General features: G+C 68.5%; 59 protein-coding genes (2 of these 59 running past the window's edge). 17 read left to right on the forward strand and 42 right to left on the reverse strand.

The window, feature by feature from the left end; all coding sequences use genetic code 11:
- Positions 1 to 130 carry the 5' portion of a nonaprenyl/(2E,6E)-farnesyl/geranylgeranyl diphosphat synthase gene (grcC1, locus tag AC1U2B_RS15945; RefSeq protein ID WP_480217508.1) on the reverse strand. Its footprint begins 878 nt before the window's first position, so only the first 130 of its 1,008 coding nucleotides appear in the window; the start codon lies at positions 128 to 130; its stop codon lies beyond the left edge, outside the window.
- 21 nt (positions 131 to 151) lie between these two features.
- Here grcC1 and menJ point away from each other — a divergent pair, with 21 nt between their 5' ends.
- Positions 152 to 1,372, forward strand: a complete 1,221-nt coding sequence (gene menJ / locus AC1U2B_RS15950; protein WP_480217509.1) for a menaquinone reductase MenJ — start codon at positions 152 to 154, stop codon at positions 1,370 to 1,372.
- Here the strand turns inward: menJ and AC1U2B_RS15955 are convergent.
- The 4 genes from AC1U2B_RS15955 to AC1U2B_RS15970 form a co-directional block, all read right to left on the reverse strand.
- The gene (locus tag AC1U2B_RS15955) at positions 1,365 to 2,423 is read right to left on the reverse strand and encodes an alpha/beta hydrolase (protein ID WP_480217510.1); all 1,059 of its coding nucleotides are present in this window, start codon (positions 2,421 to 2,423) and stop codon (positions 1,365 to 1,367) included. The genes menJ and AC1U2B_RS15955 overlap by 8 nt on opposite strands.
- A 78-nt stretch (positions 2,424 to 2,501) precedes the next feature.
- Positions 2,502 to 2,783, reverse strand: coding sequence for a pyrimidine/purine nucleoside phosphorylase (ppnP, locus tag AC1U2B_RS15960; protein WP_480217511.1), 282 nt, complete (start codon positions 2,781 to 2,783; stop codon positions 2,502 to 2,504).
- Positions 2,784 to 2,836: 53 nt separating this feature from the next.
- On the reverse strand, positions 2,837 to 3,772 hold the full coding sequence (locus AC1U2B_RS15965) for a CobW family GTP-binding protein (RefSeq protein ID WP_480217512.1): 936 nt from the start codon (positions 3,770 to 3,772) through the stop codon (positions 2,837 to 2,839).
- A gap of 2 nt (positions 3,773 to 3,774) precedes the next feature.
- Positions 3,775 to 4,479 (reverse strand): demethylmenaquinone methyltransferase, encoded by a 705-nt coding sequence (locus AC1U2B_RS15970; protein ID WP_043985000.1) that lies wholly within the window; start codon positions 4,477 to 4,479, stop codon positions 3,775 to 3,777.
- A gap of 57 nt (positions 4,480 to 4,536) precedes the next feature.
- Here AC1U2B_RS15970 and AC1U2B_RS15975 point away from each other — a divergent pair, with 57 nt between their 5' ends.
- Entirely contained in the window at positions 4,537 to 5,361 is an 825-nt protein-coding gene (locus AC1U2B_RS15975) for an SDR family oxidoreductase (protein ID WP_480217513.1), read from the forward strand.
- 419 nt (positions 5,362 to 5,780) lie between these two features.
- Here the strand turns inward: AC1U2B_RS15975 and AC1U2B_RS15980 are convergent, their stop codons facing one another.
- Positions 5,781 to 6,908: a glycosyltransferase family 4 protein gene (locus AC1U2B_RS15980; protein WP_480217514.1), complete on the reverse strand. Its 1,128-nt coding sequence runs from the start codon at positions 6,906 to 6,908 to the stop codon at positions 5,781 to 5,783.
- Between the two features lie 122 nt (positions 6,909 to 7,030).
- Between AC1U2B_RS15980 and AC1U2B_RS15985 the strand changes: the two genes are divergently transcribed.
- Complete coding sequence (locus tag AC1U2B_RS15985) at positions 7,031 to 7,705, forward strand: DsbA family protein (protein ID WP_480217515.1); 675 nt, start codon at positions 7,031 to 7,033, stop codon at positions 7,703 to 7,705.
- Here AC1U2B_RS15985 and AC1U2B_RS15990 read toward each other — a convergent pair.
- The 12 genes from AC1U2B_RS15990 to AC1U2B_RS16045 all read right to left on the reverse strand — a co-directional run bounded on the left by AC1U2B_RS15990 (position 7,702) and on the right by AC1U2B_RS16045 (position 21,774).
- Complete coding sequence (locus AC1U2B_RS15990) at positions 7,702 to 8,205, reverse strand: DUF3592 domain-containing protein (RefSeq protein ID WP_480217516.1); 504 nt, start codon at positions 8,203 to 8,205, stop codon at positions 7,702 to 7,704. The genes AC1U2B_RS15985 and AC1U2B_RS15990 overlap by 4 nt on opposite strands.
- Positions 8,202 to 9,851, reverse strand: a complete 1,650-nt coding sequence (menD, locus tag AC1U2B_RS15995; RefSeq protein WP_480217517.1) for a 2-succinyl-5-enolpyruvyl-6-hydroxy-3-cyclohexene-1-carboxylic-acid synthase — start codon at positions 9,849 to 9,851, stop codon at positions 8,202 to 8,204. The genes AC1U2B_RS15990 and menD overlap by 4 nt, the downstream gene beginning before the upstream one ends.
- Positions 9,852 to 9,872: 21 nt before the next feature.
- On the reverse strand, positions 9,873 to 10,679 hold the full coding sequence (locus AC1U2B_RS16000; protein ID WP_480217518.1) for an alpha/beta fold hydrolase: 807 nt from the start codon (positions 10,677 to 10,679) through the stop codon (positions 9,873 to 9,875).
- 22 nt (positions 10,680 to 10,701) lie between these two features.
- Positions 10,702 to 11,415, reverse strand: a complete 714-nt coding sequence (locus AC1U2B_RS16005; protein WP_043401491.1) for a DJ-1/PfpI family protein — start codon at positions 11,413 to 11,415, stop codon at positions 10,702 to 10,704.
- Positions 11,416 to 11,425: 10 nt separating this feature from the next.
- A complete protein-coding gene (locus AC1U2B_RS16010; protein ID WP_480217519.1) occupies positions 11,426 to 12,403 on the reverse strand; it encodes a GlxA family transcriptional regulator in 978 nt (325 codons plus the stop codon).
- Positions 12,404 to 12,462: 59 nt separating this feature from the next.
- Complete coding sequence (locus AC1U2B_RS16015) at positions 12,463 to 12,777, reverse strand: heavy-metal-associated domain-containing protein (protein WP_480217520.1); 315 nt, start codon at positions 12,775 to 12,777, stop codon at positions 12,463 to 12,465.
- A gap of 73 nt (positions 12,778 to 12,850) precedes the next feature.
- On the reverse strand, positions 12,851 to 17,005 hold the full coding sequence (locus AC1U2B_RS16020) for an AMP-binding protein (RefSeq protein WP_480217521.1): 4,155 nt from the start codon (positions 17,003 to 17,005) through the stop codon (positions 12,851 to 12,853).
- Positions 16,992 to 17,237: an acyl carrier protein gene (locus AC1U2B_RS16025; RefSeq protein WP_480217522.1), complete on the reverse strand. Its 246-nt coding sequence runs from the start codon at positions 17,235 to 17,237 to the stop codon at positions 16,992 to 16,994. Before AC1U2B_RS16025 ends, AC1U2B_RS16020 begins: the two co-directional genes overlap by 14 nt.
- Positions 17,230 to 18,723 (reverse strand): fatty acid--CoA ligase FadD10, encoded by a 1,494-nt coding sequence (fadD10, locus tag AC1U2B_RS16030; RefSeq protein ID WP_480217755.1) that lies wholly within the window; start codon positions 18,721 to 18,723, stop codon positions 17,230 to 17,232. Before fadD10 ends, AC1U2B_RS16025 begins: the two co-directional genes overlap by 8 nt.
- Before the next feature lie 26 nt (positions 18,724 to 18,749).
- Positions 18,750 to 19,301 carry an FcoT family thioesterase gene (locus AC1U2B_RS16035; RefSeq protein ID WP_480217523.1) on the reverse strand — a complete coding sequence of 184 codons (552 nt, stop codon included), beginning with the start codon at positions 19,299 to 19,301 and terminating at the stop codon, positions 18,750 to 18,752.
- Positions 19,298 to 20,167, reverse strand: a complete 870-nt coding sequence (gene scoE, locus AC1U2B_RS16040; RefSeq protein ID WP_480217524.1) for a (3R)-3-[(carboxymethyl)amino]fatty acid oxygenase/decarboxylase — start codon at positions 20,165 to 20,167, stop codon at positions 19,298 to 19,300. The genes AC1U2B_RS16035 and scoE overlap by 4 nt, the downstream gene beginning before the upstream one ends.
- A gap of 149 nt (positions 20,168 to 20,316) precedes the next feature.
- Positions 20,317 to 21,774, reverse strand: a complete 1,458-nt coding sequence (locus AC1U2B_RS16045; RefSeq protein ID WP_480217525.1) for a PPE family protein — start codon at positions 21,772 to 21,774, stop codon at positions 20,317 to 20,319.
- A 152-nt stretch (positions 21,775 to 21,926) separates the two neighbouring features.
- Between AC1U2B_RS16045 and AC1U2B_RS16050 the strand changes: the two genes are divergently transcribed.
- A complete protein-coding gene (locus AC1U2B_RS16050) occupies positions 21,927 to 22,736 on the forward strand; it encodes a class I SAM-dependent methyltransferase (RefSeq protein WP_480217526.1) in 810 nt (269 codons plus the stop codon).
- A gap of 7 nt (positions 22,737 to 22,743) precedes the next feature.
- On the opposite strand, the gene AC1U2B_RS16055 is transcribed toward AC1U2B_RS16050, so the two are convergent.
- From AC1U2B_RS16055 to AC1U2B_RS16065, 3 genes are read right to left on the reverse strand one after another with little or no spacing between them, the layout of a single operon-like run.
- Complete coding sequence (locus AC1U2B_RS16055; RefSeq protein ID WP_480217527.1) at positions 22,744 to 23,718, reverse strand: o-succinylbenzoate synthase; 975 nt, start codon at positions 23,716 to 23,718, stop codon at positions 22,744 to 22,746.
- Positions 23,715 to 25,289 carry a long-chain-fatty-acid--CoA ligase gene (locus AC1U2B_RS16060; protein WP_480217528.1) on the reverse strand — a complete coding sequence of 525 codons (1,575 nt, stop codon included), beginning with the start codon at positions 25,287 to 25,289 and terminating at the stop codon, positions 23,715 to 23,717. The genes AC1U2B_RS16055 and AC1U2B_RS16060 overlap by 4 nt, the downstream gene beginning before the upstream one ends.
- 30 nt (positions 25,290 to 25,319) lie before the next feature.
- A complete protein-coding gene (locus tag AC1U2B_RS16065) occupies positions 25,320 to 26,930 on the reverse strand; it encodes an amidohydrolase (protein ID WP_480217529.1) in 1,611 nt (536 codons plus the stop codon).
- Positions 26,931 to 27,026: 96 nt separating this feature from the next.
- On the opposite strand from AC1U2B_RS16065, the gene fadD8 reads away from it, so the two are divergent.
- Complete coding sequence (gene fadD8, locus AC1U2B_RS16070) at positions 27,027 to 28,628, forward strand: fatty-acid--CoA ligase FadD8 (RefSeq protein WP_480217530.1); 1,602 nt, start codon at positions 27,027 to 27,029, stop codon at positions 28,626 to 28,628.
- Positions 28,629 to 28,691: 63 nt separating this feature from the next.
- Here the strand turns inward: fadD8 and AC1U2B_RS16075 are convergent, their stop codons facing one another.
- Positions 28,692 to 29,363 (reverse strand): FadR/GntR family transcriptional regulator, encoded by a 672-nt coding sequence (locus AC1U2B_RS16075; protein ID WP_480217531.1) that lies wholly within the window; start codon positions 29,361 to 29,363, stop codon positions 28,692 to 28,694.
- Positions 29,364 to 29,410: 47 nt separating this feature from the next.
- Between AC1U2B_RS16075 and AC1U2B_RS16080 the strand changes: the two genes are divergently transcribed.
- Entirely contained in the window at positions 29,411 to 30,679 is a 1,269-nt protein-coding gene (locus AC1U2B_RS16080) for a CynX/NimT family MFS transporter (protein WP_480217532.1), read from the forward strand.
- Here the strand turns inward: AC1U2B_RS16080 and AC1U2B_RS16085 are convergent, their stop codons facing one another.
- A complete protein-coding gene (locus AC1U2B_RS16085; RefSeq protein ID WP_480217533.1) occupies positions 30,680 to 31,417 on the reverse strand; it encodes a hypothetical protein in 738 nt (245 codons plus the stop codon).
- Between the two features lie 71 nt (positions 31,418 to 31,488).
- On the opposite strand from AC1U2B_RS16085, the gene AC1U2B_RS16090 reads away from it, so the two are divergent.
- On the forward strand, positions 31,489 to 31,941 hold the full coding sequence (locus AC1U2B_RS16090) for a nitroreductase family deazaflavin-dependent oxidoreductase (RefSeq protein ID WP_480217534.1): 453 nt from the start codon (positions 31,489 to 31,491) through the stop codon (positions 31,939 to 31,941).
- Positions 31,942 to 31,991: 50 nt separating this feature from the next.
- Here the strand turns inward: AC1U2B_RS16090 and AC1U2B_RS16095 are convergent, their stop codons facing one another.
- Complete coding sequence (locus tag AC1U2B_RS16095) at positions 31,992 to 32,186, reverse strand: hypothetical protein (protein ID WP_480217535.1); 195 nt, start codon at positions 32,184 to 32,186, stop codon at positions 31,992 to 31,994.
- 99 nt (positions 32,187 to 32,285) lie between these two features.
- Between AC1U2B_RS16095 and AC1U2B_RS16100 the strand changes: the two genes are divergently transcribed.
- The 5 genes from AC1U2B_RS16100 (at position 32,286) to AC1U2B_RS16120 (ending at position 35,821) form a co-directional block, all read left to right on the forward strand.
- Entirely contained in the window at positions 32,286 to 33,203 is a 918-nt protein-coding gene (locus tag AC1U2B_RS16100) for a 1,4-dihydroxy-2-naphthoyl-CoA synthase (protein WP_260937083.1), read from the forward strand.
- A gap of 131 nt (positions 33,204 to 33,334) precedes the next feature.
- Positions 33,335 to 33,796, forward strand: a complete 462-nt coding sequence (locus AC1U2B_RS16105; RefSeq protein ID WP_480217536.1) for a DUF4383 domain-containing protein — start codon at positions 33,335 to 33,337, stop codon at positions 33,794 to 33,796.
- A 19-nt stretch (positions 33,797 to 33,815) separates the two neighbouring features.
- Positions 33,816 to 34,463: a 5,6-dimethylbenzimidazole synthase gene (bluB, locus tag AC1U2B_RS16110; RefSeq protein WP_480217537.1), complete on the forward strand. Its 648-nt coding sequence runs from the start codon at positions 33,816 to 33,818 to the stop codon at positions 34,461 to 34,463.
- A gap of 91 nt (positions 34,464 to 34,554) precedes the next feature.
- Positions 34,555 to 35,427 (forward strand): SDR family oxidoreductase, encoded by an 873-nt coding sequence (locus AC1U2B_RS16115; protein ID WP_480217538.1) that lies wholly within the window; start codon positions 34,555 to 34,557, stop codon positions 35,425 to 35,427.
- 4 nt (positions 35,428 to 35,431) lie between these two features.
- Positions 35,432 to 35,821, forward strand: a complete 390-nt coding sequence (locus AC1U2B_RS16120; protein WP_480217539.1) for a VOC family protein — start codon at positions 35,432 to 35,434, stop codon at positions 35,819 to 35,821.
- Positions 35,822 to 35,859: 38 nt separating this feature from the next.
- On the opposite strand, the gene AC1U2B_RS16125 is transcribed toward AC1U2B_RS16120, so the two are convergent.
- Genes AC1U2B_RS16125 through AC1U2B_RS16135 form a run of 3 tightly spaced genes read right to left on the reverse strand, consistent with a single transcriptional unit; the run spans position 35,860 to position 37,740 of the window.
- Positions 35,860 to 36,168, reverse strand: a complete 309-nt coding sequence (locus AC1U2B_RS16125) for a DUF3349 domain-containing protein (protein WP_043401448.1) — start codon at positions 36,166 to 36,168, stop codon at positions 35,860 to 35,862.
- A gap of 10 nt (positions 36,169 to 36,178) precedes the next feature.
- The gene (locus tag AC1U2B_RS16130; protein WP_260971180.1) at positions 36,179 to 36,460 is read right to left on the reverse strand and encodes a hypothetical protein; all 282 of its coding nucleotides are present in this window, start codon (positions 36,458 to 36,460) and stop codon (positions 36,179 to 36,181) included.
- 32 nt (positions 36,461 to 36,492) lie between these two features.
- A complete protein-coding gene (locus tag AC1U2B_RS16135) occupies positions 36,493 to 37,740 on the reverse strand; it encodes an inorganic phosphate transporter (RefSeq protein WP_260971179.1) in 1,248 nt (415 codons plus the stop codon).
- Between the two features lie 271 nt (positions 37,741 to 38,011).
- Here AC1U2B_RS16135 and AC1U2B_RS16140 point away from each other — a divergent pair, with 271 nt between their 5' ends.
- The 3 genes from AC1U2B_RS16140 (at position 38,012) to AC1U2B_RS16150 (ending at position 41,311) form a co-directional block, all read left to right on the forward strand.
- The gene (locus tag AC1U2B_RS16140; RefSeq protein ID WP_260971178.1) at positions 38,012 to 38,350 is read left to right on the forward strand and encodes a DUF3349 domain-containing protein; all 339 of its coding nucleotides are present in this window, start codon (positions 38,012 to 38,014) and stop codon (positions 38,348 to 38,350) included.
- Entirely contained in the window at positions 38,347 to 39,495 is a 1,149-nt protein-coding gene (menE, locus tag AC1U2B_RS16145; protein ID WP_480217756.1) for an o-succinylbenzoate--CoA ligase, read from the forward strand. The genes AC1U2B_RS16140 and menE overlap by 4 nt, the downstream gene beginning before the upstream one ends.
- Before the next feature lie 97 nt (positions 39,496 to 39,592).
- Positions 39,593 to 41,311, forward strand: a complete 1,719-nt coding sequence (locus AC1U2B_RS16150) for a DUF4407 domain-containing protein (RefSeq protein WP_480217540.1) — start codon at positions 39,593 to 39,595, stop codon at positions 41,309 to 41,311.
- Between the two features lie 56 nt (positions 41,312 to 41,367).
- Here AC1U2B_RS16150 and AC1U2B_RS16155 read toward each other — a convergent pair whose 3' ends face one another.
- The 3 genes from AC1U2B_RS16155 to AC1U2B_RS16165 are packed head-to-tail and all read right to left on the reverse strand — an operon-like array spanning position 41,368 to position 43,633.
- The gene (locus tag AC1U2B_RS16155) at positions 41,368 to 42,483 is read right to left on the reverse strand and encodes an NAD(P)H-dependent flavin oxidoreductase (RefSeq protein WP_043401441.1); all 1,116 of its coding nucleotides are present in this window, start codon (positions 42,481 to 42,483) and stop codon (positions 41,368 to 41,370) included.
- Between the two features lie 49 nt (positions 42,484 to 42,532).
- A complete protein-coding gene (locus AC1U2B_RS16160; RefSeq protein ID WP_480217541.1) occupies positions 42,533 to 43,309 on the reverse strand; it encodes an S-methyl-5'-thioadenosine phosphorylase in 777 nt (258 codons plus the stop codon).
- A 3-nt stretch (positions 43,310 to 43,312) separates the two neighbouring features.
- Positions 43,313 to 43,633, reverse strand: a complete 321-nt coding sequence (locus tag AC1U2B_RS16165; protein WP_480217542.1) for a hypothetical protein — start codon at positions 43,631 to 43,633, stop codon at positions 43,313 to 43,315.
- Positions 43,634 to 43,668: 35 nt separating this feature from the next.
- Between AC1U2B_RS16165 and AC1U2B_RS16170 the strand changes: the two genes are divergently transcribed.
- Complete coding sequence (locus AC1U2B_RS16170; protein WP_480217543.1) at positions 43,669 to 44,541, forward strand: 1,4-dihydroxy-2-naphthoate polyprenyltransferase; 873 nt, start codon at positions 43,669 to 43,671, stop codon at positions 44,539 to 44,541.
- 14 nt (positions 44,542 to 44,555) lie between these two features.
- On the opposite strand, the gene AC1U2B_RS16175 is transcribed toward AC1U2B_RS16170, so the two are convergent.
- Positions 44,556 to 44,864 carry a DUF4229 domain-containing protein gene (locus AC1U2B_RS16175; RefSeq protein WP_043401436.1) on the reverse strand — a complete coding sequence of 103 codons (309 nt, stop codon included), beginning with the start codon at positions 44,862 to 44,864 and terminating at the stop codon, positions 44,556 to 44,558.
- Positions 44,865 to 44,913: 49 nt separating this feature from the next.
- Between AC1U2B_RS16175 and AC1U2B_RS16180 the strand changes: the two genes are divergently transcribed.
- A complete protein-coding gene (locus AC1U2B_RS16180) occupies positions 44,914 to 45,057 on the forward strand; it encodes a hypothetical protein (protein ID WP_192830187.1) in 144 nt (47 codons plus the stop codon).
- 8 nt (positions 45,058 to 45,065) lie between these two features.
- Here the strand turns inward: AC1U2B_RS16180 and AC1U2B_RS16185 are convergent, their stop codons facing one another.
- From AC1U2B_RS16185 to AC1U2B_RS16235, 11 genes are all read right to left on the reverse strand, one after another.
- Positions 45,066 to 46,127, reverse strand: coding sequence for a MinD/ParA family ATP-binding protein (locus AC1U2B_RS16185; RefSeq protein WP_480217544.1), 1,062 nt, complete (start codon positions 46,125 to 46,127; stop codon positions 45,066 to 45,068).
- 2 nt (positions 46,128 to 46,129) lie between these two features.
- Complete coding sequence (gene ccsB, locus AC1U2B_RS16190) at positions 46,130 to 47,098, reverse strand: c-type cytochrome biogenesis protein CcsB (protein ID WP_043401432.1); 969 nt, start codon at positions 47,096 to 47,098, stop codon at positions 46,130 to 46,132.
- On the reverse strand, positions 47,095 to 48,705 hold the full coding sequence (resB, locus tag AC1U2B_RS16195) for a cytochrome c biogenesis protein ResB (protein ID WP_480217545.1): 1,611 nt from the start codon (positions 48,703 to 48,705) through the stop codon (positions 47,095 to 47,097). Before resB ends, ccsB begins: the two co-directional genes overlap by 4 nt.
- The gene (locus AC1U2B_RS16200; RefSeq protein WP_043984898.1) at positions 48,702 to 49,490 is read right to left on the reverse strand and encodes a cytochrome c biogenesis CcdA family protein; all 789 of its coding nucleotides are present in this window, start codon (positions 49,488 to 49,490) and stop codon (positions 48,702 to 48,704) included. The genes resB and AC1U2B_RS16200 overlap by 4 nt, the downstream gene beginning before the upstream one ends.
- Positions 49,487 to 50,065: a TlpA disulfide reductase family protein gene (locus tag AC1U2B_RS16205; protein WP_480217757.1), complete on the reverse strand. Its 579-nt coding sequence runs from the start codon at positions 50,063 to 50,065 to the stop codon at positions 49,487 to 49,489. The genes AC1U2B_RS16200 and AC1U2B_RS16205 overlap by 4 nt, the downstream gene beginning before the upstream one ends.
- 29 nt (positions 50,066 to 50,094) lie before the next feature.
- The gene (locus AC1U2B_RS16210) at positions 50,095 to 50,703 is read right to left on the reverse strand and encodes a histidine phosphatase family protein (RefSeq protein ID WP_480217546.1); all 609 of its coding nucleotides are present in this window, start codon (positions 50,701 to 50,703) and stop codon (positions 50,095 to 50,097) included.
- The gene (hemL, locus tag AC1U2B_RS16215) at positions 50,700 to 52,004 is read right to left on the reverse strand and encodes a glutamate-1-semialdehyde 2,1-aminomutase (RefSeq protein WP_480217547.1); all 1,305 of its coding nucleotides are present in this window, start codon (positions 52,002 to 52,004) and stop codon (positions 50,700 to 50,702) included. Before hemL ends, AC1U2B_RS16210 begins: the two co-directional genes overlap by 4 nt.
- Positions 52,005 to 52,078: 74 nt before the next feature.
- Positions 52,079 to 53,527, reverse strand: a complete 1,449-nt coding sequence (locus AC1U2B_RS16220; RefSeq protein ID WP_480217548.1) for a cytochrome P450 — start codon at positions 53,525 to 53,527, stop codon at positions 52,079 to 52,081.
- Positions 53,528 to 53,546: 19 nt separating this feature from the next.
- The gene (locus AC1U2B_RS16225; protein ID WP_480217549.1) at positions 53,547 to 54,197 is read right to left on the reverse strand and encodes a TetR/AcrR family transcriptional regulator; all 651 of its coding nucleotides are present in this window, start codon (positions 54,195 to 54,197) and stop codon (positions 53,547 to 53,549) included.
- Between the two features lie 82 nt (positions 54,198 to 54,279).
- On the reverse strand, positions 54,280 to 54,666 hold the full coding sequence (locus AC1U2B_RS16230) for a pyridoxamine 5'-phosphate oxidase family protein (protein ID WP_043401421.1): 387 nt from the start codon (positions 54,664 to 54,666) through the stop codon (positions 54,280 to 54,282).
- 27 nt (positions 54,667 to 54,693) lie between these two features.
- Positions 54,694 to 55,833, reverse strand: the 3' portion of a protein-coding gene (locus AC1U2B_RS16235) for an aspartate aminotransferase family protein (protein WP_133761065.1). 189 nt of this gene lie beyond the right edge of the window; only the last 1,140 of its 1,329 coding nucleotides appear in the window; the start codon falls outside the window, past its right edge; the stop codon is at positions 54,694 to 54,696.

A 55,833-nucleotide genomic window follows, 5' to 3' on the forward strand; every position in this document is an offset into this window, starting at 1 on the left:
TCAGCTCGTCGGCTTTGCCCAGCTCGGTCGACATCAGGTCTTCGATACGCGCGACCGCGTCGCGAACCTGCGCGGCGAAGGCGGCGTCACCAAAGTCCACGCCCGCGACCACTGTCGCTGGTGTCTTCATGGGTCCAACATACTGGGCGGCATGGTCGTGCACGCAGATGTGGTCGTGGTCGGAGCCGGGCCGGCAGGTTCCGCCGCTGCCGCCTGGGCAGCGCGCCGGGGCCGCGACGTCTTGGTCATCGACTCCGCGCAGTTCCCCCGGGACAAGGCCTGCGGCGACGGCCTGACTCCACGGGCCATCGCGGAGCTGCGTGAGCTCGGGCTCGGCGAGTGGCTCGAGGGCCGGGTCAGCCATCAAGGCCTGCGCATGGCCGGGTTCGGCGCGCAGCGCGAGGTCCGGTGGCCGGGGCCGTCGTTCCCGGCCACCAGCAGCGCCGTGCCGCGCACCGAACTCGACGACCGGATCCGGCAGGTCGCGGCCGACTCCGGCGCGAAGATGCTGCTGGGTGTCAAAGCCGTCGACGTGGAGCACGACGCCGCCGGCCGGGTGCGCACGCTGCAGCTCGACGACGGGCAAGAGATCGGCGTGGGTGAGCTCGTCGTCGCCGACGGCGCCCGATCGACGCTGGGCCGGGTGCTGGGCCGGCAGTGGCATCAGGAGACGGTGTACGGGGTCGCGATCCGCGCCTACATCGAGACGCCCCGGCACGCCGAACCGTGGATCACGTCGCACCTGGAGCTGCGCTCGCCCGAAGGCGAGGTGCTGCCCGGCTACGGCTGGATCTTCCCGCTGGGCAACGGCGAGGTGAACATCGGCGTGGGCGCGCTGGCCACCGAGAAGCGGCCGGCAGACGCCGCGTTGCGCCCGCTGCTCGCCCACTACACCGACCTGCGCCGTGATGAGTGGGGCTTCGAGGGTCAGCCCCGGCTGGCCAAGTCGGCGCTGCTGCCGATGGGTGGCGCGGTGTCCGGGGTGGCGGGGCCCAACTGGATGCTGATCGGCGACGCGGCGGCGTGCGTCAACCCGCTCAACGGCGAGGGCATCGACTACGGCCTGGAGACCGGGCGGCTGGCCGCCGATCTGCTGGGCTCGGGTGATCTGAGCGCGGCCTGGCCCGCGGTGCTGCAGGAGCACTACGCCGCGGGGTTCTCGGTGGCCCGCCGGCTGGCGATCCTGCTGACCGTGCCGAAGTTCCTGCCGATCACCGGACCGGTCGCGATGCGGTCGCAGTACCTGATGACGGTCGCGGTCCGGGCCATGGGCAACCTGGTGACCGAAGAGGACACCGACGCGATCGCCCGCATCTGGCGCCGCGCCGGGCGGGGCTCGCGCCGGCTGGATCAGCGCAAGCCGTTCAGCTGACCGACCGCGCGAATCCGACGATGTCGCGAATGGTGGCGGCGAAGACGTCGGGCATGGCGCCGGCGAGCAGGATGTCCCCGGCGTGGCAGGTGCCGGCCACGATCCGGCCGACGACGCTCACCCCGGCGGCCGCCAGCCTGCGGTAGTAGACCAGGCCCTCGTCGCGCAGCGGGTCGAGCTCGTTGACCGAAATGACGTGCGGCGGAAGTCCTGCCAGATCCGCGTCGGTGGCCGCCCCGGCCCAGCAGGTGCCGTCCTGCGCATGCTCCTGGTCGGGGTCGTAGAGGAAACCCAGCAGGGCCAGTTGCAGACAGCTGATGAAGTACCCGTCGTTCTCGCGCAGCGACGGCAGGTCGTCGGCGTCCTCGAGCCACCGGTTGGAGATGTAGGGGCACTGGGCGTAGACGCCGGCGATCTCGTCGCCCCAGCCCTCCCGGTTGGCCTTCAGCGCCACCGTCAGTGTGAGGTTCCCGCCGCCGGACTCCCCCGACACGATCAGGTGGCTGATGCCGAGCTGGTCTTTGTTCGCCGCCGTCCACCGGACGGCCGCCGCGCAATCGCCCAGCCCGGCGGGGAACGGGTGCGGGCCGAGTGCGCCGCCGGAGTTGCGGAACTCGACGCCGATGACGACGAGCCCTGCCGCCGCGAGGTTCTCGCGGAGCCGGACGTACTGGATGTCCGCGGCGCTGAGGATGGCCATCCCACCCCCGTGCAGGTGCACCACGGCGGGCAACGGACCGGCGGCCTCCGTGGGCCGGCTGATGTAGAGCGTGATCTCGTTGCCGTCGGCGCCGGTGATGGTGGTGGTCGTGCTGCTGACGCCCTCGGGCGCGGGGGCCTTCTCCCCCAACATCTTCAGGACGGCGCCGGTCCCCTGTTCGGCGAAGTTGGAGAACTCCACGAGCTGCTCGAGCGGGGAGTCGAGCGTCAGGGGCGGTTCCGGCAGTCGGCCGTCCGTCCCGAACGCGGCGAGTCCTTTGACCATGCGCGGATCAGCGCGCGGGTCGGTGCCGATGGTGCAGTCAGGGTCAGCGAGGCGTCCAAAGGGCATGGGCCCATCTTGGTGCGCAAAGTGAACTTGGTCGCGACTTTGTGAAAAGTCGCGACCAAGTTCACCGTAGGCGGAGAGTTACCGGTATTCGCAGAGGTACGCGGTCTCGACCTCGACGCGGACGCCGAACTTGCTGTCGGCCGGCACGGTGAATTGCGTTCCGGCGGCGAAGGTTTCCCACTCGTCGCTGCCGGGCAGCTGGACGGTCAGGGCACCGGAGACCACGTGCATGATCTCGAGGCTGGAGGTGCCGAACTCGTATTCGCCGACGGCCATGACACCGACAGTCGCGGGCCCCTCGGCCGGCGCGAAGGCGATCGATGCGACCTTGCCATCGAAGTACTCATTGACCTTGAACAACTGGGGCTCCTCGAACTCAGGTGAGGGGTCAGAATATCGGGCAGCCGGGCGGGCTAGTGGACCACGTATCTGTGCACCCCGAGGATCGCGTTCTCGTCGGCCGGTTCGGTGGTGCACTCGTGCAGCGCCGCGCGCACCTCGTCGGTGTCCATGCCGGTGCCGATGCACACCAGCTGGGTGCCGGCGCCGCGGCGTTTCTGCAGCCGCAGCGAGCCACCGACCAGCTGCAGCAGGTACCGGTGTCCGGCCCCGAAGTCGACGAAACCCTTTGCCCGGTACAGACCTTCGGGACGGTCCCGCAGCAGGGCCAGCAGCCGGCGCGGATTCAGGTGGGCGTCGGTGGCGTATTCGACGGCCTGGTAGACGGGGTGCTCGTGGTCGTGATCGTCGTGCAGCAGCTCGTCGAACGACAGCTGGGCCTGTGGGGCGCGCTCCGGAACGTCGATGAGCAGCGTCGGGTCGATGCGCGCAAAATCGGTGAGCTGCACCGGAACTCGCGGATTCTGGGCGCGAATTCGAGCGAGCACGTCGTCGATGTCGGCGGTTTCAGAGGCGCGGTTGAGCACCACCAGATCGGCCACCGGCAACCCGTGCCCGAATTCCGGTTCCGTCGCATTGACCACCAGCACGAGGCCGGCGTAGTGGAAGTCGTCCGAGCCGGCGGTCATGATGGTGCGCGCCACCGCGGGCGGCTCGGCGACGCCGCTGGCCTCCACCACGATCAGATCGAGGGCCGGGCGCACCGCCGCCAGCTTGCCCAGCATCTCGGCGACTTCACCGTCCTCGGCGACGCAGCAGATGCAGCCGTTGGACAGCGACGCCATGGCGTCGACCTGGCCGGCGACCAGCATCGCATCGATGTTGACGGAGCCGAAGTCGTTGACCAGCACACCGATTCGCGCCCCGCGGCCATTGCGCAGCAGGTGATTCAGCAGCGTGGTCTTACCGGCGCCCAGAAAGCCGGCAACAGCGAGGACGGGGATACTCAAGATCAGACGGAGAGGCCAATCGGCGGTTTCACCGCGGCGTGCAACGCGACGATGCCACCGGTCAGGTTGCGCCACTTCACCTGCGACCAGCCGGAGGCCTCGATCTGACGCGCCAGGTCGTCCTGGTCGGGCCAGGCCCGGATCGACTCGGCGAGGTACACGTACGCCTCGGGATTGGACGACACCGCGGTGGCCATCGTCGGGAGCGCCTTCATCAGGTACTCCTTGTAGGCCGTGGCGAACAGCTGATTGGTCGGCGTGGAGAACTCGCACACCACCAGGCGGCCGCCCGGCCGGGTCACGCGGGCCATCTCGCGCAGGCCGGCGGTGAAGTCGACGACGTTGCGCAGTCCGAAGCTGATGGTCACCGCGTCGAACACGCCGTCGTCGAACGGCAGTTTGGTGGCGTCGCCGGCGACCTTCGGGACGTCCCGGGCCGCGCCGGCGGCCAGCATGCCGACCGAGAAATCGCAGGCCACGCACCACGCGCCGGACGCCGCGAGTTCGACGGTCGACACCGCGGTCCCGGCAGCCAGGTCCAGGACCTTGTCACCTGGGCCGATGCCCAGCGCCGCGCGGGTCTGCCGGCGCCAGAACCGGTCCTGCCCCAGCGACAGCACCGTATTGGTGATGTCGTAGCGACGGGCCACGCCGTCGAACATCGACGCGACCTCGTGCGGATCCTTCTCCAATGACGCGCGACTCACGTGGTTGACGCTACCGGCCACGGGAATGGAACGGCCACCGCAGGGGCTGTAAGCCGCATGGGTGCAAAGGTCTGGTTCATCACGGGTACATCGCGCGGCTTCGGCCGGGAGTGGACGGCTGCGGTGCTGGAGCGCGGCGACAAGGTGGCCGCGACGGCGCGGGATGTGTCGACGCTCGACGATCTGGTGGCCAAGTACGGCGACGCGCTGCTGCCGATCGCGCTCGACGTCACCGACCGCGACGCCGACTTCGCCGCGGTGCAGGCCGCGCACGAGCACTTCGGCCGGCTGGACGTCGTCGTCAACAACGCGGGCTACGGCCAGTTCGGCTTCGTCGAGGAGCTGTCCGAGGCCGAGGCCCGGGATCAGATCGAAACCAATGTGTTCGGCGCGCTGTGGATCACGCAGGCGGCGCTGCCGTACCTGCGCGCGCAGGGCGGCGGGCACATCATCCAGGTGTCCTCGATCGGTGGCATCAGTGCGTTCGCGGGCCTCGGCGCGTACCACGCGTCCAAGTGGGCGCTGGAGGGTTTCTCGCAGTCGCTGGCCGCCGAGGTGGAGCGGTTCGGGATTCACGTCACGCTGATCGAGCCGGGCGGCTTCTCGACGGACTGGAGTGGCGCGTCAGCGAAGCGGACCACCGAGCTCGAGGCGTACGACGGGCTGCGCGCAGACGTCGCGCGCTGGCGCGGCGAGCGCAACGCGGTACCGGGCAACCCGGAGGCGTCGGCCGCCGCGGTGCTCAAGATCGTCGATGCCGAGAACCCGCCGCTGCGAGTCTTTTTCGGTAGTGCACCGCTGCAGATCGCCAAGGCCGACTACGAAAACCGCTTGCGCACCTGGGAAGAGTGGCAGCCCGTCTCCGAGCTCGCCCAGGGCTGAGGGCTGATGGCTGCGCTGAAATTCGTCCGCAGGGAGGACGGGTTGACCTGGATATCTGGTGCCGGCGACTGCCGCACTTCGGGTGGGTGGTGTGCTCGGAACCGGGTGCGGTGACCTCATAACCCGCAACCCGTAGCTCGACGGAGGTGGCCGTCCCGGGTCTCGGCACGCTCGGCGTGTCGGCTCTCTCTGGGACACTTGCGGTCGGGACCTGTCAGCAATGGCTGACATTGTCAGCATGCGTTGACTATGTCAGCAGATGCTGACGCCTCCTGACCGAACGTCGTCCCAAGAGAGCGTCGCCGGGAGAGGCGCTCGGCGGCCGCGAGAGTGACGCTCCTGCACACCAAATGCGGTGTGTCGCCGTACAAACTCCCCCGCAAGCGGGGGTGCCCCCAAGCCGGCTCGCGGGAGTTGAGCTAGGCAGCCAGGGCGCGGCGCTCGCCGAGGACGGCGGCGTAGTGGCCGAGGAGTTCGTCGCACACGGCGGGCCAGGTGCGGCCCAGCACGCTGCGCCGCGCGGCCACCGAGTAGCGGGACCGTTCGGCCAGCAGGTGATCGACCGCGGCGGGCAGGGACGCCTCGAAATCCGCTACCGGCAACAGCAATCCGGTGTGCATGGGCGTCACCAGGTCGCGCGGACCACCCGCATCCGGGGCGATCACCGGCAGACCCGACGCCATGGCCTCCTGTACCGCCTGACAGAACGTCTCGTGCTCCCCCGGGTGCACGAAAACGTCCATGCTGGCGTATGCCGTGGCCAGCTCCTGGCCGTACAGCGCACCGGTGAAAATCGCTGTGGGCAAAAGTTTTTCGAGCTTCGCCTGGTCGATGCCGTCACCGACCACCACGAGCTGCAGGTCATTGCGGCCGGCCAGCGCGGCCAGGCGCTCGACGTGCTTCTCCGGGGCCAACCGGCCGACGAAGCCCACCACCGGCTTACCGTCGGGCGACCATTGCGCCCGCAGCGCGGCACTGCGTGCCGACGGCGCGAAGCCCGTGACGTCGACGCCGCGACCCCACTTGTGCACACGCGGAATCCGATGGGAGACAAGGTCTTCCATCGTCGCGCTGGACGGCGCCAGGGTCCGGTCGGCCCGCGAGTGCAGATGCCGGTTCCAGGCCCACGCGACGTTCGTCATCATGCCGACGCCGTAGCTCTGGGCGAACCCGGCGATGTCGGTCTGGAACACCGCGACGGTCGGGATACCGAGGAAGCGTGCGGCGTGCAGTCCGCCGTAGCCCAGCAGGGCGGGCGAGGCGAGGTGCACCACGTCGGGACGAAAATCGCGCAGTACCCGCACCATTCGCGGCCGCGGCACACCCAACGGCAACGACGTCACCTTGGGGAACATGCGGGACGGGATGCGGTGCACGGGCACATCTCCGCAGAAAGCGTCGGCGGGTTCTTCACCCCGCGGTGTGTCCGGCGCGATCACCAGCGCCTCATGGCCGTTCCGGCGGAGGTGCTCGAGCACCCGGAGCACCGAATTGGTGACGCCGTTGACATTCGGGAGAAAGGACTCCGCCACGATCGCAACTCGCACACCTGCAGGCTGGCAGCGCCGCCTGACCGTCAGGTTGCCGTCAGGGGTACGCGACGCGAAGACCGGCACAACTCGGGTACCCCCGGTATCGTCTGTCGCACCGAGGTGAGAAAGGGGTCAGCATGCGTCTACCTCGGCTGATCCTGGTATTGGCCACCGTGCTGGCACTCACCGGCTGCGGCCGCACCGTCACCGGATCGGCGTTGCAGGACCCGGATGTGCCGGGCGTCTCCCTCACCGCGGACGGCTTCGGCATCATCGCGGGCCGGCCCGACGCCCCCGCGCAGATCGAGGTGTACACCGAGCCGCAGTGCACGCACTGTGCGCACCTGCAGGACACCGACGGACCAGAGATGAAGGGCCTGATCGCCCTCGGGCTACTGACCGTGACCTACCGCCCGGTGACCTTCTTGGACACCGGGTACGGCTATTCGGCCAAGGTGGCGGGCGCGATGTTCCTGGCCGCGGGGCACGGCACCTCGGCGCCGGCCCTGCAGGCGTACGTCGCGACATTGTGGGGGCACCAGAGCCCCGGGGGTTCGGCGCCGTCCGACGGTCAGCTCGCGAGCTGGGCCGCCGACTCCGGCGTCAGCGCCGAGGCCGTGGCGAGCATCCAGTCCGGCGGACATGCCGTCGACACCGACGAGATGACACTGACCAACGAGACCCGGCTGCAAGCGATCCGCGACGGTGACGCCGGCACGCCCACGGTGTACGACCTCAGCGCCGATGCCGTGGTCGACATCCAGGAGACCGGGTGGCTGGCCAAGCTGACCGGAGGTCAGCGGACCACCTAACCCAGCCGGCGCTGTACGAGCGTCACGAGGCCGAGCAGGACCCCGGCGACCAACCAGCCCACCACGGCGATCGATCCGGCGGGGATGACGGCGAGCGACGCGTTGCGGTTCTGCACCCGCACCAGATCCGGGTTGCTGCGGTCGTATTCGACGTAGATGCGCATCCCGGTCTCCAACTCGGACGGGTACAGCACGCCGAGCTCGGGCCGGTAGGTGACGCGGTCGGGCGTCACGAATTCGATGGTGGAGCGCCGCGGACCGGCCGAGAGCACCTCGGCGGCCGCGGTGCCCATGTTGTGCTCGATCTGCTGATCGTTACGCCAGGCACCGAGCACCAGCAGCACCGATTGCAGGGTCACCAGGCACGCCACGATGACGACGCCGATCCGAATCCGGCGGATGGTGCGCTGCGACCGGGTCTCCTCGCCGCTGCCGACGAGCAGCGGAATCAGCTTGTCCCACAAGGTATTGGCCCGGCACCGCAGGCCCGCCCAATTCAATGAGCGCCCTTGATCGCCGCCCGTATCGAAGCGTGCAGCGACCGCAGGGTGGACCGGTCCGCCTTGACCTCAAGCACGCGCATGCCCTCGAAGGGTTCGCGCAGCGCGGCGGCCAGTCCGTCGGCCTCCACCTGCCGGCACTCGACGTGGTACGCCCGACACAGGGCCGCGATGTCGACGTCGTGCGGGGTGCCGAAGATGCGCGACGACACGTCGGAGAACCGGGGATCGCCCTGCTCCAGCAGCTCGAAGATGCCGCCGCCGTTGTCGTTGGAGACGACGATGGTCAGCGCCTTCGGCGTCGGCTCGGTGGGGCCGATCAGCAGACCCGAGCTGTCGTGCACGAAGGTCAGGTCGCCGATGAGCGCGACGGTCCGGCCCTTGGTGTGGGCCAGCGCGGCGCCGATGGCGGTGGACACGGTGCCGTCGATCCCGGCGACGCCGCGGTTGGACCGCACCGAGATGTCGTGCGAGTTCAGCCCGACGAGCGCGGCGTCACGCACCGGGTTGGAGGCGCCGAGCACCAGTTGATCGCCGGGCTGCAGGCCGTCGGCGACGGCGGCCGCCACGTGCAGGCCGGTGGTCAGTTCATAGGCGGCGAGCTGGTCGCGCACCGCGTGCTCGGCGCGGGCGTTGGCTTCGGCGCAGCGGCGGAGCCAGTCCGGGTCCGGCGTCCCGGAGGTGATGGCCCGGGTGCCGGTGGCCTGCGAGTTGCCGGACACATCGGGCCAGCGCGGCCCGGTGGTCAGGGCGTAGACGGGCACCGACGGGTCCGCGAGCAGCGCCGACACCGGCCGGTGCAGCGTGGGCCGGCCCAGCATGATCACCTGCTGCGGCCTGACCTGTGACAGGGCCAGCGGGTGCACCGGGTTGTCGGCCGGCGGTGCGGTCGGTTCGGCGACGGTCGGCAGGTGCGACAGGTTCTCGTGGCGGCCCGCACCATGACCGGCGATGACGAGGGTGTCGGCGGTCAGGTCGATCTCGAGCGGCTGGTCGAACGTGACCGGCGGGGTGTAGGTCCACGGCCGGCTATCGGGACGGCCTTCGGGGCAGTACGGGGCGCCGTGCGGCACCTCGTTTTCGTCGTCGGGCACCAGCGGTTCCCGCAGCGGGATGTCGAACTGCACCGGGCCGGCATTGGCAGTGCGAGAACCCTTGGCCGCCACCAGAACTCGACAGGTGGCCGAGCGCCACTGGGCATTGGACGCGGCCACGTCGGCCGTCGGCTCGGCCAGTCCGAGGCTGATGGTCGCCCGCACCTGATTGCCGAAATAGCCCAGCTGCTCCATGGTCTGGTTGGCGCCGGTGCCCAACAGTTCGTACGGACGGTTGGCGCTCAGCACGATCAGCGGCACGCGGGCGTAGTTCGCCTCGATCACCGCCGGACCGAGGTTGGCGACCGCGGTGCCCGAGGTCATCGCGATGCAGACCGGTGCACCCTCGGCGACCGCCAGCCCGACGGCCAGGTAGCCGGCGGTGCGCTCGTCGATGCGGACGTGCAGCCGCAGGCGGCCGGCCCGGTCGGCGTCGGCCAGCGCGAATGCCAGTGGCGCGTTACGCGAGCCGGGGCACAGCACCACGTCGCGGACGCCGCCGCGAATCAATTCGTCGACGACGACCCGCGCCTGAATCGTCGACGGGTTCATTGCTACAGCGTGTCACAGGGCCTAACCAGTCGGCCCCGCCGACGTCGGGTTGGCAGCGAAGAACTCCAGCGCGGCGGCGTTCACCACATCGGGACGTTCGATGAAGCCGAGGTGGCCGGCGTCGGGGATCTCCAGGTAGCGGCCCAGCGGGATGGCGTCGGCGACCTCCTTGGACAGGTGCGGCGGCAGCACGACGTCGTCGGCGAACCCGATCACCTGAACGGGCACCGCGATCTGCCGGTAGGCCGGCAGCCGGTTGGTTTCCGGCGCGACGGCCAGTTGGGCGCGCAGGCCCGGGGTGGCCTTGGTCGGCCACATGGTGAACATCTCGATCCAGTCCTGGACGGCGCGGTCGTCGTTCAGGGTCTTGGGTGAAAAGTTCTCCAGCAGGCGGTTTTTCGCGTCCACCTCGGGCGGCAGCTCGATACCCGCGGCCAGCAACGCCCGCTCGGCTTCGCGGAAGAAGGTGCGGGCACGGTCCTCGCGACCACGCGTGGCCATCAGCACCGCCGAGGACACCAGCTCGGGCCGCGCGACCATGAGCTCCTGGGCGATGAACGACCCCATCGACACCCCGACGATGCGCACCGGGCCGCCGACGACCTTGTTGATCAGCGAGGCCGTGTCGGCGACGGCCTGGTCGGTGGAGAAGCCGATGGCGTTCTCGGTGGCGCCGATGCCGCGGTTGTCGAAGGTGATGCAGCGGAAGCCGGCCCGCTGGAACGCCGGCACCTGGTGCAGGTGCCAGGTGCGGCCCGCGCCGCCTCGGCCTGCGATGAACAGCACCGGCTCGCCGGTACCGCCGCGGTCGTCGAATGCCAGATTCACCCGGCCGAGGTTACTGGACCCGTCAGCGGCGGGAACGGACGCGCTTGAGGGCCTGGTCCCACAACAGCGCCGTGGTGGCCTTGAGCTGTACGGGTTTGAGCAGCTCACGCGACATCAGGGCCGTCGCGCTGGCCTTGGTGGCGGCCGATGCCTTCGACATGTGCCCGGAGTCGAACGGCGGCTGCGGGTCATATTCCATGGACAGCTGGATGGCCTTGGCCTTGTCTTCGCCGGCGATCTGGCCGGCCAGCCACAGGCCCAGGTCGATGCCGGCGGACACCCCCGCACACGTGACGATGTGCTCTCCGGCCGGCACGATCCGCTCGTCGGTGACGGGTTCGACGCCGAACGTACGTAGCAGCTGCACGGCCGCCCAGTGCGACGTCGCGCGTTTGCCGGTGAGCAGACCCGCGGAGGCCAGGATCACCGACCCCGAGCAGACCGACGCCGTCCAGGTGGAGCTCTGGTGGGCCCGCCGAACCCAGTCGAGCACCTTCTCGTCGCGGGCGTGCTCCATGGTGCTGAACCCGCCCGGAATCAGGATGATGTCGGGCGACGGGGTCTCGTCGAAGGAATGGGTGGCACCCACCAACAGCACGCCGGAGTCCGCGGCGATGGGACCGGGCTCGTGCCAGACGAAGCGGACCTCGGTGTCGGGCAGCCAACGCAACGACTCGTAGGGCCCGATGAAGTCGAGGGCCGTGAACCCCGGGTACAGCACGATGGCAACCTGCATGATCTCTCCTCTAGGCGAAGGTTTTGCGGTACTGGTCCGGCGAAACGCCAACGCGGCGAACGAAACTGCGGCGCAGCGTCTCGGCGCTGCCGAACCCGCAGCGGGCCGCGATGGCGGTGACGGTGTCGTCGGTCTCGGTGAGTTGCCGACGGGCCGCATCGGTGCGGACCCGCTCGACGTAGGCCGCGGGCGGCTCCCCCACCTCGGCGGTGAAGGTGCGGGTGAAGTGCCGCGGGCTCATCGCCGCGGCGCGCGCCAGCTCCGGAACACTGTGCGCGCCGGCGGGTTCGGATTCGATGAGCTCCTGCACGTCGCGAATCGGCTCGCGCTTGGCACGGGGCATCCAGACCGGCGGCGCGAACTGCGTCTGCCCGCCAGGCCGGCGCAGGTACAGCACCAGCCAGCGGGCCACATTCTGGGCGACGTCGGTGCCGTAGTCGTCTTCGACGAGGGCCAGCGCCAGATCAATGCCGGCAGTGACGCCGGCCGCGGTCCACACCTGCTCGGAGCTGCGGACGAAGATCGGATCGGCATCGACTGCGATGCGCGGAAATTCGCGGGCCAGCTGGTCCGCCGAGGCCCAGTGCGTGGTCGCCGAGCAGCCGTCGAGCAGGCCGGCCTCCGCGGCCAGGAACGCGCCGTTGCAGACGCTGACGATCCGGCGTGCGTGCGGTGCGGCGGTACGAATCCAGTCCATGACGGCAGGGTTGCCCCGGGCCTGGTCGACCCCCATGCCGCCGGGCAGCACCACGGTGTCGATCGGTTGGCTCGGGTCCGGCGGCGGCTGCGCGACGAACTCGAGGCCGGTCAGAGTGGAGACGGGGCCGCCGTCGGCCGAGGCCAGGACCGGGGCGTAGCCCTCGTCCCCGCGTCCCATCACGGCCAGTTGCACCGTGGCCAAGGTGAACACGTCGAACGGGCCGACGACGTCGAGGGCCTGCACTCCGCGAAAGCCGAGGAGCACCACAGATCGCGTCACGCATCCCATCGTGCGCCGCCACTCCCGTGGCGTCTACGCCACGGGGCCCACAGATTAGGACAAACCGGTCAGTGGGACGAGTTCCGGCCGAGGATGCCGCCGACGAGCCGCTGCAGCGGTCCTGGAGTCGAGCTGTCCGGGGCGGCGGCGCGCGCTGCGGCGCCGTAGCCCGCTCCCACTACAACGTCACACAGCTCGGCCGCGGTGATGTCACCGTCGGTCTCGATGGTGGCGGTCTTGGTGGCGAAGCTGACCGACGCGCGCACGCCGTCGACCTTGTTGAGCGCCTTCTGCACCCGCCGGGAACACATGCCACACGACATTCCGGTGATGTCGAGATAGATGGCGCCGGTGGCCGGCGCCTCGTGCCGAGGTTCGGTCACATCCGTCAACGTCGATTCCTCACAATCTGGCGCGCGTGGCGCCCTTTCCTGATCAGTCGCCGGGCGGCGCCCATCAGTTCCTGACAATCTGGGTGCGGTCGGGTGCCAAGACACCGCGCAGCGGCTGCGGCGTGCTGGTGCATTCCGCGATGGATGCGAAATCGACGTCGACAGTGGGATATTCGGCCAGATAGTCGGCATACGTCCGGCCGTGCAACCTGCTGCCCAGCCCGATCCACGCATCGATCACCGCCCACCGCGACGGATTTCTGGCCGCCCACGCGCTGCGGTCCAGCCGGTCTTTCCACTGCGCGATATCGATGGCGTCGAACCCGAAGCCGCTGAGAAACTCTGTGTAGGGCACCTTTTCACCGCGCAGTACCGTCAGGCCGCGTCCCAGGTCGGCGGCCGGCGACAGCTCGGGTATGAGCCCGAGAATGCTGTGCGCGGCGGCCACGCCGCTGGTGACCTCTTCGGTCAAGGGCACCACCGGGCACGCACCCAACGCGGTGCAGGCATCGAGAATCGCGACCAGGATGTCGGAGGATCGCTCGAGTTGGTGAACGTCGCCGAGCACCCTGGGCAGCCGCACGACCGTGAAGTCCAGTTCGCCCGGAGTGCGTGCAATGATCAACTCCGCCAACGACTTCGAGGCGGCGTAGGGGTACGGTGCGCAGCGGGGGTCGGTCACGCGGGCCGCCGTCACGTCGGCGTTGACGACGAAGGTCGACAGCTGGACCAACCTGGTGCCGCGCCGCGCACACGCTTCGGCGATCGACGCCACCGCGGACACGTTGGCCGCTCGAAGCCGGTGATAGGGCACCAACACGTTGGTGTTGCCGATGCAGTTCACCACGGTGCCCGCGCCGACGTCGTCCAGTAGGGCGCCGAGTTCGGCGGCGCCGAAGCCGTCTGGATGGTGCACGATGTCGACGCCGCCCACTGATCGCAGGGTGGACCACGGGTCATGTTCCGGCAGTGGCGATCTCGCGACGAATACCACGTCAGGGCAATGTTGCCCGGACTGTTTGCGGTCGAGAACCGCCCGGGCGAATCCGGTGCCCAGAATGCCCGACGCCCCGAGGACCACGAGAGTCGGTACGCCGCCACTGAGCGGGCGCCGACGGGCGGGGGCCGAACCGTGGCCCGGCTGCTGCGTCGCGGACAGATCGTGGGCGATCTCGGCCGCCGTCTCGGCGTCCATCCAGGCATCGATATCAGGCCGGGAGCCAACCACATTGGCAGCGGTGTCAGCGCTGATCAGATCGAGAATGGACAGCTGCCAATCCAGGAATCGCCGGGTGTCGGGCAGGATGCGAATCAGGTCCAGCGAACCGATACCCGCGTCCAACAGCGACCCGTCCGGCCGAATAGCGCGCCCCAGCTTCCGGCTCCACAGCTCGGCCAGGGCGGTGGCCCGCGGATCCCGATCGGCGTCGTCACGCGCAATCTCAATTGCCGCAGTCAGTTTCGCGCGGTCCACTTTCCCATTAGGCTGCCGCGGGATGGCCGGGACACCGACCACCTGGAACGCCGGTACCCCGAGCGCTCTCGCGATGCTCTGGATCCGCGCAGCGGCTACCGGATCGTCGTGTCCGGCACGGGTCATTGGGGTCTGGAACCAGATGCCCAAACCGTTTCCGGCGAGTTCCACCGCAACGTCGGAAACCCCGGGGTCGGCTGACAACCGGCGCACCAACTCGGCGATGTCGAAACGCTTGCCGGCGATCTTGACCACCGCGTCGCGACGCCCGGCCAGCACCGGGTAGCCGGCGCTGTCTGTGGTCACCCGGTCGCCGGTCGCGAATGCCCGGTACCGGGAGCCGTCGGGAGCCTGCACCGCGCCGAAACTCGTGCCGTCCTGGCCGAGATAGCCGGCCGATACCAACTCCCCCACCACGACGACCTCACCGAAACCGACGAACACCGAGCCAGGCACCAGCGGGTGCCCGAGCCTGGCCCGGGTCTGGGCCGGTTCATCGGCAGCGATCGGCAATTGGGTGACGACCACAGTGGTCTCGGTCGGACCATACGTCGAGATCAGGGAGATGCCCTCGCTCCCAACGGCATCCAGCCACTTGTCGACCGCGGTGGACCGGACGGCCTCACCGCCGACGATCACCTGACGCAGTGCTGATCCACTCAGCGCCACCAGCGTCTCGTCGTCCTCACACAGCAGGTGCCAGACCGCGGTGGGCAGATCGAGAATGGTCGCTATGTGCACCGCGACGTCGCGGGCCAGCGCCGGCAGATCACCGGCACGCATCGCGGCGGACCGCACCACGCGCGCCCCACAGGCCAGGGCGCCGAACACTTCTTCCACGCTGATGTCCGACGTGAGCGGCGCGCACTGCAGGACGGTGTCCGCCGGCCCCCAGCCGTAGGCCTCCCGCACCGCGGCACAGAAGACGGCCAGCGCACCATGCGTCACCGGAACGAGTTTGGGTTGCCCCGTCGAGCCGGACGTCGGCATCACATAAGCGAGCTTCGAAGCCAGCCGGTTGTCTTGCGCGACATGGCCGATGCGGTCCTCGACGAGTTGTCTTGTCGTGCTGTCCAACTCGAGACATTGTGCGCCGACGTCGACGGCGTGTGCGCGGGCATCGCAATGCTCGGCAATGGCGTCGACCCGCAAGGCCACGTCGTCGGGCGTCGCACAGGCGCTGTAGCCGCAACCCGCCAGATGGCACGCGACCAGGAACTCCACCGCGCGCTGGGACTCGTCGTCGACGAAGACCAGTACGTCGCCGGGATCGGCACCGGCGCGCACGATCTCGGCGATCCACCGGTCGACGCCGGGACCCCGGCACTGCCCCAGATCCACGTCCAGGAACCAGGCGCGGGCGGTGACTGGCGGCAGCACGGGCACCCCGGTACCGGCATCGAGCCGGCCATCGTCCCTGAGCCCGAACCACTGCCCGACGGTCAACGCGAGCGGCTCGTCCCAGTGCGCGTCCATCGATCGCAGTGCCGCGACGATGCGGTCAGCGATGTTCGACTCGTCGGCGCGTTCAGGTTGATCGAGCCGCGTCCAGATGGCGACGTCGATGGTGCGCTGGGCTTCATCGTGGACGCAGGCCACGGTCATCCCCTCGACCGGACCGATGTCGGTGACCACCGGAGGTTCGGCCAGGTATGGGTACAGTTCCGCCGCGCACCGGCCGCGCAGGAAATTGACCGTCAGCGCTTCGACGTGCGCGCTGTGGGTGATCGCCAGTTGCATTCGGCGATAACGCTCTTCACGAAACCATCGGCGCCGCACCGCCTTGACGTAGCCGCGGTCGATCGCGGTCACCACGTCCCGGACCGAGGCGAACGGCGGGAACCGCACGGGCTGGACGACCGAGTTCACCAGGCAGGTGGCGACGTTCAGCTCCGGGGCACCGAAGCGGTTGTCCACCGGATGCACCAACAAGCCCTCGGCGCTCTGACGCAGGCCCGCATGCACCGCCACCGCGGCCGCGGACACCAGGACGTTCAGCGGAACCTGCCTGGTTTCGGCGACCGCGACGATCTCGTCGTAGGCCCTCCCGGTAACCCGGCGCGATTCGCGCAAGACGCCCCGGCCGGCGGTGCCGAGTGCCGCGCCGGCCGCGCCCGGTGTGGGATTGCCGCGCGGCGCCTGTTCGGTCAGCTCACGATGTACCGCGGCGCCATGGCGTTCGGTTGCCTGCGTGACGTGCGCGCTCTCGCTGCGGTGCGCCGCGGCGACCGAGTCCAAAGCCATTGCAGGACTGGGCTGCTGCCCGGGAGCACCCAGATGTCGGGCCAGGTCGGCTTCGATGATTGCCGTCGCCGCGCCGTCGAGCAGGATGTGGTGGGTGTGCACGTCCATGCCCACCACCTCACCGCTGACATCGGTGTGCACGACGTAGCGCACGAGCGGCGTCTCGAGTACGCCGTCTGCCCACAGCTCCGCGGTCGCGTCGCCGACGGGCTCTGCCGGTGCCCGCACGTGGACGATGTCCGGAAACCGCAGCCGGGCAACAAATTCGGGGTAGCCGTCGCCGGCCGGGGGCGGCATCAGGACGCACAGCTGGATGGGGTTGTCCCGCACGGTTGCTTCCAGCGCGGACAGGAATGCCGCCGACTGCATCGGCCGGAATCGGTAACTCTTGCCGATCAGGTACAGCGCCGGATCGGGGTCCTGCAGCACCCCGTGGTAGATGTTCTGTTGGGAGATGCTCAGCGGAAACCGTTCGATCCGACCATCGTCAGGCGCCGTCACGGGCACCCTCCAACTCCCAGGCCCAACCTTCGATCGTCAGATCCTGTGCGAGGCGCTTCAGCAGGTCCGATTCCCGATCCACCCCAAGACGTTTCATCAGGAGGACGAATCGGACCGAGTCCAGCCCGAGTTCTCGCAGATCGGTGGCGTCGCCGTCGAACAGATCAGATTCGTCGACGTACAGCACGTCGGATACGGCGGCCAGCACCCGTTCGCGGACGTCGTCAGCCATGGACCGCCGCTGCCAGCGCCGCCCGAATCACCTTGCCGGACTGCGTCCTCGGAATATCGGTGACCAGCGTGATGGTCGACGGTCTGGCCATCGACTCCGACTCGGCCCGATAGCGCGCCGCGATCGCTTGCTTGAGCTTGCGGACCTCGCCGTCATCGAGGTCACCGGCGGGGATCACGGCCAGCCCGATCAGGGCACCGAATTCGGCATCGGGTATCTCGAAGCACGCCGCCGCGTCGACGCCGGGGACGCTCTCGGCGATCCGGTCCACCTCGTCAGGTGCGACGTTGACGCCGCCGGAGATGATCATCTCCGATGACCGGCCCTTGATGTAGAAGTACCCGTCGGCACCACGGTCGAAGATGTCGCCCGTGTTGACCCAGCCGTCGACCAGCACGTCACCGGTGCGTTCGGGATTGTTCCAGTACCCCAACATGTTTGCCGGGGATTTGATCCACAGGGTGCCCGACTCACCGCCGCCGGCCAGACGCACCTCGACCCCGGGATACGGCCGCCCGACCGCGCCCGCCTCGATCCGGGCGATCGACCCCGGTGCCGTCGGCAGACACAAGGCCGTACAACCTGTTTCGCTCAGACCGAAGACCTGCGCCGTGTGAATGCCTGCCGCCTCGACGAATTCCACGTCTGCCGCGATGGCACGCGACCCGCCGTAGCCGATCATCCGCAGCGGCGGCAGCGCCGCGCCGCTCTTCACCTCGGCCACCAGGCGCGTCAACAGAGTCGGCACCAAACAGGTCGAGGCGATCCGGTTGGTCTGGAGAATCTCTGCCAGCGACGCCGAATTCTCACCGCCGGTGACACATTCGCTGCCATGCAACAGGCAGTTGAGGATCCACCACAGTCCGCCGATGTGACTGGCCGGCAACGGCGAGTACGTGGCTTCGCCCGCCACCCAGCTGATCCAGGTCAGATTTTCGCGCGCCAGGATGTCGGCGACGGCGAAGAAGGTTCGGTTGGGCAGCAGCACGGCTTTCGGCTCACCGGTGGTCCCGCTGGTGAAGATCATCGCCAACGGATCATCAGCAGTGAGTTCCGGTTGGGCGACGGCGGGCAGGGTCCCGGTGTACTCGGCAATGCCATCGGTGAATTCGACGGCGATCACCGGGACGGAGCGCAGCGTGCTCGGCAGCGCCGTGGGCGCTGTTCCCGGGGTCAGGAATACCGCACTGGGACTGGTGATCTCACCGAAACGAGCGACCGTCGCGCTCGGGACACCACGATCCACCAGCACGGCGATCGCGCCGAGTCGGGCACACGCCAACACCGCGACATAGGTCTCGGGACCGTTGTCGGACATCACCAGTACCCGGCATCCGCGAGAAACCCCGCGCGCGTGCAACTCGGCTGCCAGGCCAGTCACCAAGGCGGCGAGTTGCCCGTATTCGACGGCGCTGGTGCCGTCGCAGCGCCGCAACGCGATTGCCCGCGGCTGCTGGCGCGCTTGCGCGAAGAGCCGGCCCAGCACAGTGGGCGGTTGCGCGATCATCGTGCTCACGGGATGTTGAGGATCGCGAGTTCGAATTCGCCGAAGGCGGATCCGCCGTCGGCATCGTAAAACTCGATGGCGCACGGGACTTTCAAGTACCGCCAGGACCGCTCGACGACCTCGATGCCCTCGCACGTCAGCCGGGCGGAGAACTTGCCCGCATCGATCTGTCGCTTGTAGCGCGACGCGGTGGACCGGATCAGCATGCTGGACAACTGATTCTCGAAGTAGTCGTCGATGGACCAGCCCCGAAACCCGTCGATCTCGCCGCGACGAACCGCCGGCGCGAACGCGGAGTACGCCAGCTGGTTGAAGCACAGCACCAGTTCGACGGCGTTGAAATGTCCGGTGCTGCGGATGTACACCGACTCCGGAATGCTGAAATTCCCGGTCGCGTACATCGAATCGCCGGTGGCGCGGTACGTCGCGTCCGTGAGATACCGGCAACCCTTGTACGCATACGGCTCCAGCACCCTGGCCAGGAGTTCTTCCGGAATCTGCTCAGTGCCAGCCGATTCCGCAGCACCCATGGGCGAGGTCAGTTCCGTGGTGCTCATGCCGCGTGCCCCGGCGTCGCCAGACCGTCGAGCATGGTCAACCGGTACGTCGTCAGCGTCCCCGTCGCGGTGCCGTGCTTTGCCCGGTGGATCAACGCCCTGTTGTCCCACAAGATGATGTCGCCGACCTCATAGTGCTGCGCATGGATGAACGGAGATGCGAAGTCCGCGTCGAGTTGGCCGGTGGCAGCGAGGAGTTCGTGCAGTACCGACTGGTCGAGCACCTCGCCTTCGCCGTCTTCGATCTTGCTGGTGCCGGTGGAGCAGATGTAGAGGATTTCCTGGCCGGTGTGCGGGTGCCGGATCACCGTCGGCCACTTGATCGGTGGCGTCGTGCGGTTGATCTCGTCCCATACCTCGCCGATCGGCTTGTAGACGTCTCCGGGGCGAATCTTGATGTGGCGCCGCGGATCGTGCGTGCTGAAGGTCCCCCGCACCGGCTCCTGCTGTGCCGGCGACAAGGATTCCCACACCTTGTTGAGGTCGATGAAGTACGTACCGCGGTCGGCTCCCGGCACCGTCAGCGGCATCACCATGGAGAACGCGAACGGCTCCGGCATGAACATGTAGTCGATGTGCCAGAACGCACCCGTGCGCGGCACGCCTTGCCCCTCCTCCGTGGACGAGACGAAGATCTCCGGATGCTCGCTGTGGTGGTAGACGGGCTCGTAGTACGTGACGATCTCACCGAGAATCCGGCCGAGCTCGAGGAACTGCACCGGCGTCAGGTGCAGTCCCTTCAGGACGACAAGCTTGTTCTCGTAGACGATTTCGCGGAGTTCGTCGGTCGAGATGTTGCTCAGATTGTTCGGGTCGATTCCAACGACCTGCGCTCCGAGCCCTCGCCCCTGCACATTGAGTGTCACCGACGTACCTCCACCAAGTTTGCTGCACTGCGCTGACATGGCATTGAAATCCGTTGCCCCACAACGCAGAAGATCATTGTCGTTTCTGCCTTCGATTGATGTAGTCGCCGGGACACGCAGAAAAGTTCCGCGCCCCTGGACAATTCGTGCTATCGCAGTTCACGCCGGTCCTCCGCGTCGGAGCTCCAGGTGGCCGGCAGCAGCGGCGCCGACGGGCTCCCGCTCACCGACATCCGCTCCACCATTCCGGTCGGTGCGGTGCTCGCCGGGCTCACCACGCCGGTGAGCCCGATCGGACCGGCACCGTGCGCGGCGGCGGCGATGACGGGCGAGCCAGGCGAATTGTCGCCGGTACCAGTCATATCGGCTTTCATGTCGGGTAGTTCGTCGCGATAGCCGCGGGCTCCGCGCCGGCGTCGGTTCACCCGCCTGACCCGGTCGCGGGCGACAGCTGCCGCACGAGCGGCCGCCGCAGCACTGAAGCTGTCAGTGGTGGTGTCGGGCGATTCGCTGCCGGATTCCGGCCCCGGCCCCACCCCGGGCCGGGGCAACGCGGGTACCGCATAGACCACGTTGGGCGTCGGCGCGGCACCACCGGCGTGGGCCGTGGTCGGCGCCGGCGCGGAAGGCCCGGTGGCCTGCGGCAATCCAACCTGGATGCCGGGGACGGGCGGGATGGCTTGGGCACGCGCCGGGGCGGCCGCAGGCTGGACGGCAGAGCGTTCGGCAGGCGCCGGCACGGGTTCCGCGGCCGACGGCAGCGGCGATTTCACCAGGGCCAGCGCAGCGAGAGCGCTGAGCGCCGGAGCGAAGAACGGGGCCAGCAGCAGCGAATAGGACGCGTAGTACGGGTACCAGAGCATGTCGTAGAGCGTCAGCGCCACCAGGGCCAGTACCGCGGAGGTGGCGGGGTTGAAGCCCAGCTGCTCGAAGAAGCGCGTGAAGTTCTCCAGCAGCTGGTCGACCTGGCCTGCGCTACCGAGCTGCGACAGGAATTGCCAAAGGTCGTTCAGCGGTTGGCTCGGTGCGGTGGGCGGGTTCGACAGTGGATTCCCGCCTTCCCCACCGGGTGCGACGATGCGCGGCGCCGGCTGCGCGGGCGGTACCGCCGCCGTGGCCACCTCGGCCACCGCTTGGTAGACGATCATGGTGTCGGCCGCCTGCATCCACATGCGCGCGTAGTCGGCCTCGTTGAGCGCGATGGGAATTGTGTTGAGACCGAAGAAGTTCGTCGCCACCAGTGCGGCATTCGTCACATGGTTGGCCGCCAACTCCACCAGCGTCGGCATGGTCGCGACAGCGGTGCCATAGGCGGCAGCCACCGTCTCATGCTGCGCCGCTGTGGCGGCCATCGCCACGGCAGACTCCTCCAACCAGGCCAGGTACGGCACATGCGCGGCGACGTACTGGACAGCGCTGAGCCCCTCCCAACTACTCGCGTGCACGTCGGCCAAGATGGCCGACAACTCGGCGGCCTCCTGGCTGTATTGCAGGCTCAGCTGTTGCCATTGCTCGGCGGCAGCCAGCAACGAACCCGGCCCCGGGCCGGCTGTCAGTAACGCCGAGTGCACTTCCGGCGGTAGCGCCAGCCAAATCGGTGCAGTCACTGATAGCTAGTCGGGCGCCGCACCGACAAAGTTCCCGATTCTCTGGTTCTACCGAAATCTCCTATGCCGCAGCCGGTATCGCGGCGCTTCTGGAAATGTGGTTCTCGGGGCCGCTGCTGCCGACGCGATATCGCCGGACGTACGGTGGGGCCATGTCAGTCATCGACGCCCGCCATCTCGACGGCGTATCCGAAACCGCACTGCTCACCTTGCACCAACGAGCCACCGAGGCCTGCCGCCCCGACGGCATCATCGATGACCCGATGGCGATCACCCTGCGCGACGGCCTCGACTACGACTACCAGCATTTCGGCCGCACGCATCAGGCCACCGCGCTGCGGGCGCTGGTGTTCGACGACATCACGCGCGACTACATGGCGAGCCACCCGCGCGCGACCGTCGTCGCCTTGGCGGAGGGACTGCAGACCAGTTTCTGGCGCGTCGACAACGGTGAAATTACCTGGCTGTCAGTGGATTTGGAGCCGATCATCCGGCTCCGACAGCAATTGCTCCCGACGTCTGACCGGCTCGCGCAGTGCGCTCAGTCCGCGCTGGACCACTCCTGGATGGACGCCGTCGACGCCGCCGACGGCGTGCTGATCACCGCCGAAGGCTTGTTCCAGTATCTGACCGCGGACGTCGTGTTCCACCTGATCGCGGCATGTGCCGAACGTTTCCCCAAGGGCCGGTTGGTCTTTGACAGCGTGCCCCGATTCATGAGCCGGCATTCGCAGCGGCGGGGCTTCCGGCTCAGCGAGCACTACACGTCGCCCCCGATGCCCTTCTGGTTCACCGCCGACCAGTACTCGAGGTTGCGATCCATCCCCGGTGTCCGTGCGGTGCGCGAACTGCGCTATCCGGCCGGGCGGGGCAAGATCGTGCCGTGGGTCACCCGGCAGTCCTACCGGTTGCCGGGGTTGGCCCGCTTCCGGGCACCGGTGACGCTCGTCGAATTCGGTTAGGCCGGGCCTAGCCGAGCAGCGGGTAGCACTCCCGGACCCGCGCGATCCACCAGTCCCGGCGCGCGGGTGCGGCCGCCAAACCCGCCAGCCTGGCCGGGTCAGGCACCACCGAGCCGACAGACAGGAAGCCGTCGACCGGCGGCGCCACCGCGGCCACGTCTTCGACGAACAGTCCGCCGGTGCCCAGCCCACAGGCGTGTTGCAGTGTCGGCAGGCAGCCGGCGGCCAGCAGCCCCCGCGTCATGCCGACCGCGGAATCCAACGCACTCGACACCACGATCGGGATGTCGATCTCCGCCGCCACCGCCAACAGTCGCGTCACGCCGCCCAGCGGCGCAACCTTGACCACCGCGATGTCCGCCGCTCGCTCACGCACGACGCGCAGCGGGTCCGAGGCCTTGCGGATGGACTCGTCGGCCGCCACCGGCACGTCGACCAGACGCCGCAACTCGGCCAGTTCCGGCACCGTCGCGCACGGTTGTTCCAGGTACTCGAGCGGCCCCGAGGCGGTCAGTGCGTGCGCCGCCGCCACCGCTTGCGCAACGGTCCAACCACCGTTGGCGTCCACGCGCACGACCGGCACCAGGGCGCGGACGGCTTCGACGCGCGCCACGTCGTCGGCCAACGTCTGGCCCGGTTCGGCCACCTTCACCTTGGCGGTGCGGGCACCCGGGAAGCGGGCCAGCACCTCGGGCACCCGCGCCGCCTCGACCGCCGGCACGGTGGCGTTGATCGGGATGCGGTCGCGCACCGGTGCCGGCGACGGTTCGTACGCTGCCTCGATGCCGGACGCGAGCCAGTGCGCCGCCTCGACCGGGCCGTACTCGGCGAACGCGCCGAATTCACCCCAGCCGCGCGGCCCGTCGATCAGCGCGACTTCACGAACGTCGATGCCGCGGAACCGGACCCGCATCGGCAGCGAGACGACGTGCAGACGCTCGAGCAGTTCGTCCAGAGCAGGCACCCCTCCATCGTGCCTCACACGGTGGCGCGGTCCCGACCCTCCCAGTACGGCTTGCGGAGTTCCTTCTTCAGGATCTTGCCGGTGGGGTTGCGGGGCATGTCGTCGACGAAGTCGATGGTCTTCGGGCACTTGTAGGCGGCAAGACGTTCGCGAGCGAAGGCAATGAGATCCGAGTCCGACACACCTTCTCCCGAGCCCTCAAGCGTCACAACAGCTTTCACGGACTCGCCCCACTTCTCGTCCGGCACACCGATGATCGCGACCTCGGACACCGCGGGATGTTCGGCGAGCACTCGCTCCACCTCGATGGAGTAGATGTTCTCGCCGCCGGAGATGATCATGTCCTTGAGCCGGTCCTCGACGAAGATGTAGCCGTCGGCATCGACGCGGCCGATGTCACCGGTGCGGAACCAGCCCTCGGCGGTGATGGCCTCCGCGGTGGCGTCCGGCCGGTTCAGGTATTCCTTCATCAATGTCGGTGTGCGGAACCACAATTCGCCCTGTGCACCCGGCTCCACGTCCTCGAGGGTGTCGGGGTTGACGACCCGGACCTCGGCCTCGGGCACCAGCACACCGGCGCTGACCAACCGCTCCTCGTTGTCGGCGCGGTGGTCCTCGGGCATCAGCCGGCTGACCACGCCACAGACCTCGGTCAATCCGTAGGCCTGGATGAACTCGGTTTCCGGCCAGGCCGCCAGCGCCTGACGCAGCAGCGGCAGCGGCATCGGCGAAGCCCCATAGGCGTAGGTCTTCAAGGCGCTGAACAACTTCACCGCGTCCGGGCCGGTCTCGAGCACCTTTGCCAGCACGGCCGGCACCAGGAACGTCCGGTTCGAGCCGGCCAGAATGCCGCCCGCCAGTGACGCCCCGTCGGCGTCTCGCGTCATGTAACTCGGCGCCCCGTTGTGCAGCCCGTATTGCATGTACGACGAGCCGCCGACATGGAACAGCGGCATCGCCACCAGGTTCTTGTCGTCGGAGGTCATCTGCCAGCCGGAGAAGGCGTTGATGGTGTGCGCGATCATGGCCGCCTGGGTGAGGGCGACGCCCTTGGGGCGGCCCGTGGTGCCCGAGGAGTACATGATGATGCAGACGTCGGTCGGCTCCACGTCCGACGAGCGGCCCACCGGTGACGCGCCGGCCAACAGCGCCTCGTACTCGTCGCCGTCGCCGCCCTCGGGCGTCACGCTGACGATGTGCTCGACATGCGTCAGCTTGCCGGCGATGTTGTCGACAGCTGCCCGAAGCTCGGCTCCGACGATGAGAACCTTTGCGCCGCAGTCGTTCAGCACGAAGTCCAGCTCGTCGGCGGCCAGCCGGAAATTGATGATGGCCGTCGCGGCGCCCAGCGACGCCGCCGCCAGTGTCAGCTCGACACAGGCCGGGTGGTTCTTGTCCAGGAACGCCACCACGTCACCGCGCTTGATACCCCAGGCGGACAGCGCACCGGCCAGCCGGCGGACCCGGTCGTTCCACTGCGACCAGGTCCAGGTCCTGCCGAGATAGGTGATCGCTTCTTCGTCTGGCTTGGTCGCTGCCCAGTGGGCAACACGTTCGTCGAGGAATCGGGGTGCCGACAATTCAGTCATGCGCTGAGCCTGCCACGTAGCGCCGTCCGGTCAGTCGGATTTGGCAAACACTTGTTGTCCCGCCAGGTAAGTCGCGAGCACGTCCAGGTCAGCGACGGCTTCCGGCGCTACCGAGCGCGGGTCGGCGGACAGCACCACCAGGTCCGCGTACTTGCCGACTTCCAGTGAACCGATCACATTGTCCGAGAACAGCTGCCAAGCCGCGTCGATGGTCTGGGCCCGGATGGCCTGGTCGACGGTGAGCCGCTCCTGCGGCGCCAGCACACGCCCGCTCGGCGCGATCCGGGTGGCCGCGACGCTGATGTTGCGCAGCGGCTCCTCGGGCGTCACCGGTGGATCGTTGTGCAGCGAAATCCGCATGCCGGTGGCCACCGCCGATCCGGCCGGCATCCACACATCGCCGCGCTCGGGGCCGAACAGCCCGTCGACGATGACGTCGCCCCAGTAGTGGATCTGGTCGACGAACACGCTGCACGTGACGCCGAGATCGTGGGCGCGCTGCAGCTGCACCGGCGTGATGGCGCCGACGTGCTCGAGCCGCAAGCGGTGATCGTCGCGCGGCCAGCGCCGCAGGGCCTCTTCATAGATATCGAGGATGGTGTCGACACCGTGGTCGCCGTGCACGTGGCAGGCCATCTGCCAGCCCAGCGGGAAGAAGGTGTGCACGATCTCGGCGAGCTGCTCGCGGGTGTAGTTGGCATGGCCGCACGAGCCTGGCACCACGCCGATGGTGCGCGTGGCGTCGGTGTCCAGGTACGGGAAGGTCAGGTCGATGTTGCCGACCCACGGCGACCCGTCGACCCAGATTTTGATGCCGGCCTGCCGGACCATGTCGTCACCGTTGTCGGGCGACGCATCGGTGTGCAGGGCCGCGGTGGACATCTCGTAGGTGCGCAGCCGCACGGTGAGCTTGTCGCGCATCTGGTCCAGGACCGGCCGGAACATCGGGTCGAACGCCATCTCCGAACAGGTCGTCAGGCCGGCCTCGTTCAGCCGGGCACATTCGGCGAGCAGCAGCGCCGGGTAGTCGGTGGGTGTCATCACGCCCGTCACCAGTGGGAACACCGCGCCGGTTTCCACCGCGGTGCCGTCGAGTTCGCCGTCGGCGTCGCGCCCGTACTTGGCGCCGTGCGGGTCCGGGGTGTCGCGCGTCAGCCCGGCGGCCCGCGCGGCAGCGGAGTTGAAGTACGCCTTGTGCCCCGAGTTGTGCACGATCACCAGCGGACCGTCGGGCGCCGTCTCATCCAGCCAGGCCCGCGTCAGCTCCGGAAGGCCCTGCTGCAGCAGCGGGTCCCAGCCGTTCAGGTAGGCGCCGTCGGCGCCGCGGGCGGCCACCTCGGCGTGGATCGCCGCCACCACGTCGGCCGCGTCGGGCATCGTGACCGGGCGGATGTCGACCATGCGGCCACCGAGGACCACCGCCTCCATCAGCGGATGCCCGTGCGCCTCGACGAACCCGGGCAGCACGCAACCACCGACCTCGCGCACCTCGGTATCGGCGCCGATCCACGGCTGGATGTCGTCGCGCGATCCGATGGCCACGATCCGGCCGTCGGTGACGGCAAGTGCCTCGGCGGTGGGTCGCTGCGGGTCGACGGTCAGGATGTTTCCGGCGATGACGAGATCGGCAGGGCTGGCCATGAGGTGGATGCTAAGCGGGCGCCAGAGCCCCCGGCACTCGATCTCAGATTTCGCGGGGCTTGACCTACGGACTAGAACACGTTCTAGTCTTAGGTCATGAGTGACGAGCTGCTGCGCCATCCCCTGCATTCCGGGCACTTGACGGTCGGCGCACTGAAGCGCAACAAAGACAAGCCAGTCCTGTTCCTCGGCGACACCACGCTGACCGGCGGCCAGCTCGCCGACCGCATCAGCCAGTACATTCAGGCATTCGAAGCGCTCGGCGCCGGCTCCGGCGCGAGCAGCGGCCTGCTGGCCCTCAACCGGCCCGAGGTGCTGATGATCATCGGCGCCAGCCAGACGCAGGGCTACCGCCGCACGGCACTACACCCTCTCGGCTCGCTGGACGATCACGCCTACGTCCTGAGCGACGCGGGTGTCACGACCCTGATCATCGACCCCACCGAGGCGTTCGTGGAGCGCGCCATCGGCCTGCTGGAGAAGGTGCCGTCGCTCAAGCAGATCCTGACCATCGGCCCGGTGCCCGACGCACTGACCGGGTCGGCCATCGACCTGGCCGCCGAAGCCGCGAAGTACGAGCCGAAGCCGCTCAAGGCCGCCGACCTGGCCCCTGACCACGTCGGCGGGCTGACCTACACCGGCGGCACCACCGGCAAGCCCAAGGGCGTCATCGGCACGACGCAGTCCATCAGCACCATGACCACCATTCAGCTGGCCGAATGGGAGTGGCCCGAGCACCCGCGGTTCCTGATGTGCACGCCGCTGTCGCACGCCGGTGCGGCGTTCTTCGTGCCGACCATCGTCAAGGGCGGCGAGCTGATCGTGCTCAAGAAGTTCGACCCCGCCGAGGTGCTGCGGGTGATCGAGGAGCAGAAGATCACCGCGACCATGCTGGTGCCGTCGATGATCTACGCGCTGATGGACCACCCCGATTCGCACACCCGGGATCTGTCGTCGCTGGAGACCGTCTACTACGGCGCCTCGGCGATGAACCCGGTGCGTCTCGCCGAGGCGATCCGCCGGTTCGGCCCGATCTTCGCGCAGTACTACGGCCAGTCCGAGGCCCCCATGGTCATCACCTACCTGGCCAAGGGTGAGCACGACGAGAAGCGGCTGACCTCGTGCGGCCGCCCGACGCTGTTCGCGCGGACCGCGCTGCTCGGCGACGACGGCCAGCCCGTCAAGCAGGGCGAGGTCGGTGAGATCTGCGTGTCCGGGCCGCTGCTGTCGGGCGGCTACTGGAACCTGCCGGAGGCCACCGCCGACACCTTCAAGAACGGCTGGATGCACACCGGCGACCTGGCCCGCGAGGACGAGGACGGCTTCTGGTTCATCGTCGACCGCACCAAGGACATGATCGTCACCGGCGGCTTCAACGTCTTCCCGCGTGAGGTGGAAGACGTTGTCGCCGAACATCCTTCGATCGCGCAGGTCTGCGTGGTCGGCACGCCCGACGAGAAGTGGGGCGAGGCGGTGACGGCCGTCGTCGTGCTGCGTCCGGACGCCGACCGCTCCGACGCGGCCGTCGCGAAGATGACCGCCGAGATTCAGGCCGCCGTCAAGGAGCGCAAGGGCTCGGTGCAGTCGCCGAAGCAGGTCGTCATCGTCGACGCCGTGCCGGTGACGGCCCTCGGCAAGCCGGACAAGAAGGCCGTCCGGGCGCAGTTCTGGGCCGGCTCAGAGCGCTCTGTCGGCTAGTCCCAACCGAATAGCGCGAAGCCCCGAATTTCCTTGGAAATTGGGGGCTTTCCGCTATTCGCGCTAGGTAGGCAACCCGGCGAGGAGCCGGTCGAAGAGGACGGCGGCGGCTTGGGCCGCGCCCTCGGGATCCCCGGCGACGATGCGATCGAGCAGCCGGTGATGATCCTCGAACTCCGTCTCGACCGGCGTCTCGTTCATGATCGACACACTCGCGGTGATGACCTCGATGAGTCCGAGGTAGAGATCGATCAGCATCGCGTTGCCGGATGCCCGCACGACAGCGCAGTGGAACTCGGTGTCGGCATGGACGAATTCGTCGTGATGCCCGGCACGCTGCTCATCGTCGCGGCCCTCCAGCAGCCGCCGCAGCGTGGTGAGGTCGTCGTCGGTCCGGTTGGTGGCGGCCAGCCGGGCGCCTTCCACTTCCAGCCCGCGGCGCACCTGCAGCACGTCACGCAGTTCGTCGCTGCACAGCCGGCTGAGCGCACCTGACATCTCGCTGGTGGCGCGGACGTAGGTGCCGTCGCCCTGCCGCACCTCGAACAGGCCGGCGTGCGCCAGCGCCCGGACGGCCTCGCGCACGGTGTTACGGCCGACGCCGAGCGCTTCGACGAGGTCGGTCTCGTTCGGAATCCGATGCCCGACGGGCCATTCACCGTCGGCAACCGAAGCCCGGAGCTGTTCGATGACCTGCTCGACCAAGCCGGCACGGCGAGCTGTGTTCAGCGCCACCAAATCATCCTTTCAACCAATCATGGGATGTATGTCATCATAGCAACATGAGTGCTGCCGTGAACGGATCCCAACACACCCGTTACGAGGATGAATTGGCACTCGAACTCGACGGCGCGATCGAGATCAACGATGTCCCGGCGAGCCCGAGCACCCGCGTCGCCAGCGGCGTCCTGCTGGCGCTGGCCATCGTCGTCACCGCGCTGAACCTGCGGCCGTCGGTCACCAGCGTCGCTCCCCTGCTCGGCGAGATGCGCACCGCACTCGGGGTGTCGTCGGTCTGGGCCGGCATCCTGACCACGCTGCCCGTGCTGTGCTTCGCTGCCGCCGGAGCCACCGCGCCGTGGCTGGCCAAACGACTCGGCCTGGGCCGGACCGTCACCGTTGCCCTACTGGTCCTGGCCGTCGGACTGGTGGTGCGCCCGTACGGCGGCGGCGGTCTCATGCTCGGCGCCACCCTGCTCGCGTCGTCCGGCGTCGCGCTGGCGAACGTGCTGATCCCGGTGGTGATCAAGAGTTCGTTCCCCGCTCGTGTCGGCCTGATGACGGGCATCTACACCAGCGCACTGCAGGCCGGCGGCGCCTTGGGTGCCGCGGTCACCCCGGCCGTCGAACACAGCGTCGGCGGCTGGCGTACGTCGCTGGCCATCTGGACGGCCCTCGCACTGGCCGCCCTCCTGCTGTGGGTGCCCGCGGCGCGGCGCCACCGCGCCGACTGGGCCGCCACCGCGGCCCAGGCCACCAAGCGCCGCTCGCTCTTGCGCAACCCGCTCGCGTGGACGGTGACGGTCTACATGGGCAGCCAGTCGTTCCTGGCCTACATCATGATGGGTTGGCTGCCACAGATTTTCATCGACAACGGCATGGACAAGACCAGCGCCGGCATGATGTCGGGGGTCATGTCCTTGATCGGCGTCCCGGTCGCGCTGCTGATCTCACCGCTGGCCGCGCGCAGCACCCACCAGAGCCTGTGGAACGCGGGACTCGGCGTGATGGGCCTGTCCGGCGCCATCGGCCTGCTCGTCGCACCGAGCGCCGCGCCCGTCCTGTGGAGCCTGCTGGTCGGTATCGGCATGAGCGTCTTCTCGCTGGCGCTGACGGTCATCGCGCTGCGCGCCCGCAACGCCGAAGACACCGCCCAGCTCTCCGGCATGGCACAGGGCTTCGGCTACCTGTTCGCCAGCACCGGGCCGTTCCTGTTCGGGCTGCTGCACGACGTCTCCGGCGGCTGGCACGTCCCGTTCGTGCTGTTCTTCAGCGTGTACGCCGTGCAGCTGACGGCCGGCTGGTTCGCCGGGCGCAACCGCTACGTGTAGCTAGTACTGCTGCGGGTAGCCCGGGTAACCGGCAGGAGCGGCAGGTGTCGCCCGACCGCTCTTCCACTGGCACCACTGCTGCGTCGAGTTCAGGGCGGCCAGCACACCGGTGACGAGAGCGAACACGATCGGCACCGCGGCGGACATCACCGACAGCCCGGCCAGGCCCTGCATCGAATCGCTGTAGCTGCCCAGCGCGGAATCCAGCCGCTTGAGGATGGTCAGCGAGGCGAACAGGCCGACCACGTTCGACAGCACCACGACCGTGCAACCGCCCATCACGATCCAGCGGCCCACCGAACGCCCGAGGACCAGCAGCACACCGCCGGTGAGCAGCGCGATGGCCACGATGGTCTGCACGACGGCCATGGCACTGGTCAGGCCCATCAGCTCGGATCGGGTGTCACTCGCGTAGGAGCCGGTCAGCGAGCTCAACGTCGCGACGACGTACCAGCTGGAGAACGCCTGGAAAGCCGTCGACACCGCACCGAGCAGGCTCAGCACCGCGGCGATGATCGCCGTCACGCCCGATGGTCCGGACGGCCCGGCCGGCATGGGCATGCCGTAACCCGCGGGCTGCGGATACTGCGACTGCGGATACTGCGGGTATTGCGGGTACTGAGGCTGGGGGTACTGCGGATAGGGCATGCTCGGCGGCACGCCGGGAGCGCCGTACGGGTCGCCCCCATACGGTTGGCCCGGTCCGAACTGGCCAGGCGGCGGCCACTGATTAGACATCGAAACCCTCCTCCAGCTGGGCGAACATAGCACGCCAGCGCGCTTTCGGCGGCTCGTCTAGCCTCGAGCCCATGGCCCAGGACAGCGACACGAACCTCAAGCCACCATGGTGGCTCAAGCCGATGAACAAAGTGATGATGGCGGTCATGCGGGTGGTCCCGATCAAGGGCCCCGTGGTGCTGACCGTGCCGGGCCGCAAGTCCGGTGAACCGCGGTCGACGCCCATCACCCCATTCGAGGTCGATGGCCTGCGCTACGTGGTGGGCGGATTCCCGAACGCCGACTGGGTGCAGAACGCGCGGGCCGCGGCCACTGCCACCGTCACCCAGGGCCGCCAACGCGAAGAGGTCCGCCTGTTCGAGGTACCCGCCGAGCAGGCCCGTCCACTGTTGCGGCAGTTCCCGATCCTGGTGCCGACGGGCGTCGGGTTCATGAAGAACTCCGGCCTGGTGACCGGCCCCAACCCCGACGAATTCGAGGCGCTGGCCGGCCGCTGCGCGGTGTTCCGGTTCGATCCCGTCTAGCAACTCGGCGAGCGTGGGGGCTTACGAGAAATTCTGGTCTATTTTCCTCGTTAACCCCCACGCTCGGCGGGATCGGCACCCTTCCGGTCCTTGATCATCTTGTTGACGGCCTGGTTCTGCGTCTTCTCGTCGGCTCCGACGAAGTCTTTGCACTTGGTGTCGCCGCCTTGAACGGCAGGCGAGCATCCGACCAGCACCAGTCCGGCAATGACACCTGACACCAACATTCCTGCAGACCGCTTCATCGAGGTTCTCCTATTCGGGCCGGCATCGGCCGCCTATTGTCACCTGTCTAGTACCCCTGGGTGGCGCGGGCGAAACCAGGTCGCCTCTAAGGTCGAGGCGTGAACGCAGACAATCCGTTTGACCCACAGCTCTGGCAGCCGGTGACCGAGCTCGGTGAGCTCACCGACATCACCTACCACCGCCACGTGCTGGACGGTAAGCCGCAGCCGACGGTCCGGATCGCCTTCGACCGGCCCGACGTCCGCAACGCCTTCCGGCCGCACACCGTCGACGAGCTGTACCGCGCGCTCGACCATGCCCGGATGAGCCCCGACGTCGGCGTCATCCTGCTCACCGGCAACGGCCCGTCGTCCAAGGACGGCGGCTGGGCCTTCTGCTCCGGCGGCGACCAGCGCATCCGCGGCCGCAGCGGCTACCAGTACGCCGACGGCGAGACCGCCGAGACCGTCGACCCCGCGCGGGCCGGGCGCCTCCACATCCTCGAGGTGCAGCGGCTGATCCGGTTCATGCCGAAGCCCGTGATCTGCCTGGTCAACGGCTGGGCGGCCGGCGGCGGCCACAGCCTGCACGTGGTCTGCGACCTGACCCTGGCCAGTCGGGAACATGCCCGGTTCAAGCAGACCGACGCCGACGTCGGCAGCTTCGACGGCGGCTACGGCAGCGCGTATCTGGCGCGGCAGGCCGGACAGAAGTTCGCCCGTGAGATCTTCTTCCTGGGCCGCGCCTACGACGCCGAGACCATGCACAAGATGGGCGCGGTGAACGAGGTCGTCGACCACAAGGACCTGGAAACCGTTGCGCTGCAATGGGCTGCCGAGATCAACGGCAAGTCGCCGCAGGCCATCCGGATGCTGAAATACTCCTTCAACCTGATCGACGACGGCCTGGTGGGTCAGCAGATTTTCGCCGGCGAGGCCACGCGGCTGGCGTACATGACCGACGAGGCGGTGGAGGGCCGGGACGCGTTCCTGCAGAAGCGCGACCCGGACTGGAGCGAGTTCCCGCGCTACTTCTGAGCCGCACCTACGGCCTCAGTGGTGCCGTGTCGGTCAGCCGGACGACACGTCGCTGTGCGCTTTCCCATGAGTGAGCTGTGTATCCGCTTGGGCGCGTATCGATGTCGGGCACCTCGCGTCAGACTGGGCAGGTGAACGTCGGGGCGCAGGCGCGGATCGGCCAGTGGGCGCTGGGGGCCGAGGGCTTCGCGATGGGCGTCTTCGGCGGCGCCGGCCTGGCCTGGTCCATGGCCAACCCGCATTTCGGCGCGGCCGGCGCCCCGATCATGTGGTTGCGGGTGACTCCGCTGCACTGCTCGCTGCTGCTGGTGGTCGGCGTGCTGACGGTGTTCGCCTCGTTCGGCCGGAGAGCGGCGACGTTCAGCCGGATCGCCGCCCTCGGGTGGTTCGTCGTGACGGCGGTGTGCGTGGCGGCGACGTCCAATCACAGCCCGGGCCCACTGGGCTTCGACTCCCGCGACACCGTGCTCTACGCCGTTCTCACCGTCTACAACGTGGCGTTGGCGGCGTGGTTCGCGCTCCCCGCCCGTTCCCGCTCGCGCGCTCGGTCGTCCCGCCGGTTCCACCACTCCGACGCCATCGGTTCCCGCTGATCCCTGTTAGCCTCCCGGGGTGAGCGAGCCGAGCTACTCCGACGCCGAACGCGCAGCCGTCTACCGGGTCATGTCCGAACGTCGGGACATACGGCACTTCACGCCCAATTCCCAAGTGCCCGAAGATGTTCTGCGCCGCATCCTGGAGGCCGCGCACATGGCACCGAGCGTTGGCCTGATGCAGCCGTGGCGCTTCCTGCGGATCACCGACCCGGCCATGCGGTCAGCGATCAAGGAGCTCGTCGACGCCGAGCGGATCCAGACCGGCGAGGCCCTCGGGCCGCGCGAGGCGGAGTTCCTGGCGCTCAAGGTCGAGGGCATCCGTGACTGCGCCGAGCTGTTCGTGGTCGCCCTCGGCGACGATCGCGAACGCCACATCTTCGGCCGGCGCACCATGCCGCACATGGATCTGGCGTCGGTGTCCTGCGCCATCCAGAACATGTGGCTGGCCGCCCGCGCGGAAGGCCTTGGGCTCGGCTGGGTTTCACTGTTCGACCCGGCAGAGCTGGCCGTGCTCCTCGGCATGCCCGAGGGCGCCGACCCGATCGCGGTGCTGTGCGTCGGCCCCGTGCCCGAGTTCCCGGACCGCCCCGAACTCGAGATCGTGGGCTGGACGACGGCCCGCCCGCTCGATGACCTGGTGTACACGAACATCTGGCCCGCTTGATCGCCGAGCCCCCTAGGCCAGATTTGGCGCACTCCTCATCGCGGGCTCGTACCTCGCCCGCTTGATCGTCGTCCGCCCTAAGCTCAGGGGCGTGAGTAAGAGTCCGCTGCGCCGGGTCACCGAGGGTCTGCTGCTCGCCGGCATGCGACCACCCCTGATCGAACGCTTGTCGGGCCACGGCGACGTGGACCTGGCCGGGAAACGCATCGTGCTGACGGGGGCGTCGTCGGGCATCGGCGAGGCAGCCGCGGCCAAGCTCGCCCGATTGGGTGCGACGGTCGTCATCGTGGCCCGCCGCGCCGACCTGCTGGACAAGGTGGCCGCCCGAATCACCCACAACGGAGGCGACGCGATCGCGCGGCCGTGCGACCTCTCGGACATGGACGCCATCGACAAGCTGGTCACCGACATCGAAGCCGAACTGGGCGGCGTCGACATCCTGATCAACAACGCCGGCCGGTCGATCCGCCGGCCGCTGGCCGAATCCCTGGACCGCTGGCACGATCTCGAACGCACCATGACCCTGAACTACTACTCGCCGCTGCGGCTGGTCCGCGGCTTCGCCCCCGGCATGCTGGAGCGCGGCGACGGGCACATCATCAACGTGTCCACCTGGGGCGTGATGAACGAGTCGTCGCCGCTGTTCGCGGTGTACAACGCCTCCAAGGCGGCCCTGACCGCCGTCAGCCGCGTCATCGAAACCGAATGGGGCGCAAGCGGAGTGCACTCGACCACGCTGTTCTACCCCCTGGTGAGAACGCCGATGATCGCGCCGACCCGCGCCTACGACGGGCTACCCGGGCTCTCGGCTGACGAAGCCGCCGACTGGATGGTCACCGCGGCCAGGACCCGCCCGGTGCGGATCGCACCCCGGATGGCGGTGACGGCGCACGCGCTCAACAGTTTCGTGCCCGGCGTGGTCGACAAGATGATGAAACGTCAACGCGCACAACCGGTTGAGTGAGCCCATGGAAATCCTGGCCAGCCGCGTCCTGATCCGCCCCGCCGACTACGCCGAGTCGGTGGCTTTCTACCGCGACGCCATCGGCCTCGCCATCGCCCGCGAATACGGTGCCGGCACAGTGTTTTACGCCGGCCAGTCGCTCATCGAGCTCGCCGGCCACGGCCGCGACGGCGACGGTCCCACCGCCCCGTTCCCGGGCGCGCTGTGGCTGCAGGTGCGGGACGTCTACCAGACGCAGGCCGAACTCGAAGGCCGTGGCGTGCCGATTTCCCGTGCGGCACAACAGGAACCGTGGGGCCTGCACGAGCTGCACGTCACCGACCCCGATCAGGTCACCTTGATCTTCGTCCAGGTGCCCGACACCCACCCACTACGACGAGACACCCGGAGCTAGTCGCTCCGGGTGTCTCGTGTGGTGCGTGTTGCGGCGCGTCAGCGAGCCGGCGTGGCCAGCGGCCAGCCGACCGAGGCCAGCCGCGCGGACACCTGCTGGATGTCCTCTGCGCTGGGCTCCTGGTTGGTGACGTTCGCGATCGCGGCCTGAATCTCCGCCTCGGTGACCGGGTTCTCGCCGTCGTTGGTCCGCAGGATGGACCGCGCCGCGTCGACGACTTCGTCTTCCGTCAGCGAACGCTTCAGCAGCGCCAGCACCGGGTAGTAATCCTTCGGCGGCACGCCGTCGGGGTATCCAGCCCGCAGCCACTTCAGGACGTTTTCGAACAATCCGTTTGATTCGGTCATTTTCGCAGGCTCACTTCTTCAGGAAGGGGAACAGGTCGACGCCGGTGTGGTGGATGATCGTCGACCGCGTGATCCACAGGATCGCGGCCAGGACCACTGCCCCGACCAGCACGAACAGCGCCAGACCCAGGTACTTCAGGACCGGGTTGGGCGCGGCGACGGTCCCGTCGGAGTGCTCGCCGCCGGCTCCGTTGGAGTAGGCGACCAGGCCGCCCGCGAACACCGCGGGCAGGCCTGCGCCGAGGATCAGCCCCACGACGAGGACCTTGAGGATGGATTCCACGTAGTTCATCAGTGATTCCTTCTGGTTCAGTTCTCGGGGAATCAGACGCCGGCGGATTCGGGCGACTTGCTGGCGGCGTCACGGACGTCGGCCGGCACCACCGAGTTGGTCGAGTCGTCCCAATCGGCGTTGACGTTGCTGCTGTCGACCTTCTGCTGCTGCGCACGCCAGTACATGAACCCCGACAGCGCGACCAGGATGACGAAGATCGTGCCGTCGCCGATCAGAGCCGAACCGGTCGCGGACTTCAGGCCGTAGGACAGCCAGTACGACAGGGCACCGACCAGAGCCGCGGCCGGCAGCGTGATGAGCCAGGCCATGGCCATGCGGCCGGCGACGGCCCAGCGGACCGAAGCGCCCGGCTTGCCGACGCCGCTACCCAGGATCGAACCCGTGGCGACGTGGGTGGTGGACAGCGCCATACCGGCGGCGCTGGAGCTCAGGATGATCGCGGCAGAGGACGCCTCGGCGGCCAGACCCTGCGGGGACTCGATCTCGACGAGGCCCTTGCCCAGGGTGCGGATGACGCGCCAGCCGCCGATGTAGGTGCCCAGACCGATGGCGAGGGCGCAGGAGGCGATGATCCAGAACGGCAGGCCGTCCTTCTTCACGTCACCGGTGAGGTGGCCGGTGGTGATGAGGGCCAGGGCGATGACACCCATGGTCTTCTGCGCGTCGTTGGTGCCGTGAGACAGCGCGACCAGCGAGGCCGTCGCGATCTGGCCCCAGCGGAAGCCTTCTTCGCGGCGCTTCTTGATGACGTTGCGCGTGATTCGGTACACCAGCCAGGTGCCGACAGCGGCCACCAGGCCGGCGATGAACGGGGCAGCGATGGCCGGGATCAGGACCTTCTGGATGACGCCGGTCCAGTTGATGCCTGCGGTGCCGAGCGCGGCCAGGCCGGCACCGATCAGTCCGCCGAAGAGCGCGTGCGACGAACTGGAGGGGATGCCGAACAGCCAGGTCAGGAGGTTCCACAGAATGCCGCCGATGAGGCCGGCGAAGATGATGGTGAGTCCGGTCGACGCATCGATGGACTTGAGGAGGTGCCCGGACTTGCTGTCCTGAATCTTCAGCACCGAGGTGGTGACGGTGACGGCGACCTCGACTGACAGGAACGCGCCGACCAAGTTCAGGACGCCGGCCAGCAGCACCGCGGTCTTGGGCTTCAGCGCGCCTGTGGCGATCGAGGTCGCCATGGCATTACCGGTATCGTGAAATCCATTCGTGAAGTCAAATGCCAGTGCTGTTGCGATCAACAGCCCCAGGATGACTAGCTCTGCGCTCATGGCGCTCATTCTGGTGTAACGCCGCCGTTTTTAGCGAGTTACGGCGACCCTCAAATCTGATCACGACCTGGCTTTATGCAGTTCTGTTCAATGTGTTCACTGAGAGTTCATCGGCCTGTGAGGTCCGGTTCCGCCGCCAACGCGCTGTTCAAAGCTCTGAGTACTACCGTGTCGGTGAGCCTGCCGCAGCCGCGGCTACCGTTTCGGGGCGCAGGATTGCGGCTATAGACATGGACGACGCTGGACGTCCCGGACTTCTGGAGGTGACGCCGTGAACGCATTTCTCACCAAGATCGTGGCGTGGCTGCAGGCCGGATATCCCGACGGCGTCCCCGCCACCGACCGGGTTCCGCTGTTGGCCCTACTGTCCCGGCGCCTGACCAATGACGAAGTCAAGTCGTTGGCACGAGTGTTGATGAACCGCGGGGAGTTCGATCAGATCGACATCGGCGTACTGATCACGCGCATCACCGACGAGCTGCCCCGCGCCGAGGACATCGAGCGCGTGCGCGCCCGGTTGGCCGCCAAGGGCTGGCCCCTCGACGATCCCCGTGATCCGGCCGACGGCGGGCCCGGCGACGGAGGCCCCGGCAATGGAGACCCGACATAGACGTCCTCCATAGCGTCGCTGTCGGTTCCGGCGATGCGGCCCTTGCCCTTATCCCCGAGTTGACGGATGCCCTGGACGGCAGCCGCGCGCTGCTGCCGGTCCCGGCGGACGACGACCGGCAGGCCGCCCTGCTGACCGAGACGTTGCGGGCCGGCGAGCCCGTCGACGACTCCGTCGCGCTCGTGGTCTCGACATCGGGTTCGACGGGAATCCCCAAGGGCGCCTTGCTTTCCGCGTCTGCGCTGCACGCCAGTGCCGACGCCACCCACGACCGGCTCGGCGGCCCCGGCCGGTGGCTGCTGGCCCTGCCCGCCTACCACGTCGCCGGATTGCAGGTCCTGGTGCGGAGCTTGCGGGCCGGCACCACGCCGGTCGCCCTGGATCCGGGATTCGACGTCAGCGAATTCCCGTCGGCGGTACGGGCTTTGGGCTCGGGCCGGCGCTACACGTCGTTGGTCTCGGTGCAGCTGGCCAAGATTCTGGCCGACCCCGCCGCGACCGAGGCCCTGGCCGAACTGGACGCCGTCCTGATCGGGGGCGGCCCGATGCCCCCGGGCCTCGGCGAAAAGGCCGCGGCCGCAGGGGTTTCCGTGGTGCGCACCTACGGGATGAGCGAAACCTGCGGCGGCTGCATTTATGACGGAACACCGTTGCCCGGTGTCCGGTTGCGGATCGACGACACCGGACGGATCTCGCTCGGGGGGCCGACGGTGGCCGCCGGCTACCGCAATCCGGTCGACCCGTCCCCGTTCGTCGACGGCTGGTTCGTCACCGATGACATTGGCGCCGTGGATGATTCGGGTGTGCTGCGGGTACTGGGCCGGATCGACGACGCCATCGCCACCGGTGGGCTCAAAGTCCTGCCAGCCCTCGTCGAATCGGCCCTAGCCGGCCACCCGGCCATCGCCGAATGCGCGGTGTTCGGCGTGCCCGACGAACGCCTGGGCCAGCGGGTGGCCGTGGCCGTCGTGCTCCATCCGGGTGCGGACGCACCCACCGTCACTGACCTGCGGGAACAGGTGAGCACGGCCCTGGCCGCGACCGCCGCCCCACGGGAGGTCCATGTGCTCGACGAACTCCCCCGCCGCGGAATCGGCAAGCTCGACCGCCGCGCGCTGACGCTCAGGTACCAGAAAAACGCCTGATCGTACCGTGATGCCGGTCACAGGATCAGCGCTTGATTCGGTGGCGAGCCCGGCTCTCTGGGACCCTGGAACGCGGACCGGAAGAGTTGGAGTTTCCATGCCTGCCCACAGACAGCCTGACAACCACCCTGCGGTGACCGCCCTGACCTGGTCAGGAGGTGTGCTGGCCTGGCTCGTCGCCGCCGCCGTCGCGACCCCGTCCACTGGTCTGTCACTGGCCGTCGTCCTGCCTGTCACCCTGATTTTCGGCGTTCTGGTGGTCGTGGCCATCCGCAGCACGGTCGCCAGCGCCCGCGGCACGGCCGGCCGCGTGGCTCTGGCTGTCGCGATCGGCCTGCTGGTCGGCGAACTGGCCGCGATGACCCTGTTCAGCAATGCGATCTCCCAGCGCATGGACAGCGAGGCCGCGGCCCGCGCCGCGACGACACCGGCCGTCACCTCCGCTCAGGGGCAGCTGGACGCGCTGCGTGCCAGCCGCGGCACGCTCGACGCGGCCGTCGACTCCGCCCGGCAGCGTCGGGACGACGCCCAGGTCGTGGCCCGCTGCGAATACCACCCGACTCCGTCCTGCGCCCAGCAGCCGGTCACCGGCGTGCCGGGCGACGGCCAGATCACCCAGAACACTCAGGACACCCTCGCGCACGACCAGCGCGAGCTGGACGCCGCCCTCGCCGCCCGGAACGAGCAGGCCCCGACCCTCGACGCGCGGATCGCCGGTGCCGAGCACGCGGTCACGGCAGCAAGTAACGCGGCCGGTGTCGGCGCCGACCGCGGCTTCGGCGCGCGCTGGGTCGCGATGAACGGCTACACCATCGAGACGCCCGCCGCCCTGGTGGCGCGCATCGCCGTCATCGGTGTCTGTGTCCTGCTCTACCTGCTGCCGATGCTGCTGCACGCCCGGCAGGACCGGACCCTGCGCGAACGCCACGACGAGTCCCGGCTGCGGGCCGAGCTGCGCGCCGAGACCGCCATCGCCGTCAAGCAGGCCGAGGTGCGGGCCGAAGCCGAGATCCTGAAGGCCGAGCACCAGCTGGCCGCCATGCGTCTGGCGCTGGAATCCGATGCGGAGATCAACCGCGAATACCACCGCCAGCGCGTGGCCGAGGCCCTCACCGGCGAACCCGCACAGCACGCGATCGCCGCCCCGACCGCCGAGGTACTGAGGCCGGCTTCGGAGCCACAGCCGACGTACTCGGACTGGGACGAGCTCATGGCGTTCCCCGATCCGCAGCAACGCTCGCTGGCCGCGGCACCCGCGCCGAAGCCTGAAACCGAAAGCGCCCCAGCCGAACCGATCACCACGGCCGAACTCGTGCCGATCGACGACAAGCCCGCCGAGAACCTGCCGGTGCCCGCGACCTCGCAGCCCGCCGGTGGCCTGACGCTGCCGCAGCTGCCCGACCTCACCAAGGTCGCGGCCCGCCTGCTGCGTCCGCTGATGGCACCCGTGGCGCCGGTGGTCGACCGCGTCATCGACACGTCGGTGCAGCAGCTGCGCTCGGCGCAGAAGGTCATCGAGGAATTCGAGGAGATCACCTTCACCCTGCGCCGCACCTCCCGCACCACCGTGAGCGACAGCGAGCACGAGCAGTCGTCGGGCCCGCGCGTCGCCGATCAGGGCCAGGCGCTCGGACAGGGCAGCCAGCCGCGCGTCGAACCCCAGTGGGCCGCACCGCAGATGAACGCCACGTTCGCGCCGACCGCACCGCTGCGGGGCGTCGACCACACCGCGCTCAGCGGCAGCGACACCACGATCATCGACGCCGCGGACGAGCGCCGTCAGCTCCGTGAAGGCCGCCGCGCCATCGAGCCGTAACCGAGTGATTTGTGCACGTTCTGTCACGCTGAGCGCGACCAGACGTGCACAAATCCCTAGGGCAGCGACCGGTTCAGCCGTTCGGTGGCAGTCAGATAGTCCTCGATGAACTCGCGGACCACCTCGCGGGCGGGCTTGACCTTGTTCATCAGGCCGACGCCCTGGCCGACGAAGTAGGTCGCGAGCTGCTGGGCCCCCGGATGTCCTTGGGCGGCAAGCCGATCGATGCGGCGGATCACCGGCTCGCTCAGCATGTTCTGCAGTGGCAATGGCAGCGGTTTGCGGCCACCGTCTTTCGGTGCCCAGGCGTCGGTCCAGTCCGAAACCAGTTGGCGGGCAGGCTTTCCGGTCCGCCCCGCGGACCGCACGGTGTCGCGTGAGGTGGCGGCGAGCATCTTCTGCTTGGTGGCCGGCGCGGTCTCGGCCTCCTCGGTGGTCAGCCACACCGAACCGGTCCATGCCCCGGCGGCGCCGAGCGCGACCACGGCGGCCATCTGCCGACCGGTGACGATGCCGCCCGCGGCCAGCACAGGCACCGCATCATCAATAGCCTCAATAACTTCCGGCACCACGACAAGCGTCGACACCTCGCCGCAGTGGCCGCCGGCCTCGGTACCCTGCGCGACGATGATGTCCACCCCGGCCGCGACCTGCTTGACGGCGTGCTCCTTGGCCCCGACCAGCGCCGCCACCGGAATCCCCCGCTCGCGGCCCGCGTCGATCATGTAATCCGGCGGCACCCCAAGGGCATTCGCGATCAGCTTGATGGGGTGGCTCATCGCCACGTCGAGCAATTCGTGCCCGGTGCTGCCGGACAGCACCGACCCACCGGTGCGGACCCGTTCCTCGGGCTCGATGCCGTGGTCGACGAGCAGCTGGGAGACGAATTCCCGGTATTCCGAAGGGATTCGGTCGGCCAGCTGGCCGTCGGAGAGGTTCTCGCCCTTGCCCTCGAATTTCGCCGGCACGATGATGTCCGCACCGTAGGGCCGGCCGCCGACGTGATCGTCGATCCAGGCCAACTCGCGGTCCAACTGCTCGGGCGTATACGCCGTCGCGCCCAGCACGCCGAAACCGCCGGCGTTGGTGACCGCGGCGACCACGTCGCGGCAGTGGCTGAAGGCGAAGAGCGGGAAATCGATGCCGAGCTGTTCGCAGATGCGGGAAGTCACCCCGTCAGTTCTGCCACCCCGACTTGACGGGTGTCAATAGCCGGTCCGATCAGGGCAGCTCAAACGGCAACGCCACCCCGGCATGGGCCAGGCAGTGGGTGCAGGTCCGCTCGGCGGGGACCGTGGCGAGAGCCTGCTGCACCAGCGCCTTGAACATGGGGGTGTTCCGCTCGAACTCGGCGAAGACGTCGACCGTGGTGACGCCGGCACCGGCCTCGATACCGGCGTCCAGATCAGTCACCAAAGCTATTGCCGCATAACATATCTCGAGTTCGCGGGCCAGGACCGCCTCGGGGTAGCCGGTCATGTTCACGAGGGTGAACCCCTGTGTCGCGAACCACTGGCTCTCGGCCCGGGTGGAGAACCGGGGCCCCTGAATGACCACCATGGTGCCGCCGTCGATGACGCCGGGCTGCTGGGCCGCCACGGCACGCAGCGTCGGACAGTACGGATCGGCGAAGCCGACGTGGATGCCACCGGCATCGAAGTAGGTGTCCTCGCGGCTGCGGGTGCGGTCCACCAGCTGATCAGGCACGACCACGGCGCCGGGGCCGAGGTCCGCGGTCAGGCTGCCGACGGCGCACGGCGCGAAAATCCGGCGCACCCCCAGCGACCGCAGCGCCCACATGTTGGCCCGGTAGGGCACGGTGTGCGGCGAGTATTCGTGCTTGAGCCCGTGCCGCGGCAGGAACGCCACCTCGTGCCCGCCGACGGATCCGACGGTGATCGGCGCGCTCGGCGCGCCGTAGGGCGTGTCCACGCTGATGGTGCGCGCGTCATCCCCGAAGAACGTGTAGAAACCGCTACCGCCGATGACTCCCAGCATCCGTTATTCGGCGTCGGTCGTGGGAGCCTTGGGCGCGTCCTCGGTTTCCGGCTGCACGGCCGTGACCGGCGTCGGCGCGGGCTCATCCGCGTCGTCGGCCTCGTCCGCGCTGTCCTCACTGTCCAGTTCCAGTTCCGCGCGGGCCCGACGGGCGCCGTCGCGGATCTCGAACGCGTCGGTGGCCAGGGCGCCGATGGAACTCGCCACATCCTTGACCGCGGTGACGACGATGTTCATGACCTCGCCGACGGTGCCAGCAACCGCTTCTACGGATTCCTGAACGACGTCTTTGCGAATCTCGTTCTTGCTGAGCCGATCCTTCATGCCGATAAGTGTAGGGGCGTGGGACGATTGCGCGCGTGGCCAGTCTTTCGCAGTGGATTGAGGGTGCCCGACCACGGACCCTCCCGAATGCCGTCGCTCCGGTGTTGGCAGGTACCGGCGCCGCGGCCTGGGTGGGCGGTGCGGTGTGGTGGAAAGCCGCTCTGGCCCTTGTGGTTTCGGTGGCGTTGATCATCGGCGTCAACTACGCCAACGACTATTCCGACGGCATCCGCGGTACCGATGACGACCGGTCAGGGCCGGTCCGCCTGGTCGGCGCCAAGTTGGCTTCGCCACAGGCGGTGCTGGCGGCGGCGGTGATCAGCCTGTGCGTCGGCGCGGGAGTCGGCCTGGCGCTGGCCCTGGTGAGCCAGCCGTGGCTGATCGCCATCGGCGCGGCATGTATCGCCGGGGCCTGGTTGTACACCGGCGGCACCAACCCGTACGGCTATCGGGGACTCGGCGAGGTCGCGGTCTTCGTGTTCTTCGGTCTGGTCGCCGTGCTCGGCACGCAGTACACCCAGGCCCTGCGGATCGACTGGGTGGGACTCCTGCTCGCCGTCGCGGTCGGATCGTTGTCGTCGGCGGTGCTGGTGGCCAACAACCTTCGCGACATTCCCACCGATCAGGTGTCCGGCAAGATCACCCTCGCGGTGCGGCTCGGCGATGCGCGCACCCGCCAGCTGTTCCAGGTGCTGACGGCGCTGCCGTTCGTGCTGACCGCGGTCCTGACGCTCGCCACACCCTGGTGCCTGGTCGGCTTCGCGGCGGCTCCGCTGGCGGTGCGCGCGGCCAAGCCGGTGCGTTCCGGACTCGGCGGCCGCGAGCTGATCCCGGTGCTGCGCGACACCGGGCTGACGATGCTGGTGTGGGCTGCCCTGGTGACCGCGGTGCTGGTGATCAAACCGTAGGAAGCGGAGCGGCGTCAGTCGCCGGAGGAATCCTCGCCGTGCAGGCGGGCCCGCAGCTGCTCGCGCTCGGCGCGCCGGCGCTCGTCAACGGCGGCGATCCCGGCAGTGGCCCGGCGGCGCAGCGGCGCGAAAAGCCAGATGCCCAGCGGCATTCCGAGGACCAGCGCGAACAGCAACGCCACCATCGCCGGGAAGTTGCGGATTCCCAGCAACTGAACAACACCGAAGATCGCTCCCGCAATCGCCGCTACCAGCAGCAGGCGGGCAAGCGCGTAGAGAAAGACATCGAGCAGCAAACGTGGCCAGGATGGCGTTTCAGACACCGCACGAGTTTACCGACGGACGCGTATATTCGAACAAAGGAGGTTTTACGTGCAGTTCCTGCTCCTGATCACGCTGCTGGCGCTGTTGGTCTACGTCGGCTGGCGCGCCACTCGCGCTACCGCCGCGCGCCCGACGACCCGCGTCATCGGCCCCGACGACGATCCTGAATTCCTGCGCCGGCTCGGTTCTTAGCGCACGCGCTACAGCGACAGCGGAAATCCGTCCGCGACGGCCACGGCCAATTCCAGCAACGCATCCCGGGTGTCCGCCCGGAGCCGGTCCAGACTGATCTCGGCACCCTCCTCCAGGTGCGGATCGAACGGCACGACCTGTACCGCCCGGCACCGGCGGCCGAAGTGATCGACCACCTTGCGCAGATCGACCTTGCCGGATCGCGGACGTACCGCGTTGACCACCGCGACGGCGTTGCGCACCAACTCCTGATGGCCGTGGGCATCGAGCCAGTCGAGCGTCGCCGCCGCGCTGCGTGCCCCATCGACCGAGCCCGAGCTGATCACGACGAGCACGTCGGCGTGATCGAGCACCGCACCCATCGCCGAATGCAGCATGCCGGTGCCACAGTCGGTCAGCACCAGCCGGTAGTACGGCTGCAGCACCGCCAGAGTGCGGGCGTAGTCCTCCGAACTGAACGCTTCCGACACCGCCGGATCGCTCTCCGAGGCCAGCACCTCGAGCTCACTCTCGCCGCGCGAGGTGTAGTTGCGGACGTCGCTGTAGCTGGAGATGCCCTCGGCGTCGCGCAGGAGGTGACGGACCGTCGCCGGCGTTTCCAGCGGCACCTTCTGGCTGAGGGTGCCGCGGTCCGGGTTGGCGTCCACCGCGATGACCCGGTCGCCGCGGATCGACGCGAACGTCGCGCCGAGCGTCGCGGTGATGGTCGTCTTACCGACGCCGCCCTTCAGGGACAGCACCGCGATCCGGTAGCAGTCCCGCAGCGGCCGGTTGATCTGCGCGGTGAGGATTTTGCGGCGCAGGGTCAGGGGGCTCTCGCCGGGGTTGAGCAGGGTGCCCGTCGCGTAGTACAGCGCTTTACGCCAGCCGGTCGACGGCGCGCGGCTCGGCCGGCTCAGCAGTGCGACAGTGGCGGGGTCCAGGCTCCGCGGCTTGGCGGGTTTCACCGCCAGGACGGGCGTGACCGCGTGCGCGATGACGATCCGGGACTCCGGCGCCGCGGCGGGCGCGGGCACACCGACTGAATCGGCCGGATCCTTGAACCGGCCCTGAGCGCGGAACGAAGGCAAGCTCAGCCGACCCCTGCGTACGAATGCAGGCCGACGGTCACCAAGTTGATGAAGAACAGGTTGAACACCATCGCGACGAAGCCGACGACGTTGATCCACGCGGCCTTCTTGTCGCGCCAGCCGGCGGTGGAGCGGGCATGCAGGTACGCGGCGTAGACCACCCAGGCGACGAACGACACCGTCTCCTTGGGGTCCCAGCCCCAGTAGCGGCCCCACGCTTCTTCCGCCCAGATGGCCCCGAAGATGACGCCGAACCCGAAGATCGGGAACGCGAAGATGGTGGTCCGGTACGCGATGCGGTCCAGGGTCTGGGCATCGGGCAGGCGCTGGATCATCCGGCCGAAGCCATTGTCGCGGTCGGCCAACGGCGACATCTTCAGCAGGAACAGGATGCTCGCCACACCGGCGACCAGGAACACGCCGGAGCCGATGCTGACCACCGAGACGTGGATGGGCAGCCAGTACGACTGCAGCGCGGGCATCACCGGGGCGGCATTGGTGTACAGCCACTTTCCGGAGACGGACAGCAGGATCAGTTCGGGCACCAGCACGAAGACCCACAGCGCGCGGAACTGCGGCTTGCGCAGCACAACCGCGGCGGCGATCAACCCGCAGAAGCTGGTCAGGTTGATGAACTCGTACATGTTGCCCCACGGCACGCGCGTGGTGGCCAGACCGCGCAGCACGATGCAGGCGAACAGCATCGCGATCCCGACGTACACCAGGGCGAGCCCGACGCGGCCGATACGCTCGTCAGCTGTCCGCTCCGGCGCGTCGATCACCACGCCCGGCGTCATGCTGTCGGCGCCGACACCCGCGGCGACCAGTTCCCGATTCTCGACCTTGCGGCCACGGCTGTACGCCAGCTCGACGGCCAGCAGCAGCAGGGCACCGACCAGCACCACCACGGACGTGGTGAACGCCCAGTCCGAGTACCGGGCCAGGTCTACGTCGATGTGCTCTGTGTTCATGCTTCCGTTCCTCCCACCAGCCGCGCGGTGAGTCGCTCGAACTCGTCACCCCACCCCGAGTTGTCCGTCCGGGCCAGGCCGCCGAGCTCGACGTTGACGGTACCCGGCTGGGCCGACACGATCCGAATCCAAACGCGGCGGCGGCGCACCACCAGTGACACCAGCAGCCCGGCCATCATGGTCAGCGCGAACACCAGCACCCACACCTGCGCGGGGTCGTGCGAGACCTGCACGTTGATGAACGGCACCGCGCCGTCGAACTTCACGACGGTGCCGTCGTCCAGCTTGGTCTGTTCGCCGGCCTTCAGGTTGACGCGCGCCTGCTTGGTGAGCCGCTTCTGCTCGATGAGGCTGGGGTCCAGCGAGAACAAAGACTGCGGCTTACCGCTGTCCAGGCCGCTGTCGCCGCGGTAGATGTCGATGGCCACCGCGGGCGCGTTCATCGCCGGGAAGCTCGAGGACAGCAGCTTGCCGTCGAGTTCGGCGGTCGGGGCGAACAGCCCCTGGATGGCGATCTGGTGCTTACGCCGCTCGCGGTCGTCGGGATAGGTACCGCCGGGCGGGTCGACGCGCATCACGCCCGAGGACAGCATGGTCAGCGCGTTCTCGGGCTTCCACTGCACCGTCGACGTACGGGTCTGCCCATTCGGGAAGGTGACGGTGAAGGTCGGCGCGTAGCCGTGTCCCTGCAGGTAGATGCGCTCGCCACCGATGCGCAGCGGGTGGTTGACCTCGAGCCGGTACGGCCGCCAGGTGCCGCTGACCAGGTCGGCGCCGTCCTGGTAGTCGATGTTCGCGGCGAACGCGGTGGCCTGCCCGCTGGGCAGGTACCGGGCGTCGAAGTCGTGCACGCGCAGGCAGCTGGGGTGCAGTGCGGTGCCGTCGACGACGTTGCCGGCGCGGAACGAGTCGAACGCGGCCGGCGACGCCGAGCAGAACCCGGGTCCGCCGTCGGCGATGACGATGACGTTGCCCTCGTAGCCGAACAGCTTGCCGAACGCGATGGCGACCAGCAGGCCCAGCAGCGAGAAGTGGAAGACGATGTTGCCGAACTCGCGCAGGTAGCCCTTCTCGGCGGAAATCTCGCGAGTGCCGTCCTCCAGGGTGCGGGTGGTCTGGCGCCAGCCTTTGAGCCGCTTGGCCATCTGCTCGGCGACGGCATCCGGCTCACCGGGAACGACGGCCTCGGCGTGCTTGGGCAGCCGCGTCAGGTTCCGCGGGGCGGGCACGGGGACGGCGCGCAGGCTGCGGACGTGCTCGAGCATGCGCGGCGTCAGGCAGCCCACGAGCGAGATGAACAGCAGCACGTAGATCGAGGTGAACCAGAAGCTCGAGAACACCGAGAAGGCCTGCACTTTGTCCAGCCACGGGCCGATCGTCGGGTGCTGCGCCAGGTATTCGTCGACCTTGCTGGCGTTGAGCGAGCGCTGCGGCAGCAGTGCGCCCGGGACGGCGCCGAGAGCCAGCAGGAACAGCAACACCAGCGCGGTGCCCATCGACGTCAGGTTGCGCCAGGTGTTGCGGAACAGCGCGACCACCCGCGAGATGGGGCCGGGGCGGCGGGTTTCGGTGCCCTGCACATCTTCGGGCGAGGAAACGTCGGTCATATCGGGAGCCTCACGTTGCTGACGAAGGCGTCGCGCACCCACGAGGTGAAGTCGTTCCACACGCCGGTGACCAGCGCGGTGCCCACCACGATCAGCAGCAGCCCGCCGAAGATCTGGATGGCGCGCGTGTGCCGGCGCAGCCAGCCCAGCCCCTGCACGGCGCGGGCCGAGCCGAAGGCCAACAGCACGAACGGAATTCCGAGACCCAGGCAGTACGCGATCACCAGAGCGATGCCGCGGGCGACGCTGGCGCCGTCACTGGCCGAGGCCACGGCGATGACGCCGGTGAGCGTCGGGCCCAGGCACGGCGTCCAGCCGAGACCGAACACCGCCCCGAGCAGCGGGGCACCCAGGACCGTCGACACCTGGCGCGGCGTGAACCGCACCTGTCGCTGCAGCGCCGGCACCAGACCGATGAACACCAGGCCCATCAACACCGTGACGACGCCGCCGATGCGTTGCAGCAGAAGCTGATTGGCGATCAGCGTGGTGGTGAGGCCGAGGACCGCGACCGCACCCATGAGGAACACCGCGGTGAAACCCGCGACGAACAGCGCCGCCGCGCCGGCGACCCGCCAGCGCGCGGTGCGCACCTTCACCGGGCCGGTCGCGCCCGCGTCGTCCGAGTTGTCGTCCACCCCGACCACCGCGGCCAGATACGACAGATACCCGGGCACCAGCGGCACCACGCACGGCGAGGCGAACGACACCAGGCCGGCCAGCACGCTCACCCCGATGGCCACCAACAGCGGTCCGGCCGCGGCGGTCTCGGCGAAGGAGGTCATGCCTTGCCCTCTTTGGCCAGCCGTTCGACGACGGGCCTGAGGTCGTCGGCCAGCAGTTCCCGCAGGAACACCGCGGCCACCCGGTGCTCGCGGTCCAGCACCAGCGTCGACGGGATGACCGTCGTCGGGTACTTGCCGCCGAACGCGATCATGGTGCGCATCGCCGGGTCGTAGATGGACGGGAACGTCACCTTGCGGTCGACGACGAAGTCGACGGCGGACTGCCGGTTGTTGTCCCGCACGTCGATGCCTAGAAAAGCCACGCCGAGACCCCTTGTGGCGTCGTACACCTTCTCCAGTTCGGAGATCTCCGAACGGCACGGGCCACACCACTGACCCCAGACGTTGATCACCACGACCTGACCCGAAAAGTCGTCCAGGGACAGGGTTTTCGACGGATCCGCGAGCGACGGCCCACGCACCGCGCCGGGCTTGCCACGGCTGGCGGGCGGGTCGTAGAAGATGTCGGTCTTGCCGCCGGGCGCCACGAATTCGAAGGTGCCGCCCTGGGCGACGGCGTCGTCACCGGTGGAGCAGCCGACGAGCAGCACGGCCGCCGTCAGGACGGCCGCCATCACTGCCCCGGCACGGGCCACCAGCGAAGTCACTGTCCGGCCAGCTCCGCGTATCCCCAGCCGACCATCTCGTCGTCGTGGAAGTAGAACGACGTCACCGACGCCAGGTTGCACATCCGCCTGGTCGGGAAATGGTGCAGGTTCTTGCCCAGCATTGCCCGTCGCAGCGTCTCCACCGGCAGCTGATGGCTGACGCACACCGCCTCGTGCCCGGCGCCCTTGACCCGCGCCCGGTCCATGGCGGCGGTCATGCGTGCTGCGATGTGCTTGTACGGCTCGCCCCACGACGGGGTCTTCGGGTCGCGCAGATGCCACCAGTTGCGCGGGTCGCGGAGCGCGCCGTCACCGGGCGAAACTCGTTGTCCCTCAAAGACATTTTCCGACTCGATGAGATCGTGATCGGTGTCGATGGCCAGGCCGTGCCGGGCCGCGATGGGCGTCGCGGTCTCCTGCGCGCGCTCCAGCGGTGAGGCCACCACGTAGACAATGTCGCGTTCGGCCAGCCAGCCCGCGACCGCCTCGGCCTGGGCCCGGCCGCGGTCGGACAGGTGGAAATCGGGCTTGCGGCCGTAGAGGATCTTGTCCGGGTTGTGCACTTCGCCGTGACGCATCACGTGCACGATCGTCTTGTCGGTCATGCGGGCTCCTGAGCTTGGGCGGCGGCGCGCGCGGCGGCGGGCAGCGCGTCGGCGATCCGGTCGAACGCAGCGTCGTCGAGTGCGGCCGAGACGAACCAGGTTTCGAAAGCACTGCACGGCGGGTACACCCCGGCGTCCAGCAGAGCATGGAAGAAGGCCGGGTAGCGCCAGGTCTCGGTGGCCTTCGCGGACGCGAAGTTCGTGACGGGCGCATCACCGAAGAACACCGTCAGGAAGTTCCCGGCCCGCGAAATCCGGTGCGCCACAGACGCTTCGGTCAGCGCGTCACCGATGAGCCCGGAGAGTCGGTCGGCGTTGACATCCAAAGCGCGGTAGACGGCGTCGTCGGCGGCCCGCAGCGTGGCCAGGCCGGCGGCCATCGCCACGGGGTTCCCGGACAGCGTCCCGGCCTGGTACACCGGCCCCAGCGGAGCCAGGCGTTCCATCACCTCGGCGCGGCCGCCGAAGGCCGCGGCGGGCAGGCCGCCGCTCATCACCTTGCCGAAGGTGAACAGGTCGGCGGCGACGGGATCGAGGCCGTACCAACCGCTGCGGCTCACGCGGAAACCCGTCATCACCTCGTCGATGATGAGCAGCGCGCCGTGCTCGGCGGTGATCTGCCGCAGCGCGGCGTTGTAGCCCTCGGCCGGCGGGACGGTGCCCATGTTGCCGGGGCTGGCCTCGGTGATCACGCAGGCGATCTCGTTGCCGAGCTCGGCGAAGGTCTGGCGCACCGCCTCCAGGTCGTTGTACGGCAGCACGATGGTGTCGGCCGCTGCCGCACCCGTGACGCCGGGCGACGACGGCAGGCCCAAAGTGGCCACGCCAGAGCCGGCGTCGGCCAGCAGCGCGTCGCTGTGGCCGTGGTAGCAGCCGGAGAACTTGATGATCTTGGGCCGGCCGGTGAAGCCGCGGGCCAGCCGGATGGCGCTCATCGTCGCTTCGGTGCCGGAGTTGACGAAGCGGATGCGCTCGACGGGAGCGACCCGGTCGATGATCGCGCGCGCCAGCTCCGTCTCCGCGGGCGTCGGCGCACCGAAGGACAGGCCATTGACTGCCGTGGTCTGCACAGCCTCGACCACCGCCGGGTGGGCGTGGCCCAGGATCATCGGGCCCCAGGAGCACACCAGGTCGACGTAGCGATTGCCGTCGGCGTCGGTCAGCCAGTAACCGTTGGCCGAGGTGATGAAGCGAGGGGTGCCGCCGACCGAGCTGAAGGCCCGCACGGGCGAGTTGACCCCGCCCGGGATCACGGTCGACGCATCGGCGAACAGTTTCGCGGAGACGTCGGTAGAGCGCATGACCACCAGTGTCCCAGCCCCGCGCGAATGGACCAACTACAGGGTGTAGTGGGCTGGGTTCAGGGCGGGCATCGTCAGGGTGCGAGCGGCCGCAGGGTCACCGGGAAGTCGTCGGTGGGCACCACGAGCGAGGTGTGGTCCCATTCGAGCTCGTAGTCCGCCGGGACCTCGAACCGATAGCGGAGCAGCATCTTGTGCAGCAGCGCCTTCACCTCGGCAGATCCGAACGTCATGCCGATGCACTTGTGGGCGCCGCCACCGAATGGCACGTACCCGAAGCGGTGCTCCTTGTGCTCGCTGCGCGGCTCCTCGAACCGGAGCGGATCGAATTCGCGCGAGTTGGTCCAGAAATCCCCCAGCTCGTGGGTGGCGCCCGGTGCGACGGAGATCATGGTGCCTGCCGGCACGTAGTAACCGGCCAGGTCGATGTCCTCGGTGGTCTTGCGCACCATGGCGGGCACGGGTGCGACCAGCCGCATCGACTCCTTGAAGACCAACTCCAAGGTCTCGAGCTTTTCCAGATCGTCGATCCCGATGTGGCCGGGGTCGCCGAGCACCAGCGATTCCGCGCGGCACTTGTCTTGCCACTCGGGGTGCTTGGCCAGGTAGTAGACCATCGCGGTGGCGGTGATGGTCGAGGTGTCGTGCGCCGCCATCATCAGGAAGATCATGTGGTTCACGATGTCGTCGTCGGTGAACTTCTCACCGTCTTCGGTCTCGACCCGACACAGCGTGGCGAACAGGTCGTCGTCGGCAGACGTCCGCTTGGCCGGGATCAGCTCGCGGAAGTACTTCTCGAGTTTCTGCCTGCCGATCAGCCCGCGGTTCCATCGGGTGGGCAGCAGGGGCACCGGGCGGCGGATGTAACCCGTGCCGGCCCGCACCGCATCCTCGAACGCCTCGATCAGCTCCTGGGATTCCGCGCTGGGCTCGGCGCCCATGAACACCCGGGTGGCGATCTCGAGCGAGGTGTTCTTGATCGCCGGATACATCAGCATCGGCTGATCGGTCGGCCAGCTCGGCAAGGTGGCGTCGATGACCGCCTGGACCTGCTCCTGGTACGCCACGAGACGGGTCCGGGTGAACGCCACCTGCATGATCCGCCGGTGCAGGAGGTGTTCCTGGCCGTCGAGCAGCATCAAGCCACGGGTGAAGAACGGGCCGATGAAGTACTCCCAACCGGCCTGGGACATGGCCTTGCTGCGGTTGGTGAGCACCTCCTGCACCGCATCCGGGCCGAGCGCCCACACCAACCGCGTCGCGAAGGTGTGACTCCAGGTGACGGGGCCGTATTTGGCGTAGTACCGGAGTGCCGATTCCTGGCCGTGCAGCAGCACCTCGACGGTCTTGCCCAGCCCCGGCAATCCGCGCTCCCCCATCACCGGCTTCAGCCCGCTGCCCGGCGGCGGCTCGGCCAGCGGTTCCCCGGTGGTGCCGATCCGTTCGGTGAGCTCGTCCAGAAGGCCAAATACCTTTGTGCCCAACGTTTTCCGGGCATTTCCCAGGATTCCTGCCGAGGTCATGTCGCTTGTTCCTTAGGGGTTAGTTGGCCATGCCGAAGCGAGCGCGGGGCGAGCTGTGCAGCACGTCCGCGGTGATGCTCAAGAAGAATTGGGTGCAGTCGTCGAGCAGTTCTTCGCAGTTCACGGCAGGGTCGGCCATCCAAGCGGTGAGCAGTTCGACGAACCCGCCGACGAAGAAGCGCGAGATGGTCAGCAACCGGCCCGGGTCGGTGCCGGGCCGCAGGTAGTGGCCGCCCAGATTCGCGATGATGGCGGCGATGCGCTCACTGGTGTCGCGACGACGCTCGGCCAGCCCGGGGCTGGCCAGCGAAAGATTGAGCACGACCCGCCCCTTGCGCGGATCCGCCGCGAAAAGGTCCACCGCGCAACGCAATCCCGCATTGACCTGACGGGATAGCTCTGACGGCGCCTGCGCGACCCTATCGAGCCCCATCTGGATCATTTCTTCGACGATCGAGTCGTAGACGGCCACGGTGAGCGCGTCGGTATCGGCGAAGCTCTCGTAGAAGTATCGCGATGACAGGTTGGCGGTCTTGCAGACCCCGCGCAGGGTGACGGCCGTCAGCCCGCCGGTGCCCAGAAGTTCCAGGCCGACATCGAGGAAACGGGCGCGGCGTTCGGAGCTTCGCTCACTGGCGCTACGTCCGCCATAGCTTCGGGCTTCGGCCATTTCGCCATCTTGGCACAAGTGTGTGCAGATGGATAGACCATCTGCACACACTCGTACGCAGAAACTGACGTCGGCGCGGACCCTACTGCTGCGGAGCCAGCTTGAAGACCGGGTGGTCGGCGTCGTCGGGCAGTTCTTTCCAGTAGCCCTCGACGACCTTGCCGGCCAGCGGCCGGTACGCCGCGATGATCGGCGCCCGGTCCGCGACCGGAATCTCGGTGGCCAGGTAGTTCGCCTTGCCGAGCGCCACCACGGGGTTCTCCCGGACGTTCTTCACCCACGCCGACTCACCGCGGGTGGACACCAGGTACTTCACCCCGTCCACCTCCGGCACCACGACCGGGATGCGCTGCGGCAAATGGTTGGAGCTGCGGGTGACCGTCAGCGTTTCGCTGCCACCGATCCCGGTCAGCCGCGCAATCGGGTTGAAGACGTTGACTACGAACCACGGCGGCTTGAGGTAGGCCATGAGAAAAGCGTAGAGCCAAAGCTCTAACTACACCGCGCTCAGCGCATCGTCCAGAATGTCCAGCCCGCGCTTGGCGTCGTCGATGCTGATGTTGCACGGCGGCACCAGGTGGAAGCGGTTGTAGTTCATGAACAGCAGCAGGCCGTTCTGCCGGGCACGCGCGTTGATGGCGCCCATCTCCGGCGAGCTGCCACCGTACGGTGCCAGCGGCTCCTTGGTGGCCCGGTCCTTGACCAGCTCGACCGCCCAGAACACGCCCAGACCGCGAACGTCGCCGATGATGTCGTGCTTCTCGGCGAGCGCCGCGAGGCCGGGACCGAAGACGTCGGTGCCGATCAGCTCGGCGTTCTCGACGATCTTCTCGTCATGCATCGCGGTGATGGTCGCCACGGATGCCGCACACGCCAGCGGGTGGCCGGAGTACGTCAGACCGCCCGGGTAGGGCTGCTCCAGGAAGCGCTCCAGAATCTTGTCGCTGACGATGACGCCGCCGAGCGGCACATAACCGGAGTTGACGCCCTTGGCGAAGGTGATGAGGTCCGGCGTGACGCCGTAGTTGTCCAGCGCGAACCACTTGCCGGTACGTCCGAAGCCGGCCATGACCTCGTCGAGGATCATCACGATGCCGTGCTGGTCGCACAGCTCGCGCACGCCCTGCAGGTAGCCGGGCGGCGGCGGCATGATGCCGACGGTGCCGGGCACCGACTCCAGGATGATCGCGGCGAAGGCACCCGGGCCTTCGAACTCGATGACCGACCGCAGGTGCGCCAGGGCGCGCTCGGACTCTTCCTCCTGCGTCTGCGAACCGAACTGGCTGCGGTACTGGAACGGACCGAAGAAGTGCGTGGTGCCTTCGCTGCCGTAGTCGTTGCCCCAGCGGCGGACGTCGCCGGTCAGGTTGATCGTCAGCGCGGTGCCGCCGTGGTAGCTGCGGTAGGTCGACAGCGTCTTGTAGCGGCCGGTGTACACGCGGGCCATGCGGATGGCGTGCTCGACGGCGTCGGCGCCACCGTTGGTGAAGAACACCCGGTTGAAGCCTTCGGGGGCCACCTGGCAGATCAGGTCGGCGGCGGTGGCCCGGGCCTCGTTGGCGTGCTGCGGCGCGATGGTGCACAGCTTGGCGGCCTGCTCGGCGATGGCCGCGACGACCTTGGGGTGCTGGTGGCC

It is taken from the genome of Mycolicibacterium sp. P4_G11 (genome assembly GCF_056555145.1).

Coding starts and splice junctions, on each gene's coding strand:
- menJ (WP_480217509.1), top strand. CDS start 152: ATGGTCGTGCACGCAGATGTGGTCGTGGTCGGAGCCGGGCCGGCAGGT.
- AC1U2B_RS15955 (WP_480217510.1), bottom strand. CDS start 2,423: ATGCCCTTTGGACGCCTCGCTGACCCTGACTGCACCATCGGCACCGAC.
- AC1U2B_RS15975 (WP_480217513.1), top strand. CDS start 4,537: ATGGGTGCAAAGGTCTGGTTCATCACGGGTACATCGCGCGGCTTCGGC.
- AC1U2B_RS15985 (WP_480217515.1), top strand. CDS start 7,031: ATGCGTCTACCTCGGCTGATCCTGGTATTGGCCACCGTGCTGGCACTC.
- menD (WP_480217517.1), bottom strand. CDS start 9,851: ATGAACCCGTCGACGATTCAGGCGCGGGTCGTCGTCGACGAATTGATT.
- AC1U2B_RS16005 (WP_043401491.1), bottom strand. CDS start 11,415: ATGCAGGTTGCCATCGTGCTGTACCCGGGGTTCACGGCCCTCGACTTC.
- AC1U2B_RS16010 (WP_480217519.1), bottom strand. CDS start 12,403: ATGGGATGCGTGACGCGATCTGTGGTGCTCCTCGGCTTTCGCGGAGTG.
- AC1U2B_RS16025 (WP_480217522.1), bottom strand. CDS start 17,237: ATGGCTGACGACGTCCGCGAACGGGTGCTGGCCGCCGTATCCGACGTG.
- AC1U2B_RS16035 (WP_480217523.1), bottom strand. CDS start 19,301: ATGAGCACCACGGAACTGACCTCGCCCATGGGTGCTGCGGAATCGGCT.
- AC1U2B_RS16050 (WP_480217526.1), top strand. CDS start 21,927: ATGTCAGTCATCGACGCCCGCCATCTCGACGGCGTATCCGAAACCGCA.
- AC1U2B_RS16060 (WP_480217528.1), bottom strand. CDS start 25,289: ATGACTGAATTGTCGGCACCCCGATTCCTCGACGAACGTGTTGCCCAC.
- AC1U2B_RS16065 (WP_480217529.1), bottom strand. CDS start 26,930: ATGGCCAGCCCTGCCGATCTCGTCATCGCCGGAAACATCCTGACCGTC.
- fadD8 (WP_480217530.1), top strand. CDS start 27,027: ATGAGTGACGAGCTGCTGCGCCATCCCCTGCATTCCGGGCACTTGACG.
- AC1U2B_RS16080 (WP_480217532.1), top strand. CDS start 29,411: ATGAGTGCTGCCGTGAACGGATCCCAACACACCCGTTACGAGGATGAA.
- AC1U2B_RS16085 (WP_480217533.1), bottom strand. CDS start 31,417: ATGTCTAATCAGTGGCCGCCGCCTGGCCAGTTCGGACCGGGCCAACCG.
- AC1U2B_RS16090 (WP_480217534.1), top strand. CDS start 31,489: ATGGCCCAGGACAGCGACACGAACCTCAAGCCACCATGGTGGCTCAAG.
- AC1U2B_RS16095 (WP_480217535.1), bottom strand. CDS start 32,186: ATGAAGCGGTCTGCAGGAATGTTGGTGTCAGGTGTCATTGCCGGACTG.
- AC1U2B_RS16120 (WP_480217539.1), top strand. CDS start 35,432: ATGGAAATCCTGGCCAGCCGCGTCCTGATCCGCCCCGCCGACTACGCC.
- AC1U2B_RS16125 (WP_043401448.1), bottom strand. CDS start 36,168: ATGACCGAATCAAACGGATTGTTCGAAAACGTCCTGAAGTGGCTGCGG.
- AC1U2B_RS16130 (WP_260971180.1), bottom strand. CDS start 36,460: ATGAACTACGTGGAATCCATCCTCAAGGTCCTCGTCGTGGGGCTGATC.
- AC1U2B_RS16135 (WP_260971179.1), bottom strand. CDS start 37,740: ATGAGCGCAGAGCTAGTCATCCTGGGGCTGTTGATCGCAACAGCACTG.
- AC1U2B_RS16150 (WP_480217540.1), top strand. CDS start 39,593: ATGCCTGCCCACAGACAGCCTGACAACCACCCTGCGGTGACCGCCCTG.
- AC1U2B_RS16160 (WP_480217541.1), bottom strand. CDS start 43,309: ATGCTGGGAGTCATCGGCGGTAGCGGTTTCTACACGTTCTTCGGGGAT.
- AC1U2B_RS16165 (WP_480217542.1), bottom strand. CDS start 43,633: ATGAAGGATCGGCTCAGCAAGAACGAGATTCGCAAAGACGTCGTTCAG.
- ccsB (WP_043401432.1), bottom strand. CDS start 47,098: ATGAACACAGAGCACATCGACGTAGACCTGGCCCGGTACTCGGACTGG.
- resB (WP_480217545.1), bottom strand. CDS start 48,705: ATGACCGACGTTTCCTCGCCCGAAGATGTGCAGGGCACCGAAACCCGC.
- AC1U2B_RS16200 (WP_043984898.1), bottom strand. CDS start 49,490: ATGACCTCCTTCGCCGAGACCGCCGCGGCCGGACCGCTGTTGGTGGCC.
- AC1U2B_RS16205 (WP_480217757.1), bottom strand. CDS start 50,065: ATGGCGGCCGTCCTGACGGCGGCCGTGCTGCTCGTCGGCTGCTCCACC.
- AC1U2B_RS16210 (WP_480217546.1), bottom strand. CDS start 50,703: ATGACCGACAAGACGATCGTGCACGTGATGCGTCACGGCGAAGTGCAC.
- hemL (WP_480217547.1), bottom strand. CDS start 52,004: ATGCGCTCTACCGACGTCTCCGCGAAACTGTTCGCCGATGCGTCGACC.
- AC1U2B_RS16220 (WP_480217548.1), bottom strand. CDS start 53,527: ATGACCTCGGCAGGAATCCTGGGAAATGCCCGGAAAACGTTGGGCACA.
- AC1U2B_RS16225 (WP_480217549.1), bottom strand. CDS start 54,197: ATGGCCGAAGCCCGAAGCTATGGCGGACGTAGCGCCAGTGAGCGAAGC.
- AC1U2B_RS16230 (WP_043401421.1), bottom strand. CDS start 54,666: ATGGCCTACCTCAAGCCGCCGTGGTTCGTAGTCAACGTCTTCAACCCG.